A 55,741-nucleotide genomic window follows, 5' to 3' on the forward strand; every position below is an offset into this window, starting at 1 on the left:
GCGAGACACCGTGGGCGGAGAACACGACGTGGGCGCCCTCTGGCACCTCGTCGACCTCCTCCACGAAGATCGCCCCGCGCTTCTCGAGCGTCGAGACCACGTGCACGTTGTGCACGATCTGCTTGCGCACGTAGACGGGAGCGCCGTAGTTCTCGAGCGCCTTCTCCACGGCGACGACCGCTCTGTCCACTCCTGCACAGTAGCCGCGAGGGGCCGCCAGGAGCACACGCTTGTGCCCGGTCACCGGGTTATCCTTTAGCCTGTTGCGAGTGCCGGGGATCCTCGGCATCGGCAGGCTGATGGTCGTCGCATTGCTCACCCCCCGAGTCTACGTCGGCACGACTGGGTGAATGCTTCTGTGAGGGAGAGTGATGGCGTGACCGACGCTCCAGCGTTCGTCTCCGGCCCGCCGACCCTCGAGAACCCGTGGCCCGTGGGCGAGCTCGCGCAGAAGATCCGCGGCTACATCGAGCGCCTCGGCACCGCGTGGGTGGAGGGCGAGATCACCCAGTGGGGTGTCTCGGGCGGCAACGTGTACGGCAAGCTCAAAGACCTCACGGGAGACGCGACGGTGAGCTTCACCGTCTGGTCGTCGGTGAAGGCCAAGCTCCCGGCCGACCTCAAGCAGGGCGACCGCGTGATCGCGCTCGTGAAGCCCAACTACTGGGTGCGAGGCGGCACGCTCACCATGCAGGTGTTCGAGATGCGCCACGTGGGGCTCGGCGATCTTCTCGAGCGGCTCGAGCGCGTCAAGACGCAGCTCGCCGCCGAGGGGCTCTTCGATCGCTCCCGCAAGAAGCCGCTGCCCTTCCTTCCCGGCGGCATCGGCCTCATCACAGGCAAGGACAGCGACGCCGAGAAGGACGTGCTGCGGAACGCGCAGCTGCGCTGGCCCTCGGTGCGGTTCCGCGTGGTGCACACCGCCGTGCAGGGCGACCGCACCGCCCGCGAGGTGGTCGCGGCCCTCGAGACGCTCGACGCCGACCCCACGATCGACGTCATCATCGTGGCGCGCGGCGGCGGCGACTTCCAGAACCTGCTGGGCTTCAGCGACGAAGCGGTGGTGCGCGCGGTGGCCGCCGCGTCGACGCCCGTGGTGAGCGCCATCGGCCACGAGGCCGACTCCCCCCTGCTCGATCTCGTGGCCGATCTGAGGGCGTCGACCCCCACGGATGCGGCGAAGCGCGTGGTGCCGGATGTCACCGAGGAGCTGCACCGGGTCGACCAGGCCCGCCTGCGCATCCGGGGCCGCGTGGGCCACCTCGTCTCGGCCGAGGTCGATCGGATCGCGCAGATCCGCAGCCGGCCGGCCCTCGCCGATCCCGGCTGGATGATCGACCGCCGGTCGGAGGATCTCACGCGCTTCGTGGCCCGCGGCGAGGAGCTCGTGCGCCGCGCCATCGAGCGCGAGCAGAACACGGTGCGCGAGCTCGCAGGCCACCTGCGGGCTCTCTCGCCGCAGCGCACGCTCGACCGCGGCTACGCCATCGTGCAGGCCACGAGCGGAACCCACGCCGGCCACATCGTGCGCGCCGACGCCGAGGCGCCCGAGGGCACCGCCCTCACCGTCACCGTGGCAGACGGAGCGTTCGACGCCGTCTCGGCGGGCACGGTGTCCGGCGGCGGCTCCCGCACAGCCCAGGATCGGTAGGATCGAAGCATGCCCGCAGCACCCACTCCCGCCTCCAGCGCACCGCGCGACGACGCGGCGGCGCTCAGCTACGAGGAGGCTCGCGACGAGCTCATCCGCGTGGTGGGCGAGCTCGAACAGGGCTCCGCCACACTCGAGCAGTCGCTCGCCCTGTGGGAGCGCGGCGAGAAGCTCGCGCAGCGGTGCGAGGAATGGCTGATCGGCGCGCGTGAGCGGCTGGATGCCGCTCGGGCGACGGCGGGAGAGTAGCGCCATGGCCCGCCAGAAGAGCGAGCAGGCGATCGTCGCCGAGCTCGGCCGCCCCGAGACGCCCGACGAGGCCGCCGCGCGCAAGGCCGAGGCCTCGCGCCTCTACCGAGACCGCAAGACCCTCTTCAACCTGCTCTACGCGCTGCTCGCCTCGGTGGCGCTCGTGGCCGCGATCGTCTTCCTCGTGCCGCGGTCCGAGGGCTCGCTGCTCGACCCCATCGATTACGCGCAAGTGGCGCAGAGCGCCCAGTCGTCGATGCCCGTGCCCCTCGCGGTGCCCGACCTGCCCGCCGAGTGGACCTCGAACGCGGCCGAGATCCGCACCGCTCCGAGCGACGGCGTGGTCTCGTGGTACATCGGGCTCATCTCGCCCGAGCAGCAGTACGTGGGGCTCACCCAGGGCGTCGATGCGAACCCCACGTGGCTCTCCGACCAGGTGGCCGAGGGGCTCGCGAGCGGAGTCGTCACCCTCGATGGTGTGGAGTGGACGATCTACGACAACAGCGGCCTGAGCGACGTGGGGAACGTCGAGTACGCGCTGACCACCGAGGCCGGGCAGTCGACGTTCGTGGTGTTCGGCACCGCGGAGCCCGAGGAGATCGAGATCGTGGCACGGTCGATCGGCGATGCCGTGCTCACGCAGGAGGAGACGACGGAATGACCGACGAACTGCAGACCCCGGAGGAATCCGAGCCCACCACGCCCGCCCGGGTCTGGGCCACCATGCTGCGCGGCAACGAGCGCTTCATGGCGGGCACCCCCAAGCACCCGCGGCAGGATGTGGAGACCCGCGCCAAGATGGCGCACGTGCAGACGCCCCGCGCCGCCCTGTTCGGCTGCGCCGACTCTCGTCTCGCCGCCGAGATCATCTTCGACCTCGGCCTCGGCGACCTGTTCGTGGTGCGGAACGCCGGTCAGGTCATCTCCGACTCCGTGGTCGGCAGCCTCGAGTACGCCGTGGAGGTGCTCGGCGTCTCCCTCATCGTGGTGCTCGGGCACGACGAGTGCGGTGCGGTGCGCGCGGCCATCGACTCCCAGCTGCCCGACGCCGCGCCGCTGCCCGGCCACATCCGCAGCCTCGTGCAGCAGATCGTGCCCGCCATCGACAAGGTGCCCACCGAGCGGGCCGAAGACGGCACGCTGCTGACGGCTCCGGATGCCGCGGCGGTGGGCAAGGCCCATCTGCGCGACACCGTGGGCGAGCTCCTGCGCTCCTCCGAGATCATCACCGCGGCGGTCGCTGAGGGTAGATTGGCTGTGGTGGGGGCCAACTACCGACTCGCCGAGGGCCGGGCCGTCGCCGACATCGCGCTCGGCGATCTCTGAACCCCCTCTCGACACGACACCGCCGATACGGGCGCGGCTCCGCCGCGTCGCCGGCACGATGAAAGGACGACCACACAGTGGTGGACACCGCCGACCAGACCGAGTACCGCATCGAGCACGACACGATGGGCGAGGTGAGGGTTCCGGCCACCGCCCGCTACGGTGCGCAGACCCAGCGTGCGGTCGAGAACTTCCCCATCTCGGGCGCCGGGCTCGAGAGCGCGCAGATCGCCGCCCTCGCCCGCATCAAGAAGGCCGCGGCCCTCGCCAACAGCCGCCTCGGGGTGCTCGACGACGCGATCGCCCAGGCCATCGCCGCCGCCGCCGACCGTGTGGTCGCCGGTGAGTTCGAGGGCGACTTCCCGATCGACGTCTACCAGACCGGATCCGGGACCTCGTCGAACATGAACATGAACGAGGTGCTCGCCTCGCTCGCCACCGCCTCGCTCGGCTCGAACGTGCACCCCAACGACCACGTCAACGCCTCGCAGTCCTCCAACGACGTGTTCCCCACCTCGGTGCACGTCGCCGTGACGGGTGCGCTCATCCACGACCTCATCCCCGCGCTCGAGCACCTGCAGAAGGCGCTCGAGGAGAAGGCCGTGCTCTGGGCCACCGCCGTGAAGGCCGGCCGCACGCACCTCATGGACGCGACGCCCGTGACCCTCGGCCAGGAATTCGGTGGCTACGCGGCCCAGATCCGCCTCGGCATCGAGCGCGTCAAGTCGGCACTCCCCCGCGTGGCCGAGGTGCCCCTCGGCGGCACCGCGGTGGGTACGGGCATCAACACGCCCGCCGGCTTCCCGCAGCTCGTGATCTCGCTGCTCGCCGAGGAGACGGACCTGCCCATCACCGAGGCCCGCGACCACTTCGAGGCGCAGGGCGCCCGCGACTCGCTCGTGGAGGCCTCCGGTGCGCTGCGTGTGCTCGCGGTCTCGCTCACGAAGATCTGCAACGACCTGCGCTGGATGGGCTCCGGCCCGAACACGGGCATCGGCGAGCTGCACATCCCCGACCTGCAGCCCGGATCCTCGATCATGCCAGGCAAGGTCAACCCGGTCATCCCCGAGGCCGTGCTCATGGTGTGCTCGCGTGTGATCGGCAACGACGCCTCGATCGCGTGGTCGGGCGCCTCGGGGGCCTTCGAGCTCAACGTGGCCATCCCCGTGATGGGCACGGCGCTGCTCGAGTCGATCCGCCTGCTCTCGACCTCCTCCGTGCTGCTCGCCGACAAGACCGTGGTGGGGCTCGAGGCCAACCTCGAGCGCGCTCGTGCTCTCGCCGAGTCGTCGCCGTCGATCGTGACGCCGCTCAACCGCGTGATCGGCTACGAGGCCGCCGCGAAGATCGCCAAGCACTCGGTGGCCAAGGGCCTCACGGTGCGCGAGGCCGTGATCGACCTCGGCTTCGTGGAGCGCGGCGAGGTCACCCTCGAGCAGCTCGACTCGGCGCTCGACGTGCTCTCGATGACGAGGCCGCCCGTCGCCAAGTAACTCCTCCTGCACCTCGCAGCCCCGGGCCGCGACCATCCACAGATGTGGGGGTCGCGGCCCTTGTGCGTGACCGGCTGCCTACTGTGGCGGCATGTCGACGAACCCGTATGAGCCGTGGGGCGTGCTCCTGCTGGCCTACCTGGCGGTGGTGAGCGTGCCGCTGGCGCTCGCAGACGCGCGGCGGCTGCGACTGCCGAACGCCTTCGTGGTGCCGGGACTCGTGCTGCTGCTGTGCGCTCTGCTCGGGAACGGGCTCGGCCCGGATGTCGCCACTCCTGTGCTCGCTGCCCCAGTGCTCGCCGCCGGCGTGCTGGGCTGCGGGTGGTCGATGGGCGCGGTCGGCATGGGCGACGTCAAGCTCGCCGTGCTGCTGGCGGGGGCGGCGTCGGTGACGGATGAGCGCACGCTGCCGATCGCCGCGGTCGCGACCGCGATGACGACGTGCGCGGCCGCGCTGGGTGCCCGCCGAACAGCAGCCACCCGCCTCCCCCTCGGCCCGCCGATGCTGGCGGGTTTCTGGTTCGGCGTGGTGGCCGCGTTCGTGGGGTGGCCGTGACCTCGCTAGGCGAGCTCGTTCGACTCCAGCATCTCGGTGACGAGGGCGGCGATCGCCGAGCGCTCGGAGCGCGTGAGCGTGATGTGGCCGAAGAGCGAGTGCCCCTTGAGCGTCTCGATCACCGAGGCCACGCCGTCGTGCCGACCCACCCGCAGGTTGTCGCGCTGCGCCACGTCGTGCGTGAGCACAACGCGCGAGTTCTGCCCGATGCGCGAGAGCACCGTGAGCAGCACGTTGCGCTCGAGCGACTGCGCCTCGTCGACGATCACGAACGCGTCGTGCAGCGACCGGCCGCGGATGTGCGTGAGCGGCAGCACCTCGAGGATCCCTCGGTCGATGACCTCGTCGAGCACGTTCTGCGAGACGAGCGAGCCGAGCGTGTCGAACACCGCCTGCGCCCACGGGTTCATCTTCTCGGCGGCGTCGCCGGGCAGGAAGCCGAGCTCCTGACCGCCGACCGCGTAGAGCGGCCGGAACACCATGATCTTCTTGTGCTGCTGCTTCTCGAGCACCGCTTCGAGACCGGCGCACAGGGCCAGAGCGGACTTCCCCGTACCGGCTCGACCCCCCAGCGACACGATTCCGACCTCGGGGTCGAGCAGCATGTCGATCGCCACCCTCTGCTCCGCCGAGCGGCCGTGCAGGCCGAAGACGTCGCGGTCGCCGCGCACGAGCTGGAACGTGTCGCGCGAGACGACGCGGCCGAGGGCCGATCCGCGGTCCGACTGGATGACGAGGCCCGTGTTGATGGGCATGTCGCGCACGAGAGGCGTGGAGAACGTCTCCTTGTCGTAGAGCTTCGACATGTCGTCGGCGCTCAGTCGCAGGTCGGCGAGACCGGTCCACCCGGAGTCGACGGCGAGCTCGGCACGGTACTCCTCGGCGGCGAGACCGATGGAGGCGGCCTTCACGCGGAGCGGCAGATCCTTCGACACGACGGTGACGTTGAGCCCGTCGTTGGCGAGGTTCTGGGCCACGGCGAGGATGCGAGTGTCGTTGTCGCCGAGCTGCAGACCGGAGGGCAGCACCGATGTGTTCGAGTGGTTGAGCTCCACTCGAAGGGAACCACCCTCGGTGCCGACCGCGATCGGGAAGTCGAGGCGCTCGTGCTGCACCCGCAGCTCGTCGAGGTTGCGGAGGGCCTGGCGGGCGAAGTAGCCGATCTCGGGATCGTTGCGCTTCGACTCCAGCTCGGTGATGACGATCACCGGCAGCACCACCGCGTGTTCGGCGAAGCGGAAGATCGCCTTCGGATCAGACAGAAGAACCGAGGTGTCCAGTACGTAGGTCACCTCGGCGGTAGAAGTCGTGCTCGCTGTCTGGGTGGTGTTCCGGACATCCTCTCCTGTGCTGTTCCTGCTGGGCTTCTGAATCATGGGCTCGGCCACGTCCACTCCAACCCCGAGCGCGAGACGCTCGGATCAGTAGGCGATCGGGCCACAGTGGAGGTCAGTCGAAACGTACTTATGTGGCCGTCTCGAACAGGCGCCATGCCTGATGAATCCGAAGCTACGCCTGCACAGCACCCCGTGGGTTACGACACGCAACTTCGAAGATTAACAATGTGTTACACGCGTGTAATTCGAGAGTCAGCTGCCGAACCTTCTCTGGCGGCGCGAGTAGTCGCGGAGCGCGCGCAGGAAGTCGACCTCGCGCACGTCGGGGCCGAGGGCCTCCATGAAGTAGAACTCGCTGTGGGCGGACTGCCAGAGCATGAAGTCGCTGAGGCGCTGCTCGCCCGAGGTGCGGATGACCAGGTCCGGATCCGGCTGCCCACCCGTGTAGAGGTGCTCGGCGATGAGCTCCTGGTCGATGTCCGCCTCGAGCTCGTCGAGACCGTGGCCGAGGTCGCGGTGCTTCTGGATGATGCTGCGCACCGCATCCGCTATCTCCGAGCGGCCGCCGTAGCCGACCGCGAGGTTGACGTGCAGCCCCGCGTGGGAGGAGGTGCGCGCCTCTGCTCCGTCGAGGGCCGCGATGAGCGGCTCGGGGAGGCCTGCGTTCGTGCCCACGTGCTTGACCCGCCAGTCGCGGAAGCGCGAGATGTCGTCGGCCAGATCGGCGATGATCTCGATGAGCTCGGTGAGCTCCTCGCCGGACCGGTTCGTGAGGTTGTCGGTGGAGAGCAGGTAGAGCGTGACGACCTCGATGCCCAGATCGTCGCACCACTCGAGGAACTCGCGGATCTTCGCGGCCCCCGCCCTGTGCCCGTGCGCGGCCGTGCCGAGCGAGCGCTGCTTGGCCCAGCGACGGTTGCCGTCGAGGATCATGGCGACGTGCTTGGGCAGCACCGATCCGTCGAGATGACGACGGATGCGCCTCTGGTAGAGGCGGTAGAGAAGACCTTCTCCGACCTGATGCTGGCGTTTCGGCACACCGTTACGTTACTCGCTGCTGGCGTAGTCTGAGCACATGGCTGCACCCGAGAAACCTGCCGCTGCCGACACCACCGCCGACGGCGGTCCCGACCTCCCCAACGTGCCGCTGCTCGACGACGAGATCGAGAATTCGACCGCCGAGCAGAAGCCCACCTGGCGAGGCTGGATCCACGCGGGCACGTTCCCCTTCACCATCGTGGCGGGCATCGTGCTCATCGTGCTGGCCGAGGGCGCGGCGGCCAAGTGGGCGAGCGTGGTGTTCACCCTCACCTCGATGCTGCTCTTCGGCAACTCGGCGCTCTACCACCGCTTCGATTGGAAGCCCAAGGCCAAGCTGCTGCTCAAGCGCATCGACCACGCCAACATCTTCCTGCTCATCGCAGGCACCTACACACCCATCGCGGTGCTCGCGCTGCCGCCCGAGAAGGGCACGCTGCTGCTGGCGGTCGTGTGGGCGGGCGCGATCCTGGGAATCGGCTTCCGGGTGTTCTGGATCGGCGCGCCGCGCTGGCTCTACGTCATCCTCTATCTGGCGCTCGGCTGGGCAGCCGTGGCGTACCTCGTCGACATCCTGAACGTCAACGCCCTGTCGATGATCCTCGTGGCCGTCGGCGGACTCGCCTACACGCTGGGAGCGATCGCCTACGCGCTCAAGAGGCCCAACTTCTTCCCCGGGAAGTTCGGCTTCCACGAGGTGTTCCACACGCTAACGGTCGTGGCGTTCCTCTGCCACTGGACCGCCATCCTTCTCCTCGCGGTCGACCCGCCCTTCAACGGCTGACCCGGCGGGCTCGGGGGCCCCAGCGGCGCCGACGGCTCCGCCAGCGCCCGCCCCATCCCGCGCGGCCACCTCGGCCTCGAGCTGCTCCCGCACCTGCGCCCGGTAGTTGACCCGCCGCACGCGTCGCACCATGTCGATCACGAGCAGCACCGTGACGCCCGCCACGAAGAACGTGGCGATGAAGCCCACGACGCCCGGGGTGACGGTGTCAGGGTCGGGGGTGTTCTCCTCGGCGGCGACGGCCGCGGAGACGAGAACGGTGGTGAGCGAGCTGAAGGTCATTCGGTGTCCTCGATGCCGTCGAACAGGTCGGATTCCGCCTCCACGGCGGCGACCCGTGACTGCACCAGCTGGTAGTCCTCGTAGGGCCAGGCGCTCTGCAGCACATCGTTGGGCCAGAAGAAGAAGGGGTGGTCGGGCGCGACCTGGCTGGCGTGCGCCCGCAGGGCCGCGTCGCGCACCGAGAAGAAGGAGCCGGCCGGGATCCGCACCGTGGAGAGATCCTTCTTGCCGTCGAGCCAGCCGCGCATCTCGGTGAGCGTGGTGAGCAGGGCGTGCTCGGGGTGCTCACGCGTGAGGTAGTCGAAGACCGCCTCGAAGCGGGAGGGGTTCATGGTGCGGTCGTAGTAGAGCTTGGAGACGGCCCAGGCCGGCCCGAGCTCCGGATGGGCGGACTCGTCGGCGGCGAGCTCCCAGGCCCTCATCGACACCTCGTGGGTGCGGATGTGGTCGGGATGCGGGTACCCGCCGATCTCGTCGTAGGTGATGAGCACGTGCGGCCGGTACTCCCGGATGATCTTGACGAGCGGCTGCGCGGAGATCTCGACGGGGATGGAACCGAAGGAGTTCGCGGGCAGCGCGTCACCCGAGTCGGGCTCGACCCAGCCCGAGTCGTGGTAGCCGAGCCACCGGTGCTCGAAGCCCACGGCGGCCTGCGCGGCCGCCATCTCGACCCGCCGCAAGCCGGCGATGTCGCGCTCGGCCCAGATGCGCGGCTCGAGAGCCTCGTTGAGCACCGAACCGCGCTCACCACCGGTGCAGCTGACGATCATGACCTCGGCACCGCGGTCGAGGTAGTACGCGTAGGTCGCAGCTCCCTTGCTCGACTCGTCGTCGGGGTGGGCGTGAACGGCCAGGAGGCGCAGCGTCACCGGTCTCAACCTCTCATGGAAAGCGATTAGCCTGGAATCAGGACCAGCACCCAGACTAATCGTCTCGAACCGGGAGAACACCGCGTGAGCACCGACGTGAGCAGTGACGCGAGCACCGACCGCCTGCTCGAGGAGCGCTACGGCCGCACGCCGACCCGTCGGTTCCGCGCCAAGCTGTTCGCCTGGATCGCCGGCTCGGCGGTGGCCGTGGTGCTCGTGGCCTGGGTGGTGTGGGCAGGACTCGACGGCACGAACGCCACCATCGACACGCAGGACACCGCGCACAGCGTGCTCGACGAGCACAGCGTGGAGGTGAGCTTCGACGTCACGATCCCGCGCGGCGAGGGCGCGCTCTGCGCCGTTCAGGCGCTCAGCGAGAAGTTCGCGGTGGTGGGGTGGAAGGTCATCGAGGTGCCCCCCGCCGACGTCGCCACGCGCTCCTACACCGAGGTCGTGCGCACGAGCGAGCTGGCCACGACGGGTTTGATTTACGACTGCTGGCTCGAATAGTCTTTCGCAATGGCTGAAGACACCCAGGTCACCTGGCTCACGCAGGAGGCACACGACCGACTGTCGAACGAGCTCGAGCAGCTCAGCGGCCCCGCCCGCCTCGAGATCGCCAAGCGCATCGAGGCCGCTCGCGAAGAGGGCGACCTCAAGGAGAACGGCGGCTACCACGCCGCCAAGGACGAGCAGGGAAAGATCGAGGCGCGCATCCGTCAGCTCACGCAGTTGCTGCGCACCGCTCAGGTGGGCGAGACGCCCGTGAGCCACGGCGTCGTGGAGCCCGGTGTGGTCGTGACCGCGGTCGTGGCCGGTGGCGAGGAGCGCTTCCTTCTCGGCAGCCGCGAGATCGCGGGCAACGCCGACCTCGACGTCTACAGCGAGCAGAGCCCTCTCGGCACCGCCGTGCTGGGTCTCAAGATCGGCGAGAAGACCACCTACACCGCACCCAACGGCCGCGACATCACGGTCGAGGTCACGAACGTCGAGACGTTCGAGGGCTAGATCCGCTCGTAGAGCACCACCACGAGGTTGGCGGAGTACCAGCGGTCGACCTCGCGGAACCCGGCCCGCGTGATGGACTCCTCGTTCTGCACGCGCTGGCGCCCGCTCGTCACGAGCACCGCCCGGTCGTAGCCCTCGAGCAGCGGGGCGTCGATCGGATCGGCCTTCTCCCAGAGATCCGGCGACTCCTCGAGGGGCACGGTGAGCGCCACGTCGTCGAACCCGCGGAAGGCCTCGGGGTAGGCGTACTCGATCACGCGCGCTGTCGCGCCCGGGTGGTAGGCGATGCTGCCGAAGACGAGGGCCGTGGGCTCGCCGCGGTCGATGCGGGCCACATCTCCCGCGCCCTGCGACCAGCTCGCGCCCTGCTTCGCCTCCGGTGTGCGCTGCCCGAGGTAGGACGGCACCGCGAGCACCACGAGGAGCGTCATGATCGACACCGCGACGACCGCGCGGGCGCGGAGGTTGGGCACCAGCATCGGCGCGGCGGCGATGGCGATCGCGACGGCCGGCAGCGCGAAGGTGAGGTACCGCGGTGAGTAGAGGGGCGTGATGAGCACGGAGGCGGCCATGATGGCGATCGTGGGCACCACGAGCCACGGCACCAGCACGGCCACCACGCTCCGGAGCGGACGGCGCAGCAGCAGCGCCGCGAAGCCGAGCGCCATGAGCGCCCATGCGGCCACGGCGAACGCGGGGTTCTTGGGGAAGAACTGGGTGAGGAACACTCCCCGCCACGTCTCCTGATCCACCGGCGCCACCCAGCTGAGCTGGCCGGACTGGCCCACCACCGCCACGATGATCGGCAGGCTCGCGAGCACCACCCCCACTGCCGTGATGCCGAAGCCGAGGAGCTCCCTCGTGTCGCGTCGGGCGATCCACCTCACCACGATCGTGACGGCGTGGGCCGCCACGATGAGGGCGAGGTAGAGGAACACGGCGGTCGACAGCACCGCGAGGGCGCCGTAGACCAGCCACCTCCACCAGCGCGCGCTCGGCCCGGTGGCGGCGAGGAACGCGAGCGTGAGGCCGACCGCGAGCAGCATGGTGAGCGCGTAGGAGCGGCCCTCGCCGCCCGCCCAGGTGAAGCGCGGCAGCACGATCAGCACGACACCGGCGAGCAGTCCGAGCCGTCGGCTGCCGAGCAGCCGTGCCGCGAGCAGCACGGTGAGCGCGGCGGCGACGCCCGCGAACACCGCGCTCGGCAGTCGCAGGGTGACGGGGTCGTAGCCCACGAGGTCGAACCAGAGGTGCAGCACGGCGTAGTAGACCGCGTGCACCGCGTCGACGCTCTCGACCATGCGCCCGAGCGAGGCCCAGCTGCGGGTGGCGGAGGCGATGGTGGCGGCCTCGTCGTACCAGATGGAGGGGATCCACGATCCGAGGAACGAGACCACGAACCCGAGCACGCCCACGAGCGTCGCATCAGCCCGTCTCGGCACGACCGCCTCCCGACATGGGCACCGACACGGGTGGTGGGGGCTCGGAGTGGGCGAGCGCGCGGCGGCGCCGGATCCACCAGCCGGCGACCACGATCACCACGGCCACGGCGAGCGCCACGCGCGACACCGTGAGCGAGGGCACGAGCAGCCGCACTGTGAGCGCGAGCGGGATCGCCAACCACTCCCACCGCCGGCTGAGCACCACGAAGGGCACGAGCAGCAGGGCGTACCAGGAGTACCGGGGGCTGAGCACCACGAGCACCGTGCCGATGAGCACGAGCTGGGCGACCCAGGGAGCCGTCGGATCCGCCTTCCACCAGCACAAGCCGGCCACGACCGCCACGATCACGAGGGCGGCGACGAGCGCGAGGTTGCCCGGCAGCACGAGCGAGAGCAGCGCGAAGCGCGATCCGTCTTCGTAGCCCTCCTCGCTCAGGTAGCCGGGGAGGTAGCCGATGACCTCGGGGCCGGAGAGCACCACGTAGGGCACGTAGAGCGCTGCGAACGTGGCGATCGACACGAGGATGACCGTGAACGGGCGGCGCTTCAGCAGCGGGGGTGCCACGATCACGGGGATGAGCTTGGTGGCGATGGCGGCGCCCAGGGCGATGCCGCCCCAGACCCGACGGCCGGAGGCGATGAGGAGGCTCGCCGCGAGAGCCAGGAGCACACCGAGCGCATCGACGTGCGAGTTGGTGATGGCCTCGGAGGCCACGAACGGCGACCAGGCCCAGAGCGCCACCCAGGTGAGGTCGGCGGGGGCGGTGGCCCGCGAGTCCGCCGCGCCGCCCACCGCGAGCGCCTCACTGCCGCTCCCCGTTGCTGCGGCCCGTCGTCGCAGCGCCACGATGAGCATCGCCGTGACGCCGAGCGAGATGAGCAGCCCGCCTACCTGGAACGGCGCGTACTCCACCGTGTCGGCCACGGGCAGCCGCACCGCGGCGAAGTAGAGCTCGGCGAGCGGCGGGTAGATGGTGGGCACGTGGGGCCGGTTGATCGACGTGCACAGCGGATCGCCTCCGGGCACCGACGTGGTGCCGTAGACCCGCACCTGCTCGCACACGGCCTTGCCCTCGGCGGTCAGCGCGTCGGGTTCGGCGATGAGCCACGGCACGCGCAGGTCGGCGAGCTCGTCGGCCACCGGCACGTGGTCGTACGGCGAGAGGCCGGCACCCGCCACGATGCCGTCCCACGCATAGCGGGCCGAGTCGGTGCTCGTGTTCGGCGGGCCGAGCAGGGCGGCCCCGCCGATGACGAGCGATCCGGAGATCAGCAGCGGCAGCACGTGCGCGCGCGGCACCCGGCGCAGCAGCACGAACGCCACGGCGAGCAGCACCCACGCGAGCGCGGTGGTGGCCACGAGCGTGGGGCTCTCGGTGCGGGAGAACAGCTCGAGGGCGGCGCTCTGGTAGCCCACGACGGCAGCGAGAGCCAGCACCGCGAGGGCGGTGAGGATCGATCTGACCATGGAGGGGCTCACATTCGCTCGCCGAGTCGACGACCCGGTACTCAGTCAAGGATGCCCCGGCGAGATGGGCCTCGGGTGACGCCAGGTGGTTCGCGACCACACCGTGATCCGATTGGTGCACTCACCCCACTCGGAACTCTCCGATCACCGTGACCCCATCGGACTCGTAGACCGGGATGCTGTAGGACTTCCCCGCGGTGGCCTCCTGCCACTTCAGAGCATCCTCTGGGCTGGTGAAGCCCTCCATCGCCGTCGAGCCGTCGACGAAACTCAGTTCGGTCCTGCGGATGTAGCCGCGCGCGCCGTTCGTGGCCGTGGCCGACATCAGGTCGGCCTCGCCCGCGTCCTCCTTGTAGTTGCCGAAGGTCTCCCCCGCCTCGTTGACACCCCAGGCCGTCTCGATGTGGGTGACGAACTGCAGGGTGAACAGCGAGACGACGCCCGGATCCGAGTCGATGTAGATCGTGCCCCCGTCGGCGAGGTCGTGGTCCCTGTATGACCCGGGGCTGGAGCCCGTGGAGATCGACGCGATGTCGGTCTCCGTGCACGAGCTCGAACCGTTGTTGCCCCCGGGATCCTGGCCGAAGCGCACGGTTCCGGGCGTCACGCAGGTGTAGGAGACGCGCACGTGCGTCGCTCCCTCCGGGGGGTCGAGCTGCACGATCGCCGTCCAGCCCGAACCAGCCGGAGCGGGGTGCGGTGACGAGCCGTCGGCCCCGACCTGGAACGTCTCGCTCGGTCCCCGCAGGGAGATGACGGGCGAACCGGGCGAGATGCCCTCCGGGGCGGGGATTCCCCGCAGGCCCGCCTCGAGATCGACGGGCGGCCCAGCGCTCACGACGACGTCGGGCTCGAACGAGGCCGAGGCCGCGGTGACGGCGCCGCCCGCGAGAAGGCCGGCCGCCGCGAAGACCGCGATCCCCGTCCACGGAGAACGGCGACGGGGTGCAGCCGCGGTCACCGACTCCACCAGAAGACGTCGGAAGGCGGCACGACGGCCCGGGTCGAACTCAGGGATGCTCATGCGGGGGTCTCCTCGAACTCGAATCCGCCGGGCCGCGCGAGAGGCGCCTCCTCGGACAGAAGGTCTCTGGCGCGGTGCCGCGCCCGGGTGAGCCGCGCTTTGGCGGCGTGCTGGGTGATGCCGAGGGCCGCGGCGCTCTGCGCCAGCGAGAAGCCCTCGACCGCGGTCAGCAGGAGGATCTGCCGGTCGGCCGGCCTGAGGTCGCGCAAGGCGAGGGCGATCCGGCGTTCCAGGTGGAGCGCGGCGATGTTGTCGAGTGCCACCTCGCCGGCGTCCGCCACGGGCGGATCCGGAGGCAGCTTGGCCAGCAGGTTGCGATGCCGCCGACGGCTGCGCGAGGCGTTCCTCGAGACGTTCGCGGTCGTCACGAGCAGCCACGGCAGCAGAGAGGCATCGACCAGCCTCACCTTCGCCCGCAGCCGCCAGAGCTCGAGGAACACCGTGGCCACGATGTCCTCGGCCTCGTGCGGCGACGGCGCATCGCGCAGCGCCGCTCGGAAGAGTCTGCGCTCGTGCCGATCGAAGATCACGGCGATCGCCTCGCCGTCCCCCTCGAGGCAGCGTGCCCACACCACGTCGTCGGTCTCGTCCCCGGAATCCATGCTCACATCCTGGTATGTCCGGCATCGCGCACACGGGGACAGGCGGCCCCGTTCGGTCTCGACATCGCACTCCACGCGATGGGCACCCACCGAAATGGGGCGGCGCGCCGAAGACGGTGTGCGGGATGAGCGCGCCGGTGGTGGCGCGAGAGGGTTGGATGAGCACATGCGACGACTGCTGAACGGGATGCGCCGCTCGCTGTCGTCCCCCGTGCGCGACGCCCGGTCCGCCGTGGTGATCGGGCGGCTGCTCGCTCTGGCCTTCCTCGTGTGCTTCGGCACCGGGCTCTACAGCCACTTCCTGCAGGATCCGCTGCCCTGGATGCGCTTCGCGACCTGGCCCCAGCTCTACCAGGTGACGCAGGGCACCCACATCGTGGCCGGCATCGCCTGCTTCCCCCTGCTTCTCGGCAAGCTCTACGTGGTCTACCCGCAGCTCTTCCAGACGCCCGCGCTGAAGGGCCCCGTGCACCTGCTCGAGCGCGCCTCGATCGCGCTGTTCGTGGGCGCCTCGCTCGTGCAGATCGTGATCGGGCTGCTCAACACCTACCAGTGGTACCCGTTCCCGTTCAACTTCAAGCAGGTGCACTGGGCGCTGTCGTTCGTGATCATCGGGTCGCTCGCCATCCACATCGCCGTGAAGCTGCCGATCATCGCGCGCAACTGGTCGCGGCGGGTGCCGGAGGAGGACGACGTGCCGCCCGCCGTCGACGAGACCCCCACGCATGGCGTGACCGGGCGCGTGATGCGGTGGATCGACCACACCCCCTCCCCCGAGCCCGCTCTCAGCCGCCGCGGGTTCTTCACCGCCGTCGGCGTCTCCACCGTGGCCGTGATGGCGCTCACCGCCGGGCAGTCGTTCGCAGCTCTCAAGCCGCTCAACCTCTTCGGCCCCCGGCAGAAGGACATCGGGCCGCAGGGGGTGCCGATCAACCGCACGGCCGAGGCGGCGAAGGTCACGGAGTCGGCGATGGCGGCGGACTGGGTGCTCTCGGTCATGGCCGCGGGCACGGTGGCCACCTTCACCCGCGCGCAGCTGCTCGCCCTCCCCCAGACCCAGGTCGATCTGCCGATCGCGTGCGTGGAGGGCTGGAGCCAGATGGCCACCTGGAAGGGCGTGCGGATGCGCGACCTGCTCGAGGCGGCCGGCGCGCCGAGCGACAAGCGGCTCACCGTGAACAGCCTCGAGGAGCGCGGCGGCTACCGCACCACCGAGATGGGGCCCGAGTACGTGGGCGACGATCTCACCCTCGTGGCGCTCGAGCTCAACGGCGGCACCCTCGACATCCAGCACGGGTATCCGGCTCGGGTGATCGCACCCGGCCGGCCCGGGGTGCTGCAGACCAAGTGGCTGAGTTCTCTGGAGGTGGCGTCGTGAAGATCGCCCGGATCGTGCTGCTCGCCATCGGACTCCTCGGCCTGGCCGTGGGCGCCGTCGTGATGGTCACCGAGGTGCGACCCGCGCAGATCGTGGGCGTCGGCATCTGGATCGTCGGCGCGATCGTGCTGCACGACGCCGTGCTCTCACCCGCGCTGCTCGGCGTGGACGTGCTCATGCGGCGCACGGGGCGCCGGGTGCGGCTCGCGGTCGTGGTGATCATCCAGGTGGGCGTGGTGGTCGGCGCGATCATGAGCCTGCTCGTGCTGCCCGAGCTGTACGCCCAGACCCTGGGGCCGAAGAACGACACGGTGCTGCCGCTCGACTACGGCGCCAACCTGGCGCTGTTCTGGATCGTGACGGCGGTGCTCACCGCCGTGGCCTGCATCGTGTACGTGCGAGCGGTCCCCCGCCGCCCCGCGACCATCCGCCCCTAGGGGCCCCGTCGACTGGGCTCAGCGGGCGGTGAGGGCGCTCAGTGGGAGGCGAACGCCGGGACGGCGAGGGCGGCGACGGTGCGCGCGAAGCGCGTGCTGGGGGCCAGGGCCGCCACCTCGAGCGCGTCGTGGTACGTGTCGACGTCGTTGACCTCGGGCAGGAACCCCACGGTGAGGCCCGCGGCGCTGAGGCTCGCGAGCTGCAGCGCTCCCGTGTCGTCGCGCGACATGGGCACGCCGCGCAGCACGTCGCCGATGGGCTCGCGCATGGCGAGTCCCCACCAGCCGCCATCGCTCGCCGGGCCGAAGAAGGCGTCGGGAGCGGTGGCCGAACCGTCGTCGGGGCCCCAGGCCTCGAGCACCGCGTCGACGTGCGCGCGGGTGAGTTGGGGGGTGTCCATGCCGATGAGCAGCATCGGTCCGTCGATCTCGTCGAAGACCGCACCGAGGCGCACGTCGAGATCGCCCTCCACCTGCTGCACGATCTCGAAGCCCTTCGCCTCGGGGGGCAGCAGGCTGCCGCCGAAGGCGATCACCCGACGGGTGGCGGGCAGCGAGGAGACGAGCGTGAGGGTGTCTGCAAGGCTCGCAGCGGCCACCTCGGCGGCCTGCTCGAGCGAGAGCGGCGGGTGGAGCCGGGTCTTGACCCGGCCGGCGACGCATTCCTTGGCGATGACGACGATCGTGAGCAAGGAGACCTCCAAGGTTCGGAGCCGCGATTGCGCCTCACCCTACGTGTTCGGAGGAGAACCCGCCGCGGATTGCGCACCCCCTTGCCACCGGGCGTTCACTCGGCCTTCACTCAGCGAGGGGTTCGTGCCCGTTCGTCGCGGAGGAGGGCCGACATGTCCTTGATGGCGGTGATCGTGCCCTTGAGGGTGCCCGTGACCTTCGAACGGCCCACGCGCGGCGAGTAGGGCGCGTCGATCTCCACGATGCGCCAGCCCGCCGAGTGCGCGCGCAGCAGCATCTCGAGCGGGTAGCCGCTCCGCCTGTCCTCCAGCCCGAGCGCCACGAGCGGCTCGCGGCGCGCGACCCGGAGCGGTCCGAGGTCGCTCAGCCGGATGCCGGCCCGGCGATGGATGAGGAACGCGAGCGCCCGGTTGGCGAACCGCGCGTGCAGCGGCCACGCCCCGCGCCGAGTGGGACGCCGCCTGCCGAGCACGAGGTCGGCCTCGCCAGAGGCGCCAGCCGACCCGCCATGCTGAACGCCATCGGATCCGCCTGGCCGAGCGCCGCCGGGAGCGGAGGCGAGCAGCGCTACGAGCTCGGGCAGCTGCGCGGGATCCATGGAGGCGTCGGCGTCGCAGAAGGCGACGATGGGAGCGGTGGCCGCGAGCAGCCCCGCGTGCGCGGCGGCACCGAAGCCGCGGCGCGACTCCGAGACCACCGTGGCACCGGCCTTGCGGGCCACGGCCGCCGAGTCGTCGGTGGAGCCGTTGTCGACAACGATGCCCCGGTACCCCTCGGGCAGGCGCGAGAGCACCCACGGCAGCGCCCGCTCCTCGTTGAGGCACGGCAGCACCACATCGACGAGCGCCGGAGCGCCGGCTGAGGGGACTGCGCCGTCGGCGGCGGTCATCGGACGGCCGCACGGAGGGGGGCCGCCGCGAACTCGCGCATGCCCTCCTCGAAGTCGATGCCGGCGCTCCAGCCGAGCTCGTCGCGGATGAGCGCCGACGACGCGGTGATGTGCCGCACGTCGCCGAGCCGGTACTCCCCCGTGACCACGGGCGAGGGCCCGCCTGCCGCGCGAGCGAGCGCTGCGGCCATGTCGCCGATCGTGTGCACCACACCGCTGCCCACGTTGAACGCGCGGAAGGTGCCGGAGGGCTGCGCGCTCACCCCGGACACCGCGGCCAGGTTCGCGCCCGCCACGTCGCGCACGTGCACGAAGTCGCGGCGCTGCCCGCCGTCTTCGAACACCCGCGGCGCCTCACCCCTCGCGAGTGCCGATCGGAACAGCGAGGCCACCCCCGCGTAGGGCGTGTTCTGCGGCATCCCGGGCCCGTAGACGTTGTGGTAGCGCAGCCCGATCGCCCGGCCGCCCGTCGATCGCGCCCACGAGGCCGCGAGGTGCTCCTGGCCGAGCTTGGTGCCGGCGTAGACGTTGCGCGGATCGAGCGGCTCGGACTCGGCGATGAACTCGGGCTCGAGCGGCTCCCCCGTCTCCGGGTCGAGCGGCTCGAAGCGCCCCGCGTCGAGATCGGCCTGAGCCCGCGGCAGGGGCCGCACCCGGCCGCGGCTCGAGCGGTAGGCGCCCTCGCCGTAGACCACCATGGAGGAGGCGAAGACGTAGTCGGCGATCCCGGCCCTCGTCATCTCGGTGAGCAGCATGGCGGTGCCGAGCTCGTTGGAGGCCACGTAGTCGGCGGCGTCGTAGAAGTCCACGCCGAGCCCCACCTTGCCCGCCTGGTGGCACACGGCGTCGACGCCTGCGAGGGCCGATCGCACGGCCTCGTCGTCGCGCACGTCGGCGTGCACGAACTCGACGCCCGCGGGCACACCGGATGATGCCGGAGTCGCCGAGGCGCCGTGCACGTCGGCCCGCAGCGAGTCGAGCACACGCACGCTCCAGCCGCCGGCCAACGCCGCCTGCACCACCTCGCGGCCGATGAACCCGGCCCCACCGGTCACAAGGAGCAGACCGGGCGCACCGGCACCAGAACCAGTCCCGGTACCGGCACCGGCACCGACACCGGCCGAACCTGCGCCCGTCACTGCTCGATGCGCAGTTCGTAGCCCGCGTCGCGGAGCTTGGCGATCACCAGCTCGCGGTGATCCGGACCCCTGGTCTCGATGTGCAGCACGAGCTCGACCTGGCTGATCTGCAGCCCCTTGCCGTGCCGCGTGTGCTGCACCTCCACCACGTTCGCGTTGGCCTCGGCCACGAGCTCGGCGGTGCGGGCCAGCTGGCCGGGGCGGTCGGGCAGCATGATGCGCAGCTTGAGGTAGCGCTCGGAGGCGGCCAGCCCGTGGCTGATGACGCGCTGCATGAGCAGCGGATCGATGTTGCCCCCCGAGAGCACCACCACGGTCTTGCCTGCGTCTGTGACCTGCCCCGAGAGCATCGCCGCGACGCCCACCGCGCCGGCGGGCTCCACGACCTGCTTGGCGCGCTCGAGCAGCATCAGCAGCGCCCGCGCGGTGTCGGCCTCGGTGACCGTGACCACCTCGTCGACGAGCTCGCTGATGATGCTGAAGTTGAGGATGCCGGGCTTCGAGACCTGGATGCCGTCGGCGATCGTGGGCGACGTCACGATCTCGAGGGGCTCTCCGGCCGCGAGCGAGGGCGGATAGGCCGCGGCGTTGGCGGCCTGCACCCCGATGACGCGGATGGACCTGCCCTCCACGGCGGCCCGCTGCTTCACGGCGCTCGCGATGCCCGAGATGAGCCCGCCGCCGCCGATGGGCACGACGATCGTGTCGGCATCCGGAACCTGGTCGAGGATCTCGAGACCGAGGGTGGCCTGCCCCATCACCACGTCGATGTGGTCAAACGGCGGGATGATCACGGAACCGGTGGCCTGCGAGAACTCGGCGGCCGCGCGCAGCGCCTCCTCCACGGAGTGGCCGCGCAGGATGACGTCGGCGCCGTAGTGGCGCGTGGCCTGGAGCTTCGGCAGCGGCACACCGACGGGCATGAAGATGGTGGCCTTGATGCCGAGCTCGCGTGCTGCGAAGGCCACGCCCTGCGCGTGGTTGCCGGCCGAGGCCGCCACGACGCCGCGGGCCTTCTCCTCGTCGGTGAGGTTGGAGATGCGGTTGTACGCACCGCGGATCTTGTACGAGCCCGTGCGCTGCAGGTTCTCGCACTTCATGAACACGGGCGAGCCGATGATGTCGGCGAGGAAGCGCGAGCTCTCCATGGGCGTGACCTGCGCGGCCTTGGCCACGCGGAGGCGGGCGGCCTCGATCTCGGGCAGGGAGGGCCCGGCGAAGCCCTCATCGGCGAGGGGCGCGCTCGGCTCCGTGGGCGGGTAGGTGAGGCTGGTGGGCTCAGACATCGGTGAGGGGATCCTTCGGTGGTGTGAGGGCGCGCTCGGCGGCGGACTGCCGCCACGTGCCCTCGGCGACGTACTTGACCATGGCGTTGAGGGTGGCGACGAGCGGCACGGCGAAGAAGGCGCCCGCGATGCCGGCCACCATCGATCCGCCCGCCACCGCGAGCACCACGGCGAGGGGGTGCACCTTCACGGCGGTGCCCATGACGAGCGGCTGCAGCACGTGGCCCTCGATTTGCTGCACGAGCAGCACGATGCCGAGCATGATGAGGGCGATCACCCAGCCGTTGTAGACGAGGGCGATGAAGACGGCCACGGCGCCCGTGAGCACCGCACCGATGATGGGGATGAACGACCCGAGGAACACGAGCACCGCGATGGGGATGGCGAGCGGCACCCCGAGGATGGCCGCCCCCACGCCGATGCCCACCGCGTCGATCGACGCCACGAGGATCTGCACCTTCACGAAGTTCTGCAGCGTGGCCCAGCCGGCTCGCCCGGCGCCATCGGTGGCCGAGCGGGCCTTGCGCGGGAACAGGCGCACGATCCAGGTCCAGATGCGCTCGCCGTCGATGAGGATGAAGAGCGTCGAGAACAGGGTGAGCAGCACTCCCGCGAGCACGTGGCCGATGCTCGACCCCACCGCGGCGGCCCCCGAGAGCAGCGCCTGACCGTCCTGCTGCAGCATGGCCCAGGCCTGGGCCACGTAGTCGTTGAACTCGGTCTCCGAGACCTGCAGCGGCGACTCGGCGAGCAGCAGCTTGAGGTCGTTGTAGGAGTTCATGGTCTGCGAGCGCAGGTCGTCGAAGCCCGAGGTGACCTGGGTGACGACGAGGAAGATGAGGCCGGCCACCACCACGAGCGTGCCCACCTCGGCCGCGGCCACGGCGAGCCCCTTGGGCCAGTGGTGCCGCACGAGGAAGTTCTTGAACGGCACGAGCAGCGCCGAGAGCACGACCGCCACCATGAGCGGGATGACGAGCAGCCGCAGCTGGATGATGAGGAAGCCGAGGGCGGCGAGCACACCGAGCACCACGAGGATGCGCCACGACCAGGCACCGGCGATCTGCATGCCGGCCGGCACGGTGTTGAGAGGAACGGTGCTCTGCGGGTCCGGCGTCACGGCCGGGGCCGAGGCCCGCTCAGCCCGCACCTCGCCGGCCCGAGGCGCGGGGGACGGAGACTTCGGCGCACCATGGCGCAACCGCCCGAACGGAGACATGAGCCAAGTCTAGGAGCGCTTGTATGCGCCCGCTCGCATGCGCGTCACAGCTCCCGGCGCTCGACCGCGACCGGGGCGCCCGCGAACTGCAGCAGCAGGCTCGAGTCGATCTCGGGCACGAAGCCCGCGGCGTGCTGCACGGCGATCACGGTGCCGTCCTCGAGCGCCACCGAGGTGCGCCGGAACGAGCCGAGGAAGCTCGTGGAGACCACCTCGACCGGCAGGCCGGAGTCGCCGAAACGCAGATCCTCGGGGCGCACGAACGCCACCACATCACCGTCTGGTGCCGCCTGGTCGATGAGCGGCAGCCGCACGCCGCCCTCGAGCTGCACCTCGCCGCCCGCGACGACCCCGGGCAACCGGTTGCTCTGCCCCACGAACTCGGCCACGAAGGCCGTGGCCGCGCGACCGTAGAGCTCCTCGGGAGATCCGATCTGCTCGATGCGGCCCGCGCGCATGACGGCGACCCGGTCGGCCACCGCGAGCGCCTCCTCCTGGTCGTGCGTGACGAAGAGGGTCGTGATGCCGAACTCGCGCTGGATGCGGCGGATCTCGTCGCGCAGCTGCACCCGCACCCGGGCGTCGAGCGCCGAGAGCGGCTCGTCGAGCAGCAGCACGCGAGGCTCTGTGACGAGCGCGCGGGCGAGCGCTACGCGCTGCTGCTGACCGCCGGAGAGCTCGTGGGCGAAGCGAGCACCGAAGCCGCCGAGGCCCACCATCTCGAGGGCGTCGGCCGCTCGCGAGCGCCGGGAGGCCGCGGGCACCTTGCGCATCCGCAGCCCGAACTCCACGTTGGCGAGCGCCGTCATGTGCGGGAACAGCGAGTACGACTGGAACACCATGCCGATGTCGCGGCGCCTCGCCGGCACACCGGAGACGTCGCTGCCGTCGATGAGCACCTCTCCCCCGGTGGCGGACTCGAGGCCCGCGAGCACCCGGAGTGCCGTGGTCTTGCCGCATCCGCTCGGCCCCAGCAGAGCCACGAACTCGCCGGGCTCGATCACGAGGTCGATGCCGTCGAGGCCGCGGTGGCCGCCCGGGAACTCCTTCTCGATGGCGCGGAGCTCCACGCGGGCTCCCGTCTCGGGCCCGGTGCCGGTCTGTGCGGTGGGAGTGAGTGTCGTCGTCATGCGCGTGCCTTCTTCTGAGTGCGCGGTCCCGCGCCGATGAATCCGATGCCCACGAGCAGCACGAAGGCGAAGGCCAGCGCGAGCAGGGCGAAGATGATGGCCACGAACGGATCGGCCTTCGAGACGATCACGAGCGAGGTCTGCAGGTTCACGCGGTTGAGCAGCGCCGCGATCGTGTACTCGCCGAGCACCACGGCCACCGAGATGAACGAGGCCGCGAGCAGGCCGCGGCGGATGTTGGGCACCACGACGCGCAGCAGGATGGTGAGCCAGCCCGCTCCCAGGGATCGCGCGGCCTCGCTGAGCGTCACGACGTCGATGGCCTGCAGGTTCGCCTGGATGGCGCGGTAGGCGTAGGGCAGCACGAGGATCCCGTAGGCGAACGAGAGCGGCCAGACACCCGATCCGAAGATCTTCGCCACGACCGAGTAGACGGGGGCGAGGCCCACCACGAGCACGATGGCCGGGATGGTGATGGGCAGCAGGCAGACGAACTCGAGCACCCGCTGCAGGCCGGGGAAGCGGATGCGCACGAGCACCATGGTGGGCACGAGGAGCACGAGCATCACGATGACTGTGACGACCGCGAGCACGAGCGAGTTGGTGAGGCCGGTGAGGATGGGCTTGTACTCGCCCGTGAGCCCGCCTCCGCCGAAGAGCTCCGCCCAGCGGGCGAAGTCGTAGCCGCCCTCGAGGCCGCGCCGCAGCGTGAACTCGAGCATGGCGCCGATGGGCACGAGGAAGAGGCCGCCGATGACGGCGACGATGATCCACCTGGTGAGCCGCGAGGGCCCGGGGTGCACGGTCGGGAGCGTGCGGCCGGTCTTGGCGGTGCTGCCGGTCTTCAGCGAGGAACCGGCGCTCATCGCTGCCACCTCGCCGCGCGGCGCATGAGGAGCGAGTAGAGGGTCATCACGACGACCATGACCACGATCATGCCGAGCGCGAGGGCGCCGGCGAGGTTCTCGCGACCGAGCACGGTCTCGCTCGTGAGCGCCGCGCGGATCTGCAGCGGCACGATCTGCGAGCCCTGGCTCGTGAGGGCCGCCGCGGTGGCGAACGAGGAGAAGGCGTTGGCGAAGAGCAGCAGCAGGCAGCCGAGGAACGACGGCAGCAGCACGGGGGCGCCGATATGCCGCCAGTAGCTCAGGATGCCGCCGCCCAGCATGGCGTTCGCTTCGGCCCACTGCGGTTTGAGGCTCTCGAGGGCCGGCAGGAACGTGATGATCATGAGCGGCACCTGGAAGTAGATGTAGGGCAGGATCAGCCCCGGGGTGTCGTAGAGCCACACGCCGTCGGCGAAGATGTCGAGGCCGAAGGTGTCCTTCAGGTAGATCGTGATCATGCCCTGGATGCCGATGGTCGCCACGAAGGCGAAGGCGAGCATGACACCACCGAACTGGGCGAGCACGCCGCTCGCCGCATCCACGATCGAGCGCAGCGCACCCGTGGGCTTCGCGCCGATGAGGGCGTAGCAGAACAGGGCGCCGAGCACCGCGCCCACCACGGCGGTGAGGGCCGAGAGCCAGAGCGAGTTGCCGAAGGTGTTGAGCACCACGGGGTCGCCGAGGGCCGCGAGGTTGGTGAACGTGAAGGCGCCGTCGCCGTCGACGAGGCCCGTGAGCAGCGCCAGCACGGTGGGCAGCGCGAGGAAGAGCAGGATGTAGGCGGCGAAAGGCACGAGGCCGAGCACACTGCCGGAGATGAGGGAGCGCCCCCTCCGGGGCGCACCCGAACCCCGGGTCGGCAGGATGCCTGCCGACCCGGGGCTCAGGATGCGTTCGTCGGTCACTGGACCGCGGCCGCCCACTTCTCACCGAGCAGCGTCGAGGCCGCCTCGGCCTGCGCGGCGTCGGGCACGACGGTCTCGTCGGGGGTCTCGGGCAGAGCCGAGAAGAGCTCCTCGTCGATGGTGCCGGCCTCGGCCATGGCGTCGGCGCGCACGGGGCGGGCGCCTCCGGCGAGCCACAGGTTCTGCGCCTCGTCGCTGTAGAGGAACTCCTGCCACAGGCGCGCGGCGGCCGGGTTGGGCGCATCCACGTTCACGGCCTGGTTGTAGTAGCCCGCGTAGCCGGTGCCCGGGAGGATGGCGACCTCCCAGTTGCGCTGGCCCTCGAGGTCGGCTCCGTAGCCCACGTTGAGGTAGTCCCAGTCGAAGACCACGGGGGTCTCGCCGCTCGCGATGGTGGCGGGCGTCGGGTCGATCTTCACGAAGTTGCCGGCCTTGTTGAGCTCGGAGAAGAAGTCGATCCCGGCCTGGAAGTCGTCGACCGATCCACCGTTCTGCACGGCGGCGAGGCCCACGGCGGCGAAGGCCGCACCGGCCTGGGTCGGGTCGCCGTTGATGGCGACCTTGCCCTTGTAGTCGGCGCCGAGCAGGTCCTCGAGGCTCTCGGGGGCGGGGACGGCGTCGGGGTCGTAGCCGATGGCCATGTATCCGCCGTAGTCGCCGACCCAGAGGCCGGACTGCTCCTTGAGCGCATCCGGGATGTCGTCCCAGGTCTCGACCTTGTAGGGAGCGAACTGGTCGGTGTTGGCGAGTGCGACGGCGGCACCGAGGTCGAAGACGTCGGGTGCGGTGTCCTGACCCGCGAGGTTCTCGGCGGCCTGGATCTCCTCGGCGCTCGAGGCGTCGGGGCTGGCCTCGTTGATGGTGATCTCGGGGTACTTCTCGGCGAAGGCGTCGAGCACGGCGCCGTAGTTCGCCCAGTCGCGCGGCAGCGCGATGACGTTGAGGGCGCCTTCGGCCTTGGCGGCCTCTTCGAGGGCCTCGAGCGAGCCGAAGTCGGCGAGGCTCGTGGCGGTGGCGGCGTCGACGGCCGCGCCGTCGGTGGAATCGCCGGCGGTGGCCTCGGCCGAGCAGCCGGTGAGGCCGAGGGCGAGAGCTGCGACGACGGCTAGGCCCGTGGTCGCGATGCGCTTGGTGAGCACGTGTTCCTCCATGATGTCGGCCGCCGGCCGCCCGCGCTGTGAGCGGGCAGTTGCGGTGCCGGTGCGCCGACACGAGCAGACTAGGGAGGCTGTGGGGCGCACATCCGTCGGCTCCGTGAACCGGGTGTGAACGACCGATGTCGGGATCCGCGGGGCCGGGCGCCGGGGGTGTCGGAGGCCCCGGGTAGGGTCATGGACCATGGTCGACAGCATCTCCGCCGCGCTGGCCCGGCGCGTGGCCCTCGCCGCGCAGGGCTTCGGCGCGGCACCCGGCAGCACGCCGGGAACCCCCGGAACGCGCCAGTTCGGCCTGCTGCTGCGACGCCTGGGGCTGCTGCAGATCGATTCGGTGAACGTCTATGAACGCAGCCACTACCAGCCCGTCTTCGCGCGCCTGGGGCACTTCGACAAGGCGCTGCTCGACCGGCTCACCTACGGCAGGTCGGTCACCGAGTACTGGGCGCACGAGGCGTCGTTCCTGCCGATCGAGACGCTGCCGCTCCTGGGGTGGCGCAAGCAGGAGTACCGCGACTGGTACGCCGCTCGGGCCGCGAGCGGCGGTTCCGACCCGGCCGCCGAGGCCATGATCGGGTGGCTGCGGGCCGAGCTCGCCGCCAAGGGGCCGATGCGCGCGAGCGAGATCGAGCACGAGTCGAACCGCAGGCAGGGCCCCTGGTGGGGCTGGTCGGAGGTCAAGCGGGGGCTCGAGACGATGTTCCGCACGGGAGACGTGGTCTCGGCGGGGCGGGTGCGCTTCGAGCGTGTCTACGCGCTGCCCGAGCAGGCGCTGCCGGACTCGGTGCTCGGCGTGGAGGTGCCGCGGCCGGAGGCGATCCGGCAGCTGATGTCGATCTCGGCGCGCGCTCACGGGATCGGCACGGTGAAGGATCTGGCCGACTACTTCCGGCTCAAGACGGTCGACGCCCTGCCGGCCATCCAGGCCCTCGAGGAGGAGGGCGAGCTCATCCCGGTCGCCGTCGACGGGTGGGCGAAGCCGGCCTGGCTGCACCGCGACGCGCGACGGCCCAGGAGGCTCGAGGCGGCGGCGCTGCTCTCGCCGTTCGACCCGGTGGTGTGGGAGCGTTCGCGCACCGAGCGGCTCTTCGACTTCCACTACCGCATCGAGATCTACACACCCGAGCCCAAGCGGGTGTTCGGCTACTACACGCTGCCCGTGCTCATCGACGACCGCATCCCGGCCCGCATCGACCTCAAGAGCGACCGCCAGGCGGGAGTGCTGCGCGTGCAGTCGGCCTGGGCCGAGCCCAACCTCCACCCCGACGACATCCCCCGCATAGCCGCCCTCCTCCGCACAGCAGCCGCCTGGCAGAACCTCCCGGGCCCCATCCACATCACAGGCAGAGGCACCCTCGCAGCAGCCCTGGCCGCCGAACTGAAATCACAGTGACGCCCGCCCATCCCCGACGCAACAGGGCCCTCCCACCCGACCCAAGGTGAGGACGTCGCCGCGTAGCGACGGCGCCCGAACATGCCCCCCGCGCCGCAGAGGCGGCGGCGCGGCAACTAGAACGAGCCGCCCATCGTGCGCAGGCGCTCGACGCGCTCCGGCAGCGGCGGGTGGGTCGAGAAGAGCTTGTCCATGATGCCGGGCTTCATCGGGTCCGAGATCCACATGTGCGACATCGACGACGACTGCCGCAGCATGGGGCGCCCGTAGGCGGCGAGCTTCTCGAGGGCGCTCGCGAGCGCATCCGGGTGCCTCGTGGTCATGGCGCCCGTCGCATCCGCCAGGTACTCGCGCTGGCGGGAGACGGCGAGCTGGACGACCGTGGCGATAAGCGGGGCGATGATGATGGCGATGAGGCCGAACACCATCATGATCGGGTTGGCGTTGTTGTTGCCGCGCCCGAAGAGCGTGAGCCGCAGCAGCAGGTCGGCCACGAAGCCCACCGCCACCACGAGACCGAAGACGATCATCGACACCCGGATGTCGTAGTTCTTGACGTGGCCGAGCTCGTGCGCCATGACGCCCTCGAGCTCCGAGTCGTCCATGATGGCGAGGAGGCCCGTGGTGGCGGCCACGACGGCGTGCTCGGGATCGCGACCCGTGGCGAAGGCGTTGGGTGCCGGATCATCGATGATGTAGACCTTCGGCATGGGCATGCCTGAGGCGATCGAGAGGTTCTCGACCACGCGGTAGAGCCGCGGGTTGTCGCGCTTCTCGATCTGCCGGGCGCCGCTCACGGCGAGGGCCTGACCGCTCGCCGCGAAGTACTGGATGAGCGCGTAGACGATGGCCACGACGACCGTGATGATCACGATCGTGAGGTTGCCGTAGACGTAGCTGGCGAGCCAGCCGAGCCCACCGATGATCAGCAGGAACAGCGCGATGATGATGACCGTGTTGCGCTTGTTCTTGGCTATGGCGCGATACATGGACCGGTTCTAGAACTGCACGCGCGGCGGCTCGGCGATGGCCGCCACGTCGGAGACCTCGAAGAACTCGCGCTCGGTGAAGCCGAGGCGGCGGGCGAAGACGTTGTTGGGGAACTGCTGGATCTTGGTGTTGAGCTCGCGTACACCACCGTTGTAGAAGCGGCGCGAGGCCTGCACCTTGTCTTCGGTGTCGACGATCTCGGCCTGCAGCTGCAGGAAGTTCTGGCTGGCCTGCAGCTGGGGGTACGCCTCGGCGACCGCGAAGATGCTCTTGAGCGCGTTCTGCATGTGGTTCTCGGCGACCGACGCCTCGGCGGGCCCCTGGGCCCCGAGAGTCTCGGCGCGTGCCTTCGTGACGTTCTCGAAGACGGCCTTCTCGTGTGCCGCGTAGCCCTTGACCGACTCGATCAGGTTGGGCAGCAGATCGGCCCGGCGCTTGAGCTGCACGGTGATGTCGCTCCACGCCTCGTCGACCCGCACCTTGAGCGAGACGAGCGAGTTGTAGGTCGCCCACAGGTAGATGCCGATGATGACGACGAGTGCGACGACGATGAGTACCGGGATCAGCCATTCCATGGCCCCGAGTATAGCGATCCGACGGGTGTCGTTCAGGGGCCGCGGGGTGCTCTCCCAGCTACCGCGACCCGGCGACCGATGCGATCGGTCGCCTACCGCGATTCGGCCAGCAGCCGGAACCAGCGGTAGGAGTCCTTCGGCGTGCGCGTGAAGTCGTCGAAGTCCACGTGCACGAGTCCGAACCGCTGCGTGAACCCCGCCGCCCACTCGAAGTTGTCGAGCAGCGACCAGGCGAAGTAGCCGCGCAGGTCGATGGCGGAGGCCGGGCCGCCGCCCGACACGGCCCGCACGGCGGCGTCGAGGTGCTCGGCGAGGTAGTCGATGCGTCGCCCGTCGGCCACGAAGGGTGTGCCGTCGTGCTCGTCGAGCTCCACGAGGTCGGGGAAGCTCGCGCCGTTCTCGGTGATGTACACGGGCGGCAGCACGTCGCCGTAGCGCTCGGCGATCTCGTCGAGGGCGGTGCCGAGGAACTCGGGGGCGATGGGCCAGCCGAAGCCCGTGCGGTCGAACTCGGGCCACGGCTCGAGGTGGAACGGCAGCTTCGCCATGGCAGACGACGCCCCATCCGGGTTGGCCGAGCCACCCGACCCCGCCGCGATGCGCGTGGGCATGTAGTAGTTGAGGCCGTAGAAGTCGAGCGGTTGCGAGATGAGGGCGAGGTCGGCCGGATCCGCGTCGAGGATGGCCCCGAAGAGCGGCGCGAAGCCCTCGGAGGGCTCCGCATAGCGGCCGAGCAGCACCGGATCGGCGAAGAGCCGGTTGTGCAGCAGGTCGAACAGCTCGGCGAACACCACGTCGGGCTCGTCGGCCGTGGCGGCCACCACGGGCGAGTGCACGTTGACGATGCCCACCTGGCCCCGCACATCCGCTGCTCGCAGTGCCTGCACGGCGACACCGTGCCCCACGAGCAGGTGGTGGGCCGCGGGCAGCGCATTGAACAGGCGGGTGGCGCCCGGCGCGTGCACACCCAGCGCGTAGCCCTGCAGTGTGACGGTCGCGGGCTCGTTAAGGGTGGCCCAGTGGCCGATCCGGTCGCCGAACTCCTCGCCCAGGGCGAAGGCGAGGTCGCCGAAGCGCAGCGCCGTGTCGCGGTTGAACCAGCCGCCCGGCAGCTCGGTGGGCGTGTCCCAGTGGAAGAGCGTGGCGAAGGTGCTCACACCGGCGTCGTCGAGGCCGTCGAGCAGGCGGCGGTAGAAGTCGAGGCCCTCCTGGCGCAGGGCGCCGCGGCCCTCGGGCTGCAGGCGCGGCCATGAGAACGAGAAGCGGTACGCGTCGGCGCCGAGGTCGCGGAGGAGCGCGACGTCCTCCGGCATGCGGTGCAGGTGGTCGGCGGCGCGATCGGCCGTCGAGCCGTCGACGATGCGGCCGGGCTGGGTGGTGAACGCATCCCACACCGACTCGCCGCGGCCGCCCTCGTGGGTGCCGCCCTCGATCTGGAAGGCGCTCGTGGCGGTGCCGAGCACGAAGCCGTCGGGCAGGCGCGAGGCGAGGTCGCGGGCGAACTCGCGGCGCTCCTCGGGGGATCGCACGCTCACTCCCCCAGCACGCGGGCGAGGTAGGCGTTGGTGAACAGGCGCTCGGGATCGGCCGCGTCGCGGAGGGCCACGAAGTCGGCGTGCCGCGGGTAGAGCCCCGCCAGCTCGGCTGCGCTCTTCGTGTGCAGCTTGCCCCAGTGGGGCCTGCCCCTGTGCGTGTCCATGATCTCCTCGACGGCTTCGAAGTACTCGGTGTGGTCTTCGCGGTGGTAGCGGTGCACCGCGATGTAGCCGGTCTCCCGGCCCGTGGCGGTGGAGAGCCACAGGTCGTCGGCGGCGGCCTGCCGCACCTCGATGGGGAAGGAGATGCGCCAGCCCCGCTCGGTGATGAGGGCATCGATGGCCCGCAGCGCCTCGGGAACCGCCTCGGCGGGGAGAGCGTACTCCATCTCGCGGAAGCGCACGGTGCGGGAGGTCGCGAACACACGATGCGAGTGGTCGGAGTAGGTGCGGTGCGACCAGAGCCGCTCGGCGAGCCGGTTGACCGTCGGCACGATGGCGGGAGCGAGGCGACCGGCCGCGCACGTGACGCGGTAGACGCCGTTGGCCAGGAGGGTGTCGTCGAGGAACGCCTGGGCCCTGCCGAGCGGGGCGAGCTCGGTGTCGGCGGGGAGGCGGCGGTTGCTCTTGGTGACCGCCGTCGTGGTGCCGGGGAACCAGTAGAACTCGAAGTGGTCCGTGGCGGTGGCGTGGCCGTGCAGGTCGCCGATGACCTCGTTGAGGGGCAGCGGGCGCTCCACCGCCTCGAGGGCGAACGCGGGCACGCACTGCAGCGTCACCTCCACGATGATGCCGAGGGCGCCGAGCGAGAGGGCGGCGGCGGGGAGCAGCTCGGGCTCGTTCTCCTCGTCGATGCGGCGGAGCTCGCCCTCGGCGGTCACGAGCGTGATGCCGACCACCTGGGTGGCGATGCCGCCGAAGGCCGTGCCCGTGCCGTGGGTGCCCGTGGAGATCGCGCCCGAGATGGACTGCCGGTCGATGTCACCCATGTTGGCGAGCGCGAGCTCGTAGGGGCGCAGCAGTCGGGGCAGCTGGTGCAGGCGGGTGCCCGCGAGCAGGGTGACCCGCCCTCGATCGCGGTCGACCGACACGATGCCGGTGAGGTCGTCGAGCTCGAGCAGCACACCGGTGGCCACCGCGATGCCCGTGAAGCTGTGGCCGGCGCCGACTGCCTTCACCCTGAGGCCCGAACGGGCGGCGGCCGTGACGGCCCGCTGCACGGCGCCGATGCTGCCAGGGCGCTCCACGCGCACCGGCTGCACCGTCTCGGTGCGCGCCCAGTTGGTCCACGTGCCGTTCGATGCCGTCACAGGAACGCCTTCCCCTCGCCGCGGTAGGTCGGCACCACGTCGACGACCTCGCCATCCGACACCACCACGAATTCGTCGACGTGCTCGGAGAGCTCGCCCGACTTGGTGTGCCTGAGCCACACCCGGTCGCCCACGGCGAGGGCAGCGGCGCCCCGGCCCGAGAGCGGGGTCTGCACCTCGCCCGCCATCTCGCGGGGCTGCATCTCGACCGCGCGGGGCCAGACGATCTGGGGCAGCCTGTCCGGCGCGGGCGGGCCGGAGGCGATCCAGCCGCCGCCGAGCAGGGTCGCCATGTCGGCCCGGGGCTTGCGCACCACGGGCAGCGCGAAGGCCGCCGCGGGAGCGGGGCGGAACCGGGAGTAGGTGTCGAAGAGGTGGCCGCCGAGCAGGCCCGATCCGGCCGCGATCTCGGTGACGGAGGGGTCGGCGCTCGTGGACTCGAGGGAGCCCGTGCCTCCCCCGTTCACGAACTCGAGCGGGGCGAGGGCCCGCACGGCAGCCACGACGGCGCCGCGGCGCTCAGCGAGCTCGCGGATCGATCCGGCCTGCATGGCGTCGATGACCCGGCCCATCGCCCTCCGCACGAGCGGGTTGCCCGTGGGGCGGTTGCCCACGCCCGCGATCTGGGACTCGTACGCCATCATGCCCACGAGGGTGAAGCCCGGGCGGCGGAGCACCTCACGGGCCAGTGCCGTGGCGTCGTCGACGGTCGCGATGGGTGAGCGCCACACGCCGAGGCGGCCGAGGGCGGGGGCGGTGAAGGCGGAGTCGAGCTCGATCGCCACGCGGAGGGGCGGCCTCCCGCCCGGGGGCACGGCGGCGTCGATGAGGTCGAGGTGGGCTCGGGAGTCGATCATGAGGGTGATGGAGGCTGCTCGGCGCTCGTCGGCGGCGAGCTCGCGGAGGGCGTGGCGGTCGGCCGTAGGGTAGCCGACCACGATGTCGAGGGGGCCGGGGGCTGAGCGGGTGGGGCCGGCGGTCGCTGTGCCTGCGGCGGCTGTGCCAGCGTCCGTCTCGGCTGCGCGGTCGCTCAGCCAGAGGGCCTCGGGGAGGGTGTACGCGAGGATGCCGGCGTACCCGGGCAGGGCGAGCACCGCATCCTGCACCGCCCGCACGCGCACCGACTTGCTCGCCACGCGGATGGGCCGCCCGCTGGCCCGCTCGAGCATCGAACGGGCGTTGTGCACGAGCGCCTCGAGGCCGATGACCGCCACGGGGGGCTCGAGGTCGGCTGTGGCGTGGGTGAGGCTCCGCCAGTAGCGCTGCTCGTCGCGCCAGGCGAGCGGATGCGCGGGGGTGCGGGAGAGGTCGAGTCCGGTCATCGGGTGGTGCTCCGATCGGGGGTGGGATGCGGGGTCATCGCACGCTCCGCACGCGCGAGACGGCGATGGCGCCCGCGAAGCCGAAGAGGGCGGAGGCGAGGAAGAGCCCCGGGAAGCCGCCGATCCACGTCACGACCGCGGCGCCCACGAGGGGTGCGATCGCCTGGGGCACGGCGGTGGCGATGTTCATGATGCCGAGATCCTTGCCGCGGGAGTCCGGATCCGGGAGCACCTGGGTGGCGAGGGCCTGGTCGACCGAGAGGAACGAGCCGTAGCCGAGCCCCAGGATGGCGGCGGCCACCATGGTGACGGTGAGATCGGGCACGAAGGCGAGCAGCAGGGCGGCGATCGCCTGCAGCACCGCGGCCGCGAGCACGAAGACGCGGCGGCGGCCCAGGCGGTCGGAGAGCGTGCCGGCCACGATCGAGGCGATCACCACGAAGACCGTGTAGATGACGATGAGCACGAGCAGGTCGTCCTCGGCGTTCGGATCGTTGAGCCCGAACATGAGGAAGTACAGCAGCAGGGTGGTACCGAGGGCGTTGCCGATGTTGACGAGCACGCGGCTGAGCAGGGTCCAGCCGAAGTCGGGGTGGGTGCGGGGGCTCACCCAGAAGCCCTCGATGAGGGTGCGGAGGGTCAGCGGCTCGCGGGCCTTCGCGGTTCGGGAGGGGGCATCCGGAACCCAGAGGCAGAACGGGGCGACGAGGATGACGAGCAGCACGGCGACGGCGGAGTAGCCGAGCAGCTGGCCGGTGAAGAGGGTGGTGGCGAGCAGCACGCCGAGGATGAGGCCCACGGCTTGGGGTGCCGAGATGAAGCTCGAGGCGAGGCCGCGCTGGTGCACGGGCACCTGGTCGGAGAGCAGGGCGGTGAGGGCGGCGGAGAGCACACAGAAGCCGATGATGGCGAGGCTCCAGAACACGCCCATGAGCACGAGGTCGTGCTGCAGGCCGAGCAGCACGAGGGAGACGGCGAAGAGCAGGGTGCCGGCGGCGATCCAGGGGCGGCGGCGGCCGAAGCGGGAGGTGGTGCGGTCGGAGAGGGCGCCCGTGACGGGGAAGGTCACGAGGGCGAAGGCGCCGGCTATGGCGGAGATGATGCCGAACGCGACGACGGAGTCTGTCCACTGGGCGGTGTCGAGGCGGGCTTCGACCTGCAGCGGGAGGAGGAGCTGCACGGGAGTGAGCTGCGCCATCCACACGCCGAGCCACGCGGTGCCGAAGAGCGCGATCCACGCGCCCCCGACCCTCCGCACGGGCTCGGTGGCTTCGCCGCTGGTGGGGCCGGTGGCGCCGCCGCCGCTGGTTGCGCGGGAGGTGGCGCCGGGACCGCCGGCGGGGCCGGGGCGGCCGGCGGGGCCGGAGGTGGCACCGGGTTGTGCGCCGGGAACGGGCTCGCTCATCGCGCTGCCACCTCTCTGTGTGCCGCGCCCGCGCCGGGCTCGGTGGGGACGGCCGTCTGATGGGCCGGGATGGGGGCGGGGCCGGTCACCACTGCCTCGGCGGCGAGGGCGCGGGCGGCGAACGCGAGCCCCGCGTCGGCACGCGCGTCGGCCTCGCGCCGGCCGGGGTTCGCGGCGGAGGTGGAAGGCGGGGCGGAACTGGGCGTGAGCACGGAGGTCGCGATGGCGGTCGGGGCCGCGGTGGGTGGCGAGGTCGCGGCGGATGGCGAGGTCGCGGCTGATGGCGCGGGGGTGCCGGGCGCGGGGGTGCTGGGGGCGGGGGTGCTGGGGGCGGGGGTGCTGGGGGCGGGGGTGCTGGTGGTGGGGAGCGGGGGGTCGGCGGCGGCGATGTCGGCTAGCCAGGCGAGGGTGATGCCGTCGGTGAGGGCCACGAGGTGCGCGGCGGGGGTGTCGGTGCCCCCCGGCCACGTGCATCCGGTGCGGGAGGCCGCCTCGGCGAGCGCGTCGGCGGCGAGGCGGCGGTAGCTCGCGTACTGCTGGGCGGCGAGCGCCTGCATGCCCTCGGTGCGCAGGGCGTACTGGGTGAGCTCGAACATGGCGCGCTCGCGGGCCGGGTCGGCGCGCACGCCGTCGAAGTAGCGGCGCAGGCCCTCGGCGAGCACCTCCTCGAGCGAGCTCCCGGCGGCCGAGTCGAGCTGGAGAACGGCCTCCTGGCCCCCCACCACGTCCTCCACCAGCTCGGCGAGCAGCTCTTCGCGCGAGGTGAAGGCGTAGTGGAAGCTCGCGAGCTTCATGCCCGCCTCGTCCACGACCGCGCGTGTGGTCGCGCCCGCCACCCCGACCCTGGCGATCACCGCGAACGCGGCGGCGAGCAGTCGCTCGCGGCGTTCCCCCACCGGCATCCGAGTCATCGGCTCGCTCCCCCACCCGCCCGACTGGGTCAGACGACCCAGTTGCGTCAGTATGCCCGAGCGGGGGCCCGGCGTCCACGGTCGTCTCCGAATTTCATCGGAAACGCCGCACCCGGGCTTGGAATCATCGGCGGCGTCTGCGTGAATGGGACGCGGTGTCGGGATCGCAGCGGGAGCGTGGTGAGCCGGCGTCGCGGCCGCGCGACGCCGCACCGAGCCGATCCCGCCCGCGGGCCGCGCCCCGGCCCAGCGCCCGAGTCCCCGCCCTCGCAGTAGCGCTCCTGGCGATCGGCATGCTCGCGATCCTCCCGCTCGCAGCAGCCCCCGCCGTTGCTGCCCCAGCCGCCGGGGCCGTGGTGCTCCGGGGGGCGGTCGAGGTGCCCGCGCCGGAGCCCGCGCCGGCGCCGGCGCCCGACTCGGCGGCTCCCACGCCGCCACCCAGCGAAAGCCCCGAGCCCGATCTGGCCCCCACCATCCTCAGCTCGCCCGCCGACGGCGCTCAGCTCGACGGCACCGCCACCGTCTCCGGCACCGCGCAGCCGGGATCGAGCGTGCAGATCCAGGTCGGCGGATCCACCGAACCCGCCTGCATCGTCACCGCCGACGCCGACGGTGCCTTCACCTGCGACCTCTCCGATCTCGAGAGCACCCCCTCCACTACTGTGCGCGCCGTCGCCCTCCTCCCCGGTGGCGGAACGGCCGACGCCACGGTGACCGTGCGCATCCTCACCGCCCCCGTCGTGACAGGCGGGCCGCGCGGCGCCCTCACCAACGCGGTCGTGCAGGGCTCGGCGTATCCGGGAGCCACGGTGTCGGCCACCGCGAGCGGCTTCGGCTGCACCTCCACCGCCGACACCTCGGGAGCCTGGTCGTGCCCGCTCGGCGACGGCATCACCGACGGCGACCACCTCGTCTCGGCCACCCAGTCCACGGAATGGAGCGACGGCGACTCCCCCGCGAGTGCCCCGATCGCCATCACCGTCGATGCCACGGTGCCGTCGGCTCCCGTGCTGCAGTCGCCGTCCGCGCGGGGCACGCTGCCGCTCACGGGCGCTGTGTTCAGCGGCCTCGGCGAGGGCGGCGCCACCGTCTCCGTCTTCGCGGGTGCGCACATGCTGTGCGATGCGGCCGTCGCGAGCGGGGGCGCGTGGTCGTGCCGGGCCGGTACCGTGCCCGCGGGCACCTACAACCTCGCGGTGCTGCAGCAGGATGCGGCCGGCAACGTGAGTGTGCAGTCGGGCGCGCTGGTCATGACCTTCGCCGCGGGCACGCCCACCCCGCGGCCGACGGGTGGGGCGACCACGCCGACCTCGCCGGGTGGTGCTGTGCCCGCGCCTGGGGCGACGCAGGGTGGCTCCGGATCGGGCGCACCTGGGTCGGGCGGATCCGGCGACTCGGGGGCCGGTGAAGCAGGCTCGGGCGAGACGGGCACCGAGGCTCCGGGGTCGGGCGCTCCCGGGTCTGGCGGGTCTACGGGCTCGGGCAGCGGATCGGGTGAGCCCGGCGGCGGATCTGCCTCGGGGCCTGTCGTCACGATCCCCGACAGCTGGTCGAACGCCACGTCGTTCTCGGCCTCGTTGCAGCCCGCGTTCGGATCGGCGGCGGCCCCGCTGTGGTGGGTGGCGCTCGTGCTGGCCGCAGCCGCGCTCCTGCTCGTGGCACTCCCGGCCCGCCTCCTCGAGAAAGCCCTCCGCCCCACCCCGAAGCCCGCCCATCCCCAGCCCATCCGCCCGGCGTCGCCCCCACCGACCCCGGCACGTACCTCGGCATCGGCATCGGCATCGGCATCGGCCACCGGATCGCACCCCGGAGCCTTGGCGCCCACCGGATCCACCCGAGCCACCTTCCCGCAGACCGGATCCGCCCTGGGCGCTACGACGGCGACCGGATTCGACCAGGGAGCCTTCACGCAGACCGGATCCGGGCTGGGTGCCTCGACGGGTGGCGGGTGGGGCCGGGGTGTTTCAACGGGGACCGGGCCGGTGCTGATTGGGCGGGTTCTGGGGCGCAACCGGGTCGGCGAGGAGTTCGAGAGGGCGCCCGACGTGCAGGTCGGGCCCTGGGCCACACGGGCGGCGGCGCTGCTGGCCTCCGCCGCGATCGTCACGCTCTCCGGGCCCGTGGCCAACGAGCCGGCCTACCTGCGGCTCTTCGTCTCGGTCGTGGCCGCCGTCGTCGTCGTGAACGTCGCGGCCACCGTGCTGCCCGCGGTGCTCGCTCGTGCCGCGTTCGGCATCCGTTCCACGGTCCGCCTGCGGCCCGCACTGCTGCTCGTCTCGGCGGCCTTCGCTCTCGTCTCGCGAGTGGCCGAGGTCGAGCCGGCGCTCGTCTTCGGCCTCGTCGCCGGCCTCGCCCTGGCGGTTCCCGCCACCGAGGTGGCTCGGCTCAGCTCGTCCGCGCGGCGCGCGGCCCGCGCCGCACCCACTCGCAGCCCTCTGCTGGAGCGGCACGCGTGGGGGCGGCTCGCGACTGTGCAGGTGATCGTGCTCGTGGTGGTGGGCGGGGTCGCGTGGGCGGCCTCGGGGCTCGTGGACGCCGCGGGACCGCAGGCGTTCTGGGCGGTCGGCGGATCGGAGCTGCTGCACACCGTCGTGCTCGCCGCGTTCGGGTCGGCGTCGCTGCTGCTCGTGCCCGTGGGTCGCACGAGCGGGCGTCGCATCCTCGAGTGGTCGCCGGCCACGTGGCTGCTGCTCGCGCTCGCCTCGTTCGCCTCGCTCACGATGCTGTTCGTGCCGTCGCTCACGGAGCTCGCGGCCGGCGGCGGCCTGGTGCCCCTCGCGCTCGTGATGCTCGGATGCGCGGCCCTCTGCGTCTCGGTCTGGGTGTGGCAGCGGTTCGTCGCGACCGCCGACGACGACTGACCGTCGACACCCGACACGCCGGGTGCGCTCGCCCTCGCGCCGTGCAACGGTAGATCCGAGCGACACCGACGCGGTATACGGCGTCGGTCCCACGCACCTCCACCGTTACGTCCCACGCAGGTGGCGACACGCAGGAGTCGACGACGACGCGCAGTGCACGGCTTCTGTGACGCCGTTTGACTCGCGGGTGGGCCGGAGGGGCGGGTGTCGATCTGATCGTCTTAGGATCGGCTCATGACGAACGCGCAGACAGCACCCGACGACCGCGATCGGAACGACGAGACGCCCGGCGGCGCCAGGGCCGACGTTGGCCGAGCCGACGGCAGCAGCGCCCCCAGCAGCAGCGCCCCCAGCAAGAGCGCCCACAGCAGCAGCGTCGATGGCAGCAGCCCCGCGGGCGGCCACTCCCTCATCGAGCACCCGCTCGCCGCCACGGTCACCCCCGACGACTTCAAGGCCGCCTTCCGCAACCACCCCGCCGGAGTCGCCGTCATCACGGCCGACGCCGGCGACGGCCCCGTCGCCCTCACCGCCACCTCGGTGTTCTCGGTGAGTGTGGCGCCGCCGCTGCTCGTGTTCTCCGTGTCGGAGCTCTCGTCGTCGACCCCCACCATCCGTCGGGCCGACACCGTGGTGGTGCACCTGCTCGGCGCCGCGCAGATCGACATCGCCAAGCTCGGCGCCACGAGCGGCATCGACCGCTTCGCCGACACCTCCATCTGGCGCCGACTGCCCACCGGCGAGCCGTACTTCCCGGCCGCGCACGCGTGGATCCGCGGCCGAGTGGTCAACACCATGGACGCGGGCGGATCGACCGTCGTGGCCGTGCAGGCCCTCGAGACCCACGCGCCGCCCGCGGGCGATCCCTCCGCCGACGCGCGCGAGGCCGAGCCCCTCGTCTACCACAACCGCACCTGGCACCGCCTCGGCGACCACTCCAAGATCAACTGAGCCCGCCCGCGGCCCAGCCCGCCGCGCAGCCGGGCTCGCCGCGCAGGCAGGCCCGCCACGCAGGCGGGCTCGCCACGCAGGCAGGCCCGCCACGCAGACAGGCCCCCCACGCAGGCGGGCCCGCCATCGGCGCCGCCGCGGTTCAGAGTCGCATCCCCCGCGGCCTCCGACCCCTCCACGAGCCCGGTGGTCGCGAGGTGTGCACTCCTGAACGCGGACAAAGTCGAACGTCGCGCCGACTGGGCCCGAATAAGGGCCGGAGGGCGCGACGTTCGTCGTTGTCCGCGCGGAGAGCGGGTCAGCCGTGCTGGGCGCGGAGGCGCGGGAGGATCTCGGCGCCGTAGAGCTCGAGGAACCGCTTCTGGTCGGCACCGGGCCCGTGGAACACCAGGTGGCGGAATCCGAGCGCGATGTACTCGTTGATGCGCTCCACGTGCTCGTCGGGATCGGTCGACACGATCCACCGCGACGCCGCCCGCTCGATGGGCAGCTCGTCGGCGAGCCGCTGCATCTCCATCGGATCCTCGACGCCCATCTTCTCCTCGGGCGTGAGAGCCAGCGGCGCCCAGTACCGCGTGTCCTGCAGCGCCCTCTCACGGTCGTGATCGAACGACACCTTCATCTCCATGAGCGTGTCGACCTCGCCCTCGGCGCGCCCGCCCTTCTCGATGCCCTCCGCGAGCGCTGGCAGCAGCGTCTCGGTGTAGAGCTCGCGCTTCTTGCCTGAGGTCGTGATGAACCCGGACGCGATGCGGCCCGCGAGACGCGTGGCGGCCGGGCCCGCGGCACCGATGTAGATGGGCACCGGGGTCTCGGGGCGGTCGTAGATGGTGGCGTTCTCGGTCTGATAGAACTGGCCCTCGAAGGTCACCCGATCCTCGCTCCACAGCTGCTCGATGAGCTGGATGGCCTCTTTGAGGCGCGCGAACCGCTCCTTCACCTCGGGCCACGGGATGCCGAGCGCCACCTCGTTGAGCGCCTCACCGGTGCCGACACCGAGGATGACGCGGCCCGGGTAGAGCACGCCGAGCGTGCCGAACGCCTGGGCGATGACTCCCGGGTGGTAGCGGAACGTGGGGGTGAGCACGCTCGTGCCCATGATGATCTTCTCCGTGCGCGCACCGAGGGCCCCGAGCCACGGCATGGCGGCGGGAGCGTGGCCGCCCTCATGGTTCCAGGGCTGGAGGTGGTCGGAGACGAAGATCGAGTCGAAGCCGACCTTCTCGGCGAGCACGCCGTACTCGAGCAGCTCGCTCGGGCCGAACTGCTCCGCCGATGCCTTGTAGCCGAACCTGATGGGAGTGCTCATGCCTGGATGATCCTCTGCTCCGCGCCGACCCTCGGCCCGTGCATCCATTCTACGGATGCCACCGACAGCGGCCCGAAGACACGGGGCCCGCAGACACGGGCTCTCAGGCCTGGAGGAGCGCCAGAGCCTCGTCGAACGACGCCACAGGCGTCATGAGCAGCCCCACGTCGCTCGCGAGCCCCGACTCCTCGCAGCTCGAGACCACGATGACGCGCGCATCCGCGAGCCGGCACACCCGGACCTTGTAGTTGATCGAGACCCGTTCGCCCGCCCGCTGCTGCACGATCACGACGTCGGTGGGGAAGGCGGGGTTCGTGAGCATCTGCCCGAGCGACCCGGCCGTGATGCGAAGGTCGACGCCGGGGGTGTGCGACAGGGTCTCTGCCCGTTCGGCCAGGACACCCGGATCGGCGTCGAACAGGCCCACCGTCGTCAGGCCCTGATGGGATGCGTCGAGCTGCGTCGTTCCCTTGCTCATGAGCGGGGCCCCCGGGTCATCGGTGGTCGTCCGACCCCTCACCTTATGTCCTCAACCCCTCCGGAGCACTACCGAGAGACTACGGAGCCCATCGGATGCTCGGTCGACCCGCATACCGCCGCGAGTGTCCGAGGCCCGCGTTAGTGTCGGCATGCGCGGGCCGGCGCCACGACGAGAGACCCTTCGAGAGGACACGCCGTTGCCCGCCTGGCACCCCGTTCAGAGCATCCTGCCGATCGAGTTCTACTACCCGAAACCCGGCACGAAGGAGCCGTTCGCCATCATCCGCTGGGTCGACCTGCGCCTCGAGGGTGCACCAGTGTCGCGGTGGCGTGCGGTGACCTACCAGGAGCCCCGCCGCCTCATCGGCGACGGCTACTACCTCGAGCTCGACGACGCGGCAGTGGCCTGCCACCGCCTCGCCATCACCTCGACGATCCCGGCCGCCCTGGACGTGCAGCGCCGCTGATGGCCACCCGAGGCCCGCGACCCGCCCGCCGCCGCCACCGGCACCGGCCACCCGCCGAGAGAACACCCTGCCGGACCACTCCCCACGCGTGGCCCGGCAAGGCATCCGTGATTCGGAGCGCCCCCTCGAACCGGATTGGATTGGGTAGGCTCAGCGGACCAGTACCGAGGGGGTAAGCGGTGAGGCGATCAGTGGTGGGGGCTGCGGCAGCGGTTGCGGGGGTTCTTCTGCTCGCGGGGTGCGCCGGGGACAGCGAGGCGGCACAGGCCGCCTACGACACGTGTGCCGAGGACGATCGGACCGGCTCGCTGTGGCTCAAGGACTCCTCCGTGAGCGCGGAACTCGAATGGGACACCGGCAAGCTGGAGTGCCTGCTCGAAGTGACCGGCTCCCCGTATTCGGCCGTGAGCATCGTCGATGGCGACGAGTGGGAGGGCTGGACCTACTCCACCGAGGAGGATCCCGATTCGGGAGTGTCCGGCAGGTTCACCCCGCGCTGACACTGCCAGGTACCCCCAGAGGGATTCGAACCCTCACTGAAACGATTTTAAGTCGTCTGCCTCTGCCGGTTGGGCTATGGGGGCGAGTGCCTCATGGTACCCGGAGCGCGCCGGCCGGGCCGTGAACGACCGCGCCGCGCATCCGGAGCCCGGGAGGGGCGGATGCGCGGCGCGGGCCACGAGGACGGCGGATGGTGACCCCTTCCCCGCCGGGGCCGCCTTCCCAGTGGACTTTGTGCGGGGCTTCGTAGCCTTCGCCTTGGGCGCGTCGGGCGCGGAGTCGGTGGCGGCCACGCCGTTCACCTCGGCCGTCGTGGCGGGCTCGGAGGAGTACGAACCAGGCAGCTCGGCGTTCGCCGGCTTGCTCGGTGCCGCAGCTGCAGCCGGAGTCGACGCCGTGGCGGGAGCCGACTTGGGCCGCGCCGCGAACTCCTCGAAGGCACGGCGCGGGTGCACGCGGGCCTCGAGCGAGACGTTGTCGCGACCGAGGAAGAAGTTGTTCACCCAGCCCACGATGACGCGGATCTTGCGCTCCCAGGAGGGCATGGCCAGACCGTGGTAACCGCGGTGGGCGAACCAGGCCGGGAGGCCCTTGATCGCCAGCTTGCCCGACTGGAACACGCCGATGCCCAGGCCGAGACCGGCCACGGCACCCATGTTCTTGTGGAAGTAGTCCTTGACACCCTCGCCGCGCAGGTCGGCCACGATGTTCTTGGCGAGCAGCTTGCCCTGACGCACCGCGTGCTGGGCGTTCGGCACGCAGAAGCCACCGACGCCACCACCCGTGAGGTCGGGCACGGCTGCCACGTCGCCGGCACCCCAGGCGCCCTCGACGATGCCGTCGTCGCCCTCGACCCGCATGTCGGCGCGCACACGCAGGCGCCCGCGCTCCTCGATGGGGAGGTTGTAGTTCTTGATGTCGGGGGTCGCCATGACGCCGGCGGTCCACACGATGACGTCGCTCTCGAACGACTCGCCGGTGGAGAGCTCCACCACGCCGTCGACGGCCGACTTGAGCTGCGTGTCGAGGTGCACCTGGGCGCCGCGCTCGGCGAGGTTCTTGATGACCCAGAGCGAGGTGGGCAGGCTCACCTCGGGCATGATGCGGCCCATCGCCTCGATGAGGTGGAAGTGCGTGTCTTCGAACGAGATCTCGGGGTAGCTCTTGATGAGCGCCGACACGAACGAGCGCAGCTCGGCGAAGACCTCGATGCCGGCGAACCCGCCGCCGACCACCACGACCGTGAGCAGTCGCGTGCGCTCGGGGCCGGGGGGCAGCGTGGCCGCCTTGTCGAAGTTCGTGAGGATGCGGTCGCGGATGGCGGTCGCCTCCTCGATGGTCTTCAGACCGATCGCGTTGTCGGCCACACCGGGGATGGGGAAGGTGCGCGAGACGGCGCCGGCCGTGACCACGATCTGGTCGTACGACTCCTCCCACGGCTCACCGAGCTCGGGGGTGATGGTGGCCGTCTTCGTCGAGTGGTCGACAGCCGTGACCTTCGCCGCGACGACGCGAGTCTTCTTGAGGTGACGACGGAGGCCCACCACCGCATGACGCGGCTCGATGGCACCTGCGGCGACCTCGGGGAGGAACGGCTGGTACGTCATGTACGGCAGCGGGTCGACGACCGTGACCTCGGCCTCACCGGATCGGAGCCACTTCTCGAGCTTCCAAGCGGTGTAGAAACCGGCGTAGCCGCCGCCGACGATAAGGATCTTGGGCACAGTGAAACGATCTCCTCAGTACAGGGCCTGGACACAGGCTACTACTTGCGGAGCAGACCCCTGAAATGCGAGACCGCCCCTAGAGCGAACGTCGCCATCAAGATGAGGAACCCGAGCAAGAGCCCCAGCGGCACCGCCCAGTGAATGACATCGTACACCCCAGCGCCCTCGGAACCGGGGTCACCGGCCGCCTCGCCGGATCCGCTCGCGTCGCCCGACCCGCCGGGATCCTCGCCCACCTCACCTGCGGGCCCCTCCGCCGGGGCCGGGATCACGAGGCTCTCGAGCGATGTGGTGCTGGACGAGGGCCGGTAGGTGGCGATCCAGGCCGCCAGGTCGCCGATGGGGTTGGCCGCGACGGGATCCACGGTGGCCGTCATGGCGGCCTCCGCATCGATGAGGCCGTACCCGTAGATGGGGCCGGGAACCGGGTCGCCCTTCGGCGTGGCGGTGGCGATGACCCGGTTGATCACGTTGGCCGCGTCGAGATCGGGGTAGGCGGATCGCACGAGTGCCGCGAGACCGCTCACGAGGGGCGCCGCCCCCGAGGTGCCGCCCCAGAGCACGTAGCCGCCGCCCGGCACCACACCCACGAGCTGCTCGCTCGGCGCCGCGACCGCGATGGTGATGCCCTGCGACGACGAATCCTGGCTCGCCTCCCCCGCCTGGTCGACACCGGCGACGGTGACGACCCCCGGGATGGTGGCGGGCGCGCCGACCTCGGTGGTGCCGCTCCCCCGGTTGCCGGCCGCCGCCACGACCACCACGTCGTTGTCGAAGGCGTAGGAGAACGCGTCGTCCCAGCTCTCCGGCCAGTCGAGGCTGTTGCGGGTGAGCGACATGTTGATGACGTCGGCGCCGTGGTCGACCGCCCAGCGCACGGCCTCGGCGATCTGCTCGTCGGAGCCCACCGAGCCCTCGCCGAGGTCGACCGAGAGCGAGAGCAGCGAGGCCTCGGGGGCCACCCCGATCACACCGCTGCCGAACGACGTGCCACGGCCCGCGATGAGCGACGCCACCATGGTGCCGTGCTCGGGGCTCTCCCCCACCGGGGTCTGGCCGTCAGGCGATCCCGCGCCCGAGAAGTCGGCACCGTCGACCACGGCGCCCTGCAGTTCGCGCACGCTGCCGTCGACACCCGTGTCGATGACCGCCACGGTGGCGCCTTCGCCCTGCGTGGTGTCCCACGCGTCGCGGAAGCCGTAGTCGCTGAGCCAGTACTCCATGTCGCGGATCGAGTCGGCGCGGGCCGCCTCGAGCCCGCCGATCGGCGCGAGCACGAGGGCGCTCGCCACGGCGAGCGATCCCATCACCATGACCGAGCGCCGGATGCGCATCAGGCCTCGATCGCGTAGTCGACGCACTCGCACACGGAGGGCGACCAGTCGCCGCGCTCGAGGGCGAGGTCGCCGATCGGGTTGACCCCGGGGCCGGCGGCCAGCGAGTGGGCCGCGAGGGCGTGCAGGCACTTGACCCGCACGGGCATGCCACCCGCCGAGATGCCGGCGATCTCGTCGACCTCACCGAACTGCGAACGGTCGGCGAGGTAGGCGGCGTGGGCGGCGTGGTAGGCCGCGGAGAGATCCTCGTCGGCCAGCGAATCCTGCAGCTCCACCATGATGTGGTCGGCCTCGAGGTCGCTCATCGCGGCCGTCGCGGCAGGGTGCGACAGGTAGTAGAGGGTGGGGAAGGGTGTGCCGTCGGCCAGCCGGGGCGCGGTGGCCACCACCGTGGGGTTGCCGCAGACGCAGCGCGCGGCGATGCCGAGCACGTTGCGCACGGGGCGACCGAGCTGGGCGGAGGCCACGGCGAGGTCGTGCTCGGTGGCGGGCTCGAAGGGAGGGGTGCTCACGGTGCAACCCCTTCGCCGGCCGGCGCCACCGTGCCGTCGGTCTCGAGCTGCTCGGGCGTGGCATCGGAGAGCCCAGCGGTCATGCCGGAGGCGAAGAGAGACGAGAGCCAGTCGACCTTCGTGGTGGTGATGGTGTCGCTCACGCCGCCGGTGCTCTCGTCGGCCACCTGCTGGTCGTCGATCACGAGGAAGCTCGTCTCGCCCGGCATGACGTAGTAGAGGCGGTCGCGGGCCTCGGCCTTGATGTAGGCGGGGTCGCTCCAGCGGGCGATCTCGGAGGTGAGCTGGTCGTTCTCCTCGCCGCGTGCCTCGACCTCGGCCTGGAGCGCTGCGAGCTGCTGACGCTGCTCGACGTAGACGCGGAGGCCGGGCGCGATGATGACCACGAACATCACGATCACGAGGAACATGAGCACAGTGAAGCCCGAGAAGCGGATGCTGCGGAGCCAGCCGGCACCCGCGGCAGCGCTCTGCGGCAGCGCCACCGGCACCCGGGCGGCACGGCCGGAACCGGTGCCGCGACCCGTGGGTGCTGGTGGACGCTGCCGCATGATGCTGCCTCTGATCGGATCTCCTAGGCGGAGAAGCGGGGGAACGCGCCACGGCCGGCGTACACGGCGGCCTCGGCGAGCTCTTCTTCGATCCTCAGCAGCTGATTGTACTTCGCCACGCGCTCGCTGCGGGCAGGCGCACCGGTCTTGATCTGACCGGCGTCGACGGCGACCGCGAGGTCGGCGATCGTGGTGTCCTCGGTCTCACCGGAGCGGTGCGAGAGGATGGCGGTCATTCCGGAGCGCTGCGCGAGCGAGACCGCGTCGAGCGTCTCGGTGAGCGTGCCGATCTGGTTGACCTTCACGAGGATCGAGTTGCCGGTGCCCTTGGTGATGCCCTCGGCGAGACGCGTGGGGTTGGTGACGAACAGGTCGTCTCCCACGATCTGCACCTTCGAGCCGAGCTCGGAGGTGAGGTGCGCCCAGCCGGCCCAGTCGTCCTCGTTCAGCGGGTCCTCGATGGAGACCAGCGGGTAGTTCGCCACGAGGTCGGCGAAGTAGGCGGTCATCTCCTCGGAGGAGCGCTGCGTGCCCTCGAAGGTGTACGAACCGTTGTCGTAGAACTCGGATGCCGCCACGTCGAGCGCGAGCCCGATGTCCTTGCCGGGGGTGAAGCCGGCCTGGGTGATGGCCTCGAGGATGAAGTCGAGCGCCTCGCGGTTGTTGGGCAGCTCGGGGGCGAAGCCGCCCTCGTCGCCGAGGCCCGTGGAGAGGCCCTTCGACTTGAGCAGCGACTTGAGCGAGTGGTAGGTCTCGACACCCCAGCGGAGGGCCTCGGAGAAGCTCTCGGCACCGAGCGGCACGGCCATGAACTCCTGGATGTCGACGCCGGTGTCGGCGTGCGCGCCACCGTTGACGATGTTCATGAGCGGCACGGGCAGGGTGTGCGCGTTGGGGCCACCGACGTAGCGGAAGAGCGGCAGGTCGGCGGAGTCGGCGGCGGCACGGGCCACGGCGAGCGAGACGCCGAGGATGGAGTTGGCGCCGAGGCGCTTCTTGTTGTCGGTGCCGTCGAGCGCGATCATGGCGGCGTCGACGAGACGCTGGTCGGTGGCGTCGAAGCCCTCGAGCGCCGGGCCGATCTCGTCGATGACGGCGTCGACGGCCTTCTCCACGCCCTTGCCGAGGTAACGGCCCTTGTCGCCGTCGCGGAGCTCGTACGCCTCGAAGGCGCCGGTGGAGGCGCCGGAGGGAACGGCGGCACGGGAGACGACACCGTCGTCGAGCAGAACCTCGACCTCGACGGTGGGGTTGCCCCTGGAGTCCAGGATTTCGCGAGCGCCAACGGCTTCGATAAGTGCCACGGGTGATTTTCTCCTCATACGTACGAGAGCCCCAGGAGCGGACGCACCGCGCCCGGGCAGCAGCCCGCACCGAACCGTGCAGCCGCCGCGCCCTAGTCTAACGATGCCCGGGGTGGGAGGAAGGTGGGTCAGCGGCGCTCGAGGCGGTCGTTGAACTCGCCGAGGAGGCGCACGAACGAGCGCACGTCGTCGTCGCTCCAGTCGTCGAGCACTCCGGAGTAGGCGGCCTGCACCTCGTGGCGGATGTCGTCCATGCGCAGGAGGGTGGCGGGGGTCGGCTCGAAGAGACTCGCTCTGCCGTCGGAGGGGTCGGGCACGCTCGTGACGAAGCCGAGATCTTTGAGCACACGCAGCTGGCGGCTCACGACGCTCTTGTCCATGCCCACCTGCGCCACGATCGCGCCGGGCGAGGTGGGGGCGTTCTTCACGATGTAGCGCAGCACCCAGAAACCGGAGGGCGAGAGCTCCGACGAGAAGCGGGCCGCGTTCTCGAGCAGGAACGCCCTGGTCGCGCGCACGATCCTGGCCATCTCGCCTTCGACGGCGAGGATGGCCTCGGCGCGTTCCTCTGAGCTCACGCCCTCCAGGCTAGTGGGACCGTTCACCGAGGGCCTTCTCCTGCTCGGCGATCTGCTCCACCGAGGTCTTGGTGCCGAGGGCCCGGTTGGGCAGCAGCGCGATCGCGATGATCGAGATCACGGCGAGCGGCACCGCGATGAGGAAGACGTCCGCCACCGCCTCGCCGTAGGCCGACTCCACCACGAGGCGCACGGGCCCGGGGAGCGTCGAAAGATCCGGGATGCCGCCGCTCGCGAGCGAGCCGGTCTGCGAGGGATCGATGCCGAGCTTCTGCAGCCCGTCGGCCACGAGGGTCGTGATGCGGCTGCCGAGCACGGCGCCCATGACGCTCACGCCGATGGTGCCGCCGAGGCTGCGGAAGAACGCCACCGAGGCGCTGGCCGTGCCGATCTGGCGCGGGTCGACCGCGTTCTGCACGATCAGCACGAGGTTCTGCATCACCATGCCGACACCCGCGCCCATCACGAACATGTAGACGAAGACGAGAGCGAAGTCGGTGTCGTAGCGGATGGTGCCCATGAGGGCCAGCCCGATGGTGAGCAGCACGGATCCGGTCACCATGTAGCGCTTCCACTTACCGGTGCGACTGATGATCTGGCCCACCACGATCGACGACACGAGCACACCCGCGATCATGGGGATCGTGTAGATGCCCGACTCCGTGGGGGTCTTGCCGCGCGCCAGCTGCATGTACTGACTGAGGAACACGCTCGTGCCGAACATGGCCACACCCACCGAGATGCTCGCGATGACGGCGAGCCAGAAGGTGCGGTTCTTGAACAGCGCCATCGGGATGATGGGCTCCTTGACCTTGAGCTCGGTGAAGACCGCGAGGCCGAGCAGAGCCACGGCCCCGACGACCATGAGGATGCTCGTGGCGGAGAGCCACTCGAAGTCGCTGCCCGCGAGGGTCACCCAGATGAGCAGCAGCGAGACGCCCGCGGCGATGAGTGCGGCACCGAGGTAGTCGATGCGCACCTTGCGCCTGATGGTGGGGATGTGGAGGGTGCGCTGCAGCACGACGATGGCGGCGATGGCGAACGGGACGGCGATGTAGAAGTTCCAGCGCCAGCCGATCGAGTCGGTGATGACGCCGCCGAGCAGCGGGCCGCCCACCGTGGCCACGGCCATGACGGCGCCGAGCAGGCCCATGTAGCGGCCGCGCTCGCGGGGCGGGATGATGTCGGCCATCACGACCTGCACGAGGGCCGTGAGGCCACCCGCACCGAGGCCCTGCAGCACGCGGAAGAAGATGAGCATCTCGGTGGACTGCGCGAGGCCCGCGAGGCCAGAGCCGACCACGAAGATCACGAGCGACAGCTGGATGAGCAGCTTGCGGTTGGTGAGGTCGGCCAGCTTGCCCCAGATGGGCGTGGAGACGGTGGTGGCCAGCAGGGTCGCCGTGACGACCCAGGTGAAGCCGGCCTGCGTGCCGCCCAGGTCGCCGATGATCTTCGGCAGCGAGCTCGAGACGACGGTGCTCGCGAGCATGGCGACGAACATGCCGAGCAGGAGGCCCGACAGGGGCACCAGCACGTGGCGGCGCGAGGTGACGTCGACGGGCTGCGCCGGGGCGTCGGAGGTTTTCAGGGACACGGTGCTCCAAAGGGAAGAAGTTGATCGACGTCAACTATACACACATTGTTGACGCCGATCAACTACTCGCTCAGGATTCGCCGACGCCGATGGCCTCCGCCTCGACGAGCTCGCTCTCCTCCTCGTGGTCGACGTGGGCGATGGCCCGGTGGCCGAACACGATGATGAGAGAGGCGATGACCACGGATCCGGCCGCCACGTAGAACGGCGTCGCCTCGGTGAAGGCCCCCGCGATGACGGAGGCGAGGGGCGGGGCCGCCGCGCCGCCGAGGAAGCGCACCGCCGAGTAGGCGGAGGAGGCCACGGGGCGGGGCAGATCCGTGGCCGCCATGACCGACTCGGTGAGCACGGTGTTCATGATGCCGAGCAGCGCGCCGCCCACGATGACGCAGGTGATGAGGCCCGCCGTGTTCTGCACCACGAGCCCGGCGGCCACGAGGTCGGCACCCAGGAGGAGCAGGACCGTCCAGAGCACGCGGGTGCGCGGCAGTCGGCGGGTGAGCAGGGGCGCGGCCCAGACCGAGGTGATGGCCACCGCGAGGCCCCAGCCGAAGAAGGTGAGGCCGAGCCCCATCTCGTCGAGACCGAGCGGGAACGGCGTGTAGGCCAGGAGGATGAAGAAGCCGACGTTGTAGAAGAGCGCGGCGACCGCGAGCACCGCGAGAGCGGGCCGGGTGAGCGCCTTGAACGGGGCCGAGAGGGGTGTCGGAACCGGCTTCTGGTCGGGCTTCTTCATGAGCGTCGCGATGGCGATGAAGCCGACGGCCATGAGCACCGAGGTGCCGAAGAACGGGCCTCGCCAGCTGATCGAACCGAGGAGGCCGCCGAGCAGCGGCCCGATCGCGATGCCCAGGCCGAGCGCCGCCTCGTAGAGGATGATGGCCGAGCTCGCTCCCCCACTGGCCGCCCCCACGATGGTGGCGAGGGCTGTGGAGATGAAGAGGGCGTTGCCGAGACCCCAGCCGGCGCGGAAGCCGATGACCTCCTCGACCGAGCCCGAGAGACCCGCCGCGAGCGCGAACGCCACGATGAGTGCGAGGCCGATGAGCAGGGTCGTGCGGGCGCCGATGCGGGTCGAGAGCCAGCTCGTGAAGAGCATGGCGAAGCCCGTGATGAGCAGGTAGCTCGTGAAGAGCAGGCTCGTCTGGGTCTGCGTGGCGTCGAGGCTGTCGGCGATGGCGGGCAGGATCGGGTCGACGAGACCGATGCCCATGAAGGCGATCACGCACGCGAAGGCGACCGCCCAGACCGCTTTCGGTTGGCGGAGGATGGGGCTCGCCATCAGGCGATCCGCAGAGCGCTGCCCTCGCGGGCCTGCTCGAGCTGCTGGTCGGTGCACTCGCTGAGCAGGTCGAGGGCGCGGGAGATGGTCTCGATCTCGGAGGCGTCGAGTCCGTCGAAGAGCGGGGCGAGGGCGCCGTCGAGCTTCTCGCGCCAGTCGGCGAGGGCGCGGATGCCCTTGGGGGCGAGCGCGATCTGCCAGGCGCGGGCGTCGTCGACGTCGGCGATGCGGCGGATCCACTCGACCTCGTTGAGGTTGGCGACGATCCTCGACATGGCGGGCTGGCTCACGCGGGCCTGCTTGGCGAGTTCGCCGAGGCGCATGGGGCCGAAGGTGCTGAGCGCGCTGAGGGTGCGCCAGGTGGCGGGCGAGACGCTGCGGGCGGAGTTCGGGCTCGTCGTGGTGGTGAGCGCGGGCGCGCCCGTGGTCGGGCTCGCGGCCGCTTCGGCGGCGAGACGGGTGAGGCGGTGCGTGACCGACAGGAGGTCGGAGAGCAGAGCGGAGAGTTCGGGAGTGCTGCTGGTCTGTGTGGTCACAGCATCTATTTTACATAGGTAAACTATGTATCGGTCACTCCTGGTGGAACTGCTTGATCTCCAGGTCGTCGACCGTCTCGGTGCCCCTCGTGAGCAGGGCGAAGCCGTGGAAGCCCGCATCCTCGGCCCGCTGCAGCAGCGGTGCGAGGTTCTTGGTGCGGCGCTCGAGGCGCACGCGGTGGCCGCGGCCCACGAGGTCGCGCTTGAAGCGCAGCAGGCGCTCGGGGTCGTCGCTCTTGTCGTGCACGAGCACGAGGCTCGTGCCCTCGCCCGCGGCGGGGTCGGCGATGAGGTCGATGATGCGCTCGAAGCCGATGGAGAAGCCGCAGGCCGGCACGTCCTCGCCGAGGAACCGGCCGATCATGCCGTCGTAGCGCCCTCCCCCGCCCAGCGAGAAGCTGAAGTCGGGGTGCTCGATCTCGAAGATGGTGCCCGTGTAGTAGCCCATGCCGCGCACGAGGAACGGGTCGAAGACGAGCTCGCCCTCGACGCCCGTGGCGCGGAGGGTCTGCTCGATGCGGGCGAGGTCTTCGCGGGCCTCCTGGGCTGCGCCTTCGGGGAGGGGGGTCTCGGAGCCTGTGCCCTTGTTCGCTGTGTTCGCCTCGAAGAACGCGGCGAGCGCGGCCACGGCGCCCTCGGTGGCGCCCTTCGCGGTGAGCTCGTCGATCACGCCCGCCTCGCCGACCTTGTCGAGCTTGTCGATGGTGATGAGCACCGAGGCGTGCTCGGCCTCGTCGAAGCCGAACGCTTCGAGCATCCCGAACAGCACGCGTCGGTCGTTGATGCGGATGCGGCAGCCCTCGAGGCCCAGCGTCTGGAGGGTCGCCAGGGTGGCGGTGAGCAGCTCGACCTCGGCCAGGATGCCCGGCTCGCCGATGATGTCGATGTCGCACTGCACGAACTGGCGGTAGCGGCCCTTCTGCGGGCGCTCGGCGCGCCAGACGGGGGCGATCTGCACGGCGCGGAACACCTGGGGAAGGGCGGCGCGGTGGGTGGCGTAGAAGCGCGCGAGCGGCACGGTGAGGTCGAAGCGCAGACCGAGGTCGGCGAGCTGGTCGGGGTCGTCGTCGCGCGCGGCCTGCTCGAGGGCCGCCTTGTCGAGGCCGCGCTTCATGACGTTGAAGGCGAGCTTCTCGTTGTCGCCGCCGAGGCCGGCGTGCAGGCGGCCGAAGTCCTCCACCACGGGCGTCTCGATCTCGTCGAACCCGTGCGCGGCGTAGGTGCTGCGGATGAGGCCGAGCACGCGCTCGCGCTTGCCCTTGTCGGCGGGAAGGAAGTCGCGCATGCCGCGCGGCGCGGAGACCTGAGTTGCCATGGAGTCCAGATTACCGGGGGCCGAGAGCCGACCTGGCCGCCTCCCTCACACGCACGCCCGCAGGTCCATCACCGTGGCGTTCAAGCTCGACGTGCCTCCGAGCAGAGTGGTGCGCGACACATTCCAGCGTGTGAGCGCGGCGTGCGCCGACGGAGGGAGGCACTCGGTGCGCACGAGGAGGAGCGGCGCATTCCGCGATGCCGCGAGCACTCCCCCGGTCAACGCGTCGGGGAAGTTCGCTCCCGTGGCGAGGAACGCCTCCGACGCCGTGGGGAAGAAGCGCGTGTTGACCGCTGCCGACACCTCGTAGCGATCGGCCCCCGAGATGCGCTCGACCGCCCCCAGGGTGGAGAGCTGACTCTGGATGCCCTGGGACACCGACGCAGGCCCGCCGACGATGACGAACCGCCGAGCGCCGAGGGTCCGCAGCGTGTCGAGCGTGGCCTGGTCGAGGGAGGGCGAACCACCGGGCACCAGGATGACCGGCGCATCCTCTGTCGCTGCGGCGGGAACTGCCGAGAGCGCATCCGGGAACGTGGTGCCCGTGGCGATGAAGACGGTGGACGCTCCGTCGTCGAAGTACGTTCTGGCCACGCGCCGCGACACCTCGTATCGATCCGCACCGTCGAGTCGCTCGACGCCATCGACCTGGGCGCAGGTCCCGATGCTGACGGAGGCCTGATCCCCCACCGAGGCCGGCCCCCCTGCCACCCGCACGGCGGCAGGGTTCAGCCGCTGCGCTTCGTCGCACGTGCTCCGGTCGCTCTCGCGCCACATATCCCCCTGCGTCACGAGCAGCAGCGACCCGCCGATGTGGGCGGTCGCCGCGGCGGCGGTCAGAGCGTCGGGGAAGTTCGAACCGGAGGCGACCGAGAGCACCGGGGTTCCCGACCCCACGTCGGGTTTCCCTTCTCGGCTGTAGCCGACCGCCGCCTCGAACCGGTCTGCACCGGCCAAGCGGATCGTCGTCCCCGGCCCGGACGTGGGACTGTGCACGAGCGTGTAGGGCAGCGTGACGGTCACGGAGGTGCCGTCCGACGAACCCTGCAAGGTGAGGAGAGCACGACTGGTGGTGATGCCCCTCATCGTGAACTCGGACGCGACCTCCACCTCCACCGCGGCGCCCCCGCTCGAGACGACCCGAGTCGGAACGGAGGCACCCCGGCGGTCCGTGTCCCAACGGCCGGTCGAGACCGCGGTGGCCCCCTGGAACGGGACCACTCCGTCGACGACGATCCGGTCGAGCGATCTCACGTCGACCTCGGTGTCGGGATCGAGACTGTAGGAGATCGAGGAGTAGTAACCGAACGCCCCGGCGGGAGTGACCGTGCGGGCATGCTCCGAGGCGCCCGGACCGCCCGCGAGGAAGCCGATCGATACATAGGCCGTGTTGCCACGGCTCGCGCCGGGTATCGAGGTCTCCAGCACCAGTGAGTAGCGCAGCGTGCCCTCGAACGTGGCCGGTGCGCCGGCGGGTGAGGTGAAGTAGCCCTCGGGGATGTCGACCGTGACCGTCCTGGTGGCGGCGTCGACGGAGGTGAGGGCTACAGGGTTGCGCTTGGCGCCGGCGATGAGGGCGGTCAGTGGCGTCCCGAAGTCGAAGAGGGCCTGCGGGACGGTCGCGGTCAGCGTGCGCGTGGTCGAGGGGAGCGGGGAGGCCTCGTCGGGTTCCCACCGCGAGTTGAGGTTGCGAACAGTAGGAGATCCCGCCGGGATGACGATGCGGGCCGAGGAGGGATCCGGGACATCCGGACCGATCTCCACGGCAGAGGCCTGAGCGGGCACGGCGAGCAGGAGCGCGCAGAGCAGAGCGATGGTCGCCGGAACGGCGCGCCTGATGGTGATCGTGGACATCGTGTTCCCCCTGAGCCAGATCCCCCGTCGTCGGTGAGATCGACAGCTGTGGCTCTGTGATGTATATCACGGGGCAGGGTGTCACCGGGGGGAGGTAGGGTCTGGCTACATCGGTGAGGGGCGGAGGGGCTCGTGGGGGCTGTGGGTGCGGGTGAGGGCGGCGGCGGGGCTGCTGCGGGGATCGTGGTGGAGGGGGTTCGGCGGTCGTTCGGGAGTGTGGCGGCTGTGCGGGACGTGAGTTTCGTGGCTCGGCCCGGGGTTGTGACCGCGCTCGTCGGGCCGAACGGGTCGGGGAAGACGACCCTGCTGCTCATGCTCGCGACGCTGCTGCGGCCCGATGCGGGGAGCATCCGCATCGAGGGGATCGACCCCGTGGCGCAACCCGCCGCGGTGCGGCCGCTGCTCGGGTGGATGCCGGACGCGCTCGGCTCCTGGGCCAACCTCACGGTGCGCAGCGCGCTCGAGATCACCCACCGCCTCTACGGCCACTCCCGCCCCGCCTCGGCAGCCCGGGCGGCCGAGCTCATCGCGCTCGTGGGTCTCGGCGAGCTCGCCGACCGGCCCACCCGGGTGCTCTCGCGCGGCCAGAAGCAGAAGCTCTCGCTCGCCCGTGCTCTCGCCAACGACCCGCGCGTGCTCCTGCTCGACGAGCCCGCCTCTGGTCTCGATCCGGTCGCCCGCATCGAGCTGCGCGAACTGCTGCTGCGGCTCGCCGGCGAGGGCCGCACCATCCTCATCTCGAGCCACGTGCTGAGCGAGCTCGACGAGGTGGCGACGGATGCCGTCTACCTCGACCACGGCATCACCGCGTCGCAGGAGGCCGTGGCCGCGGCCAGGGCGTCGTCGCGGCTGTGGCGGGTGAAGTCGCTCGACGGGTTCGCGCTCGGGTCGG

54 protein-coding genes, 1 tRNA gene and 1 pseudogene (2 of these 56 cut by a window edge) are annotated in these 55,741 nt (G+C 70.9%); 17 read left to right on the forward strand and 39 right to left on the reverse strand.

The features are described 5' to 3' along the window. A protein-coding gene (locus tag ACEXQC_RS05180) for a 4-hydroxy-3-methylbut-2-enyl diphosphate reductase (protein WP_374820129.1) crosses the window boundary here: on the reverse strand, positions 1-289 show its 5' portion. Its footprint begins 746 nt before the window's first position; the window shows 289 of its 1,035 coding nt (coding positions 1-289); its start codon is at positions 287-289; its stop codon lies beyond the left edge, outside the window. Between the two features lie 87 nt (positions 290-376). Between ACEXQC_RS05180 and xseA the strand changes: the two genes are divergently transcribed. The 6 genes from xseA (at position 377) to ACEXQC_RS05210 (ending at position 5,275) form a co-directional block, all read left to right on the forward strand. Further along, positions 377-1,651 (forward strand): exodeoxyribonuclease VII large subunit, encoded by a 1,275-nt coding sequence (gene xseA, locus ACEXQC_RS05185; protein ID WP_374819191.1) that lies wholly within the window; start codon positions 377-379, stop codon positions 1,649-1,651. A gap of 9 nt (positions 1,652-1,660) precedes the next feature. Then, positions 1,661-1,900, forward strand: coding sequence for an exodeoxyribonuclease VII small subunit (locus ACEXQC_RS05190; RefSeq protein ID WP_374819193.1), 240 nt, complete (start codon positions 1,661-1,663; stop codon positions 1,898-1,900). A 4-nt stretch (positions 1,901-1,904) separates the two neighbouring features. Further along, positions 1,905-2,561, forward strand: a complete 657-nt coding sequence (locus ACEXQC_RS05195) for a DUF4245 domain-containing protein (protein WP_374819195.1) — start codon at positions 1,905-1,907, stop codon at positions 2,559-2,561. Then, the gene (locus tag ACEXQC_RS05200; RefSeq protein ID WP_374819197.1) at positions 2,558-3,226 is read left to right on the forward strand and encodes a carbonic anhydrase; all 669 of its coding nucleotides are present in this window, start codon (positions 2,558-2,560) and stop codon (positions 3,224-3,226) included. The genes ACEXQC_RS05195 and ACEXQC_RS05200 overlap by 4 nt, the downstream gene beginning before the upstream one ends. Positions 3,227-3,303: 77 nt before the next feature. After that, a complete protein-coding gene (locus ACEXQC_RS05205; protein ID WP_374819199.1) occupies positions 3,304-4,719 on the forward strand; it encodes a class II fumarate hydratase in 1,416 nt (471 codons plus the stop codon). 91 nt (positions 4,720-4,810) lie between these two features. Next, on the forward strand, positions 4,811-5,275 hold the full coding sequence (locus ACEXQC_RS05210; RefSeq protein ID WP_374819201.1) for a prepilin peptidase: 465 nt from the start codon (positions 4,811-4,813) through the stop codon (positions 5,273-5,275). Between the two features lie 5 nt (positions 5,276-5,280). Here the strand turns inward: ACEXQC_RS05210 and phoH2 are convergent, their stop codons facing one another. Together phoH2 and ACEXQC_RS05220 are read right to left on the reverse strand one after the other, a co-directional pair. After that, positions 5,281-6,651 (reverse strand): RNA 5'-3' helicase PhoH2, encoded by a 1,371-nt coding sequence (phoH2, locus tag ACEXQC_RS05215; RefSeq protein WP_374820131.1) that lies wholly within the window; start codon positions 6,649-6,651, stop codon positions 5,281-5,283. Between the two features lie 213 nt (positions 6,652-6,864). Next, complete coding sequence (locus ACEXQC_RS05220) at positions 6,865-7,650, reverse strand: isoprenyl transferase (protein ID WP_374819203.1); 786 nt, start codon at positions 7,648-7,650, stop codon at positions 6,865-6,867. A gap of 37 nt (positions 7,651-7,687) precedes the next feature. Between ACEXQC_RS05220 and trhA the strand changes: the two genes are divergently transcribed. After that, on the forward strand, positions 7,688-8,434 hold the full coding sequence (gene trhA, locus ACEXQC_RS05225; protein ID WP_374819204.1) for a PAQR family membrane homeostasis protein TrhA: 747 nt from the start codon (positions 7,688-7,690) through the stop codon (positions 8,432-8,434). Here the strand turns inward: trhA and ACEXQC_RS05230 are convergent. Together ACEXQC_RS05230 and mca are read right to left on the reverse strand one after the other, a co-directional pair. Next, positions 8,360-8,716 carry a hypothetical protein gene (locus ACEXQC_RS05230; RefSeq protein ID WP_374819206.1) on the reverse strand — a complete coding sequence of 119 codons (357 nt, stop codon included), beginning with the start codon at positions 8,714-8,716 and terminating at the stop codon, positions 8,360-8,362. The two genes, trhA and ACEXQC_RS05230, sit on opposite strands and share 75 nt — an antisense overlap. Further along, positions 8,713-9,585 (reverse strand): mycothiol conjugate amidase Mca, encoded by an 873-nt coding sequence (mca, locus tag ACEXQC_RS05235; RefSeq protein WP_374819208.1) that lies wholly within the window; start codon positions 9,583-9,585, stop codon positions 8,713-8,715. The genes ACEXQC_RS05230 and mca overlap by 4 nt, the downstream gene beginning before the upstream one ends. Before the next feature lie 84 nt (positions 9,586-9,669). Between mca and ACEXQC_RS05240 the strand changes: the two genes are divergently transcribed. Continuing rightward, complete coding sequence (locus ACEXQC_RS05240) at positions 9,670-10,095, forward strand: DUF4307 domain-containing protein (RefSeq protein ID WP_374819210.1); 426 nt, start codon at positions 9,670-9,672, stop codon at positions 10,093-10,095. Positions 10,096-10,104: 9 nt separating this feature from the next. Then, positions 10,105-10,593, forward strand: coding sequence for a transcription elongation factor GreA (gene greA, locus ACEXQC_RS05245; RefSeq protein ID WP_374819211.1), 489 nt, complete (start codon positions 10,105-10,107; stop codon positions 10,591-10,593). Here the strand turns inward: greA and ACEXQC_RS05250 are convergent. The 4 genes from ACEXQC_RS05250 to ACEXQC_RS05265 all read right to left on the reverse strand — a co-directional run bounded on the left by ACEXQC_RS05250 (position 10,590) and on the right by ACEXQC_RS05265 (position 15,129). After that, entirely contained in the window at positions 10,590-12,035 is a 1,446-nt protein-coding gene (locus tag ACEXQC_RS05250; protein WP_374819213.1) for a glycosyltransferase family 39 protein, read from the reverse strand. The two genes, greA and ACEXQC_RS05250, sit on opposite strands and share 4 nt — an antisense overlap. Beyond that, on the reverse strand, positions 12,019-13,503 hold the full coding sequence (locus ACEXQC_RS05255; RefSeq protein WP_374819215.1) for a glycosyltransferase family 87 protein: 1,485 nt from the start codon (positions 13,501-13,503) through the stop codon (positions 12,019-12,021). The genes ACEXQC_RS05250 and ACEXQC_RS05255 overlap by 17 nt, the downstream gene beginning before the upstream one ends. Positions 13,504-13,624: 121 nt before the next feature. Next, complete coding sequence (locus ACEXQC_RS05260) at positions 13,625-14,527, reverse strand: hypothetical protein (RefSeq protein ID WP_374819217.1); 903 nt, start codon at positions 14,525-14,527, stop codon at positions 13,625-13,627. Continuing rightward, entirely contained in the window at positions 14,524-15,129 is a 606-nt protein-coding gene (locus ACEXQC_RS05265) for an RNA polymerase sigma factor (protein ID WP_374819219.1), read from the reverse strand. Before ACEXQC_RS05265 ends, ACEXQC_RS05260 begins: the two co-directional genes overlap by 4 nt. 166 nt (positions 15,130-15,295) lie before the next feature. Here ACEXQC_RS05265 and ACEXQC_RS05270 point away from each other — a divergent pair, with 166 nt between their 5' ends. Both ACEXQC_RS05270 and ACEXQC_RS05275 read left to right on the forward strand, forming a co-directional pair. After that, complete coding sequence (locus ACEXQC_RS05270) at positions 15,296-16,507, forward strand: molybdopterin-dependent oxidoreductase (RefSeq protein WP_374819221.1); 1,212 nt, start codon at positions 15,296-15,298, stop codon at positions 16,505-16,507. Then, a complete protein-coding gene (locus ACEXQC_RS05275; protein ID WP_374819223.1) occupies positions 16,504-16,944 on the forward strand; it encodes a hypothetical protein in 441 nt (146 codons plus the stop codon). The genes ACEXQC_RS05270 and ACEXQC_RS05275 overlap by 4 nt, the downstream gene beginning before the upstream one ends. Before the next feature lie 38 nt (positions 16,945-16,982). Here ACEXQC_RS05275 and ACEXQC_RS05280 read toward each other — a convergent pair whose 3' ends face one another. The 9 genes from ACEXQC_RS05280 to ACEXQC_RS05320 form a co-directional block, all read right to left on the reverse strand. Continuing rightward, positions 16,983-17,636 (reverse strand): TIGR04282 family arsenosugar biosynthesis glycosyltransferase, encoded by a 654-nt coding sequence (locus tag ACEXQC_RS05280; protein ID WP_374819225.1) that lies wholly within the window; start codon positions 17,634-17,636, stop codon positions 16,983-16,985. Positions 17,637-17,746: 110 nt separating this feature from the next. Further along, positions 17,747-18,526 carry a glycosyltransferase family 2 protein gene (locus tag ACEXQC_RS05285; RefSeq protein ID WP_374819226.1) on the reverse strand — a complete coding sequence of 260 codons (780 nt, stop codon included), beginning with the start codon at positions 18,524-18,526 and terminating at the stop codon, positions 17,747-17,749. Continuing rightward, positions 18,523-19,590 (reverse strand): NAD-dependent epimerase/dehydratase family protein, encoded by a 1,068-nt coding sequence (locus tag ACEXQC_RS05290; RefSeq protein WP_374820133.1) that lies wholly within the window; start codon positions 19,588-19,590, stop codon positions 18,523-18,525. The genes ACEXQC_RS05285 and ACEXQC_RS05290 overlap by 4 nt, the downstream gene beginning before the upstream one ends. 71 nt (positions 19,591-19,661) lie before the next feature. Next, on the reverse strand, positions 19,662-20,951 hold the full coding sequence (gene ilvA / locus ACEXQC_RS05295; RefSeq protein ID WP_374819228.1) for a threonine ammonia-lyase: 1,290 nt from the start codon (positions 20,949-20,951) through the stop codon (positions 19,662-19,664). Then, complete coding sequence (locus tag ACEXQC_RS05300; protein WP_374819230.1) at positions 20,944-22,170, reverse strand: AI-2E family transporter; 1,227 nt, start codon at positions 22,168-22,170, stop codon at positions 20,944-20,946. The genes ilvA and ACEXQC_RS05300 overlap by 8 nt, the downstream gene beginning before the upstream one ends. 44 nt (positions 22,171-22,214) lie before the next feature. Continuing rightward, positions 22,215-23,300, reverse strand: coding sequence for an ABC transporter ATP-binding protein (locus ACEXQC_RS05305; RefSeq protein ID WP_374819232.1), 1,086 nt, complete (start codon positions 23,298-23,300; stop codon positions 22,215-22,217). Next, on the reverse strand, positions 23,297-24,166 hold the full coding sequence (locus ACEXQC_RS05310) for an ABC transporter permease (RefSeq protein ID WP_374819234.1): 870 nt from the start codon (positions 24,164-24,166) through the stop codon (positions 23,297-23,299). The genes ACEXQC_RS05305 and ACEXQC_RS05310 overlap by 4 nt, the downstream gene beginning before the upstream one ends. Further along, positions 24,163-25,053 carry an ABC transporter permease gene (locus ACEXQC_RS05315; protein WP_374820135.1) on the reverse strand — a complete coding sequence of 297 codons (891 nt, stop codon included), beginning with the start codon at positions 25,051-25,053 and terminating at the stop codon, positions 24,163-24,165. The genes ACEXQC_RS05310 and ACEXQC_RS05315 overlap by 4 nt, the downstream gene beginning before the upstream one ends. A gap of 35 nt (positions 25,054-25,088) precedes the next feature. Further along, positions 25,089-26,243 (reverse strand): ABC transporter substrate-binding protein, encoded by a 1,155-nt coding sequence (locus ACEXQC_RS05320; RefSeq protein WP_374819236.1) that lies wholly within the window; start codon positions 26,241-26,243, stop codon positions 25,089-25,091. Between the two features lie 187 nt (positions 26,244-26,430). On the opposite strand from ACEXQC_RS05320, the gene ACEXQC_RS05325 reads away from it, so the two are divergent. Continuing rightward, entirely contained in the window at positions 26,431-27,639 is a 1,209-nt protein-coding gene (locus tag ACEXQC_RS05325; protein ID WP_374819238.1) for a winged helix-turn-helix domain-containing protein, read from the forward strand. A gap of 116 nt (positions 27,640-27,755) precedes the next feature. Here ACEXQC_RS05325 and ACEXQC_RS05330 read toward each other — a convergent pair whose 3' ends face one another. The 7 genes from ACEXQC_RS05330 to ACEXQC_RS05360 all read right to left on the reverse strand — a co-directional run bounded on the left by ACEXQC_RS05330 (position 27,756) and on the right by ACEXQC_RS05360 (position 35,687). Continuing rightward, positions 27,756-28,628, reverse strand: coding sequence for a M48 family metallopeptidase (locus ACEXQC_RS05330; protein ID WP_374819240.1), 873 nt, complete (start codon positions 28,626-28,628; stop codon positions 27,756-27,758). Between the two features lie 9 nt (positions 28,629-28,637). Continuing rightward, positions 28,638-29,204 (reverse strand): LemA family protein, encoded by a 567-nt coding sequence (locus ACEXQC_RS05335; RefSeq protein WP_374819242.1) that lies wholly within the window; start codon positions 29,202-29,204, stop codon positions 28,638-28,640. 92 nt (positions 29,205-29,296) lie between these two features. Then, positions 29,297-30,733 carry a glycoside hydrolase family 1 protein gene (locus ACEXQC_RS05340; RefSeq protein WP_374819244.1) on the reverse strand — a complete coding sequence of 479 codons (1,437 nt, stop codon included), beginning with the start codon at positions 30,731-30,733 and terminating at the stop codon, positions 29,297-29,299. A gap of 2 nt (positions 30,734-30,735) precedes the next feature. Beyond that, complete coding sequence (locus tag ACEXQC_RS05345; protein ID WP_374819246.1) at positions 30,736-32,049, reverse strand: D-arabinono-1,4-lactone oxidase; 1,314 nt, start codon at positions 32,047-32,049, stop codon at positions 30,736-30,738. Then, the gene (locus ACEXQC_RS05350; protein ID WP_374819248.1) at positions 32,046-33,371 is read right to left on the reverse strand and encodes an alanine racemase; all 1,326 of its coding nucleotides are present in this window, start codon (positions 33,369-33,371) and stop codon (positions 32,046-32,048) included. Before ACEXQC_RS05350 ends, ACEXQC_RS05345 begins: the two co-directional genes overlap by 4 nt. A gap of 34 nt (positions 33,372-33,405) precedes the next feature. Next, the gene (locus ACEXQC_RS05355) at positions 33,406-34,776 is read right to left on the reverse strand and encodes an MFS transporter (RefSeq protein WP_374819250.1); all 1,371 of its coding nucleotides are present in this window, start codon (positions 34,774-34,776) and stop codon (positions 33,406-33,408) included. Further along, the gene (locus ACEXQC_RS05360) at positions 34,773-35,687 is read right to left on the reverse strand and encodes a TetR/AcrR family transcriptional regulator (RefSeq protein WP_374819252.1); all 915 of its coding nucleotides are present in this window, start codon (positions 35,685-35,687) and stop codon (positions 34,773-34,775) included. Before ACEXQC_RS05360 ends, ACEXQC_RS05355 begins: the two co-directional genes overlap by 4 nt. Positions 35,688-35,980: 293 nt before the next feature. On the opposite strand from ACEXQC_RS05360, the gene ACEXQC_RS05365 reads away from it, so the two are divergent. Beyond that, positions 35,981-38,548: an Ig-like domain-containing protein gene (locus tag ACEXQC_RS05365; RefSeq protein WP_374819254.1), complete on the forward strand. Its 2,568-nt coding sequence runs from the start codon at positions 35,981-35,983 to the stop codon at positions 38,546-38,548. Between the two features lie 234 nt (positions 38,549-38,782). Continuing rightward, positions 38,783-39,499, forward strand: a complete 717-nt coding sequence (locus tag ACEXQC_RS05370) for a flavin reductase family protein (RefSeq protein WP_374819256.1) — start codon at positions 38,783-38,785, stop codon at positions 39,497-39,499. A 298-nt stretch (positions 39,500-39,797) separates the two neighbouring features. On the opposite strand, the gene fgd is transcribed toward ACEXQC_RS05370, so the two are convergent. Both fgd and ACEXQC_RS05380 read right to left on the reverse strand, forming a co-directional pair. After that, positions 39,798-40,808 (reverse strand): glucose-6-phosphate dehydrogenase (coenzyme-F420), encoded by a 1,011-nt coding sequence (gene fgd, locus ACEXQC_RS05375; RefSeq protein ID WP_374819258.1) that lies wholly within the window; start codon positions 40,806-40,808, stop codon positions 39,798-39,800. A gap of 103 nt (positions 40,809-40,911) precedes the next feature. After that, positions 40,912-41,286: a hypothetical protein gene (locus ACEXQC_RS05380; protein WP_374819260.1), complete on the reverse strand. Its 375-nt coding sequence runs from the start codon at positions 41,284-41,286 to the stop codon at positions 40,912-40,914. 199 nt (positions 41,287-41,485) lie between these two features. Between ACEXQC_RS05380 and ACEXQC_RS05385 the strand changes: the two genes are divergently transcribed. Further along, positions 41,486-41,755, forward strand: a complete 270-nt coding sequence (locus tag ACEXQC_RS05385; protein WP_374819262.1) for a hypothetical protein — start codon at positions 41,486-41,488, stop codon at positions 41,753-41,755. Between the two features lie 179 nt (positions 41,756-41,934). Beyond that, a complete protein-coding gene (locus ACEXQC_RS05390) occupies positions 41,935-42,255 on the forward strand; it encodes a hypothetical protein (protein ID WP_374819264.1) in 321 nt (106 codons plus the stop codon). A 10-nt stretch (positions 42,256-42,265) separates the two neighbouring features. On the opposite strand, the gene ACEXQC_RS05395 is transcribed toward ACEXQC_RS05390, so the two are convergent. The 12 genes and pseudogenes from ACEXQC_RS05395 to ACEXQC_RS05450 all read right to left on the reverse strand — a co-directional run bounded on the left by ACEXQC_RS05395 (position 42,266) and on the right by ACEXQC_RS05450 (position 54,849). Then, positions 42,266-42,339: transfer RNA gene (locus tag ACEXQC_RS05395), tRNA-Leu, on the reverse strand. 240 nt (positions 42,340-42,579) lie between these two features. After that, positions 42,580-43,980: pseudogene (locus ACEXQC_RS05400) on the reverse strand (NAD(P)/FAD-dependent oxidoreductase); the annotation flags it as partial. Positions 43,981-44,021: 41 nt separating this feature from the next. Continuing rightward, positions 44,022-45,317, reverse strand: a complete 1,296-nt coding sequence (locus ACEXQC_RS05405) for a S8 family peptidase (RefSeq protein WP_374819266.1) — start codon at positions 45,315-45,317, stop codon at positions 44,022-44,024. Further along, positions 45,317-45,832: a DUF501 domain-containing protein gene (locus tag ACEXQC_RS05410; RefSeq protein ID WP_374819268.1), complete on the reverse strand. Its 516-nt coding sequence runs from the start codon at positions 45,830-45,832 to the stop codon at positions 45,317-45,319. Before ACEXQC_RS05410 ends, ACEXQC_RS05405 begins: the two co-directional genes overlap by 1 nt. Continuing rightward, positions 45,829-46,383 carry an FtsB family cell division protein gene (locus ACEXQC_RS05415; protein WP_374819269.1) on the reverse strand — a complete coding sequence of 185 codons (555 nt, stop codon included), beginning with the start codon at positions 46,381-46,383 and terminating at the stop codon, positions 45,829-45,831. Before ACEXQC_RS05415 ends, ACEXQC_RS05410 begins: the two co-directional genes overlap by 4 nt. Before the next feature lie 23 nt (positions 46,384-46,406). Next, positions 46,407-47,687 carry a phosphopyruvate hydratase gene (gene eno, locus ACEXQC_RS05420; protein WP_374819271.1) on the reverse strand — a complete coding sequence of 427 codons (1,281 nt, stop codon included), beginning with the start codon at positions 47,685-47,687 and terminating at the stop codon, positions 46,407-46,409. Between the two features lie 128 nt (positions 47,688-47,815). Then, positions 47,816-48,265: a MarR family winged helix-turn-helix transcriptional regulator gene (locus ACEXQC_RS05425; RefSeq protein ID WP_374819273.1), complete on the reverse strand. Its 450-nt coding sequence runs from the start codon at positions 48,263-48,265 to the stop codon at positions 47,816-47,818. Between the two features lie 10 nt (positions 48,266-48,275). Next, positions 48,276-49,862 carry an MDR family MFS transporter gene (locus ACEXQC_RS05430; RefSeq protein WP_374819275.1) on the reverse strand — a complete coding sequence of 529 codons (1,587 nt, stop codon included), beginning with the start codon at positions 49,860-49,862 and terminating at the stop codon, positions 48,276-48,278. A 70-nt stretch (positions 49,863-49,932) separates the two neighbouring features. Further along, complete coding sequence (locus ACEXQC_RS05435; RefSeq protein WP_374819277.1) at positions 49,933-51,144, reverse strand: MFS transporter; 1,212 nt, start codon at positions 51,142-51,144, stop codon at positions 49,933-49,935. Continuing rightward, positions 51,144-51,680 carry a MarR family winged helix-turn-helix transcriptional regulator gene (locus ACEXQC_RS05440; protein WP_374819278.1) on the reverse strand — a complete coding sequence of 179 codons (537 nt, stop codon included), beginning with the start codon at positions 51,678-51,680 and terminating at the stop codon, positions 51,144-51,146. Before ACEXQC_RS05440 ends, ACEXQC_RS05435 begins: the two co-directional genes overlap by 1 nt. Before the next feature lie 34 nt (positions 51,681-51,714). Then, on the reverse strand, positions 51,715-52,995 hold the full coding sequence (gene hisS / locus ACEXQC_RS05445; RefSeq protein WP_374819280.1) for a histidine--tRNA ligase: 1,281 nt from the start codon (positions 52,993-52,995) through the stop codon (positions 51,715-51,717). Between the two features lie 45 nt (positions 52,996-53,040). Continuing rightward, positions 53,041-54,849, reverse strand: a complete 1,809-nt coding sequence (locus ACEXQC_RS05450; RefSeq protein ID WP_374819282.1) for a cell wall-binding repeat-containing protein — start codon at positions 54,847-54,849, stop codon at positions 53,041-53,043. Between the two features lie 132 nt (positions 54,850-54,981). Between ACEXQC_RS05450 and ACEXQC_RS05455 the strand changes: the two genes are divergently transcribed. Beyond that, positions 54,982-55,741, forward strand: the 5' portion of a protein-coding gene (locus ACEXQC_RS05455; protein WP_374819284.1) for an ABC transporter ATP-binding protein. It continues 206 nt past the right edge of the window; only the first 760 of its 966 coding nucleotides appear in the window; it begins with the start codon at positions 54,982-54,984; its stop codon lies off the right edge, out of view.

This window comes from Herbiconiux liukaitaii (genome assembly GCF_041927495.1).
Classification (GTDB): Bacteria; Actinomycetota; Actinomycetes; order Actinomycetales; family Microbacteriaceae; genus Herbiconiux; species Herbiconiux liukaitaii.

Excerpts from the sequence above, each read along its gene's own strand:
- ACEXQC_RS05190 (WP_374819193.1), top strand. The coding sequence starts at position 1,661 with ATGCCCGCAGCACCCACTCCCGCCTCCAGCGCACCGCGCGACGACGCG.
- ACEXQC_RS05195 (WP_374819195.1), top strand. The coding sequence starts at position 1,905 with ATGGCCCGCCAGAAGAGCGAGCAGGCGATCGTCGCCGAGCTCGGCCGC.
- ACEXQC_RS05200 (WP_374819197.1), top strand. The coding sequence starts at position 2,558 with ATGACCGACGAACTGCAGACCCCGGAGGAATCCGAGCCCACCACGCCC.
- ACEXQC_RS05210 (WP_374819201.1), top strand. The coding sequence starts at position 4,811 with ATGTCGACGAACCCGTATGAGCCGTGGGGCGTGCTCCTGCTGGCCTAC.
- phoH2 (WP_374820131.1), bottom strand. The coding sequence starts at position 6,651 with ATGATTCAGAAGCCCAGCAGGAACAGCACAGGAGAGGATGTCCGGAAC.
- trhA (WP_374819204.1), top strand. The coding sequence starts at position 7,688 with ATGGCTGCACCCGAGAAACCTGCCGCTGCCGACACCACCGCCGACGGC.
- ACEXQC_RS05230 (WP_374819206.1), bottom strand. The coding sequence starts at position 8,716 with ATGACCTTCAGCTCGCTCACCACCGTTCTCGTCTCCGCGGCCGTCGCC.
- greA (WP_374819211.1), top strand. The coding sequence starts at position 10,105 with ATGGCTGAAGACACCCAGGTCACCTGGCTCACGCAGGAGGCACACGAC.
- ACEXQC_RS05255 (WP_374819215.1), bottom strand. The coding sequence starts at position 13,503 with ATGGTCAGATCGATCCTCACCGCCCTCGCGGTGCTGGCTCTCGCTGCC.
- ACEXQC_RS05260 (WP_374819217.1), bottom strand. The coding sequence starts at position 14,527 with ATGAGCATCCCTGAGTTCGACCCGGGCCGTCGTGCCGCCTTCCGACGT.
- ACEXQC_RS05265 (WP_374819219.1), bottom strand. The coding sequence starts at position 15,129 with ATGGATTCCGGGGACGAGACCGACGACGTGGTGTGGGCACGCTGCCTC.
- ACEXQC_RS05270 (WP_374819221.1), top strand. The coding sequence starts at position 15,296 with ATGCGACGACTGCTGAACGGGATGCGCCGCTCGCTGTCGTCCCCCGTG.
- ACEXQC_RS05285 (WP_374819226.1), bottom strand. The coding sequence starts at position 18,526 with ATGACCGCCGCCGACGGCGCAGTCCCCTCAGCCGGCGCTCCGGCGCTC.
- ilvA (WP_374819228.1), bottom strand. The coding sequence starts at position 20,951 with ATGTCTGAGCCCACCAGCCTCACCTACCCGCCCACGGAGCCGAGCGCG.
- ACEXQC_RS05300 (WP_374819230.1), bottom strand. The coding sequence starts at position 22,170 with ATGTCTCCGTTCGGGCGGTTGCGCCATGGTGCGCCGAAGTCTCCGTCC.
- ACEXQC_RS05305 (WP_374819232.1), bottom strand. The coding sequence starts at position 23,300 with ATGACGACGACACTCACTCCCACCGCACAGACCGGCACCGGGCCCGAG.
- ACEXQC_RS05310 (WP_374819234.1), bottom strand. The coding sequence starts at position 24,166 with ATGAGCGCCGGTTCCTCGCTGAAGACCGGCAGCACCGCCAAGACCGGC.
- ACEXQC_RS05320 (WP_374819236.1), bottom strand. The coding sequence starts at position 26,243 with ATGGAGGAACACGTGCTCACCAAGCGCATCGCGACCACGGGCCTAGCC.
- ACEXQC_RS05325 (WP_374819238.1), top strand. The coding sequence starts at position 26,431 with ATGGTCGACAGCATCTCCGCCGCGCTGGCCCGGCGCGTGGCCCTCGCC.
- ACEXQC_RS05330 (WP_374819240.1), bottom strand. The coding sequence starts at position 28,628 with ATGTATCGCGCCATAGCCAAGAACAAGCGCAACACGGTCATCATCATC.
- ACEXQC_RS05335 (WP_374819242.1), bottom strand. The coding sequence starts at position 29,204 with ATGGAATGGCTGATCCCGGTACTCATCGTCGTCGCACTCGTCGTCATC.
- ACEXQC_RS05350 (WP_374819248.1), bottom strand. The coding sequence starts at position 33,371 with ATGACCGGACTCGACCTCTCCCGCACCCCCGCGCATCCGCTCGCCTGG.
- ACEXQC_RS05355 (WP_374819250.1), bottom strand. The coding sequence starts at position 34,776 with ATGAGCGAGCCCGTTCCCGGCGCACAACCCGGTGCCACCTCCGGCCCC.
- ACEXQC_RS05360 (WP_374819252.1), bottom strand. The coding sequence starts at position 35,687 with ATGACTCGGATGCCGGTGGGGGAACGCCGCGAGCGACTGCTCGCCGCC.
- ACEXQC_RS05365 (WP_374819254.1), top strand. The coding sequence starts at position 35,981 with ATGCTCGCGATCCTCCCGCTCGCAGCAGCCCCCGCCGTTGCTGCCCCA.
- ACEXQC_RS05370 (WP_374819256.1), top strand. The coding sequence starts at position 38,783 with ATGACGAACGCGCAGACAGCACCCGACGACCGCGATCGGAACGACGAG.
- fgd (WP_374819258.1), bottom strand. The coding sequence starts at position 40,808 with ATGAGCACTCCCATCAGGTTCGGCTACAAGGCATCGGCGGAGCAGTTC.
- ACEXQC_RS05380 (WP_374819260.1), bottom strand. The coding sequence starts at position 41,286 with ATGAGCAAGGGAACGACGCAGCTCGACGCATCCCATCAGGGCCTGACG.
- ACEXQC_RS05405 (WP_374819266.1), bottom strand. The coding sequence starts at position 45,317 with ATGCGCATCCGGCGCTCGGTCATGGTGATGGGATCGCTCGCCGTGGCG.
- ACEXQC_RS05415 (WP_374819269.1), bottom strand. The coding sequence starts at position 46,383 with ATGCGGCAGCGTCCACCAGCACCCACGGGTCGCGGCACCGGTTCCGGC.
- ACEXQC_RS05435 (WP_374819277.1), bottom strand. The coding sequence starts at position 51,144 with ATGGCGAGCCCCATCCTCCGCCAACCGAAAGCGGTCTGGGCGGTCGCC.
- hisS (WP_374819280.1), bottom strand. The coding sequence starts at position 52,995 with ATGGCAACTCAGGTCTCCGCGCCGCGCGGCATGCGCGACTTCCTTCCC.
- ACEXQC_RS05450 (WP_374819282.1), bottom strand. The coding sequence starts at position 54,849 with ATGTCCACGATCACCATCAGGCGCGCCGTTCCGGCGACCATCGCTCTG.